The following is a 54,459-nucleotide window of genomic DNA, read 5'->3' on the forward strand; positions in this document are numbered from 1 at the left end:
GAGCGAGGCAAACGCGGACCCGACGGGCCGAAACGAACGCACGAGCATGGGAAACCTCCCGGAATCAAATGAAGGCGAAACCCTAGCAAAGCCGCTGGGGGCATCGGACCAGCCCCTGAGATTCTCGGGGCTTTCCGCCGCCGACCAGTGCGTACACTGCGGGCTGTGCCTGCCGCACTGCCCGACCTATGGCTGGCACGGCGTCGAGGGCGACTCTCCGCGTGGACGACTGACCCTGATGCAGGGTCTGGCGCAAGGCCGGCTTGCGCCCGAATCCGAGCGCCTGCGCGGGCACCTCGAGGGGTGCCTGGGCTGTCGTTCCTGCGAGGCAGTGTGCCCGGCACGGGTGCCCTTCGGGGCGCTGATCGATCGCGCCCGCGAGATCCTCGACGAGCACCCGGCCACCCCGTCGCGGGCGGACCGCTGGCGGCACAGCGTCCAGCATCGGGCGCTGCTGCATCCAACCCTGCGCAGCCTTGGGGGACTGGTCGCGCGGACCGGTGCACGCCTGGGGGCGGAGCGCCTGCTCCCGCGCGGCGGCTGGGAACGCAGCCTCGCCCATACTCGGGACTCCCTGGCCCCCGCCCCCCGGCTGCGCCCAACCGCGACGCCGGACGACGCCGACGTCCTGCTGTTCACCGGCTGTATGGACCGCTTCTTTACCGGGCCCGACCTGGACGCGGCGCTGCACGTCCTCGAGGCCCTCGGTCTGCGCGTGGCGATCCCGCAGCGGCAGGTCTGCTGCGGCGCGCTGGATCAGCACACCGGCCATCGCGCGGCCGCGCAGGCCCTGCAGACACGAAACCTCGAGGCCTTTGGCGACGGGGATCAGCCAGTCATCGCCCTCGACAGTGGCTGCGAGGCCACGCTGCGCGAACACCCCGAAGGCACCCTGGGCCGGCGCAGCCTGAGCCTCACGCGCTTCCTGGCGCAGCACCTGGAAGCGGGCACCACCGCGGACCTCTGGGATGACACCCCCGTCCGGATCGCGCTGCATCTGCCCTGCACCCAGCGCAACGTCACCCGCGAGGCGCGCGAACTGCCCGCTTTGCTGGAGCGCCTGCCCGGGGTCTCCCTGACGCCTGTGGCCGGCGCACCGAATTGCTGCGGCGCGGGTGGCACTGCGATGCTGACCCAGCCGGCCATGGCGGACGGCCTGGGCACCGAGACGCTGCAGGCGCTCTGCGATGGCGCGCCGGACGTGATCATCAGTCCGAATGTCGGGTGCAGCGTGCACCTGCGCGCCCTGGCCGGCGACCGGGCGGATATGCCGGCCATCCTGTCGCCCGCGCGATTCCTGGCGCGGCGCCTGAAAAACCCTGCTCACGGCCCGGCTGGGCGCTGATCCCCGGCCCTGCTTGCGGTACTCTTGGGGGGTACGCCTTGATGCCCCAACCGGACCGGAACCATGCGCCGACTCTCCCCGCTGGATCACCTGATCAACCAGGCCGATGCCTTCGTCAAGGTCATCTCCGGCCAGGCCCGTTCCACCGGCCGTCCGTCGCCGGGCGGGGACGATATCGGCCCGCATCTGGAGGATCATGAGCGCGACCTGTCCACCCGTCTGATGCGCGTGAACCACGCCGGGGAAGTCGCGGCGCAGGGGCTTTACCAGGGCCAGATGCTGACCGCCCGCACCCCCGCGATCCGCGACCACCTGGACCAGGCTTCGCGCGAGGAGGGCGACCACCTGCACTGGTGCGCGCGCCGGGTGCACGACCTGGGCGGACGCACCAGCCTGCTGGGGCCGTTCTGGTATGTCGGCTCGTTCGGGATGGGTGCCCTGGCCGGCCTGACCGGCGACGCCTACAGCCTGGGCTTTATCGACGAGACCGAGCGCCAGGTGGAACGCCACCTGGACCGCCACCTGGAGCGGCTGCCGGCCCAGGACGAGGTCTCGGCGCGCATCCTGGCGCAGATGAAGCAGGACGAGGTGGAACACGGCGCGCATGCCATGGCGCTGGGCGGCAAGGCGCCACCGTGGCCGGTGCGCAATCTGCTGATGCCCCTGACCTCCAGCGTGATGACGCGCACCGCCTACTGGATCTGACCCACCAGGCGAGAGGACGGGCGTCAGGTGCCGCGCGCAACGCACGGCGCCTGCCGTCTCAGCTCGGGCGGCTCATGTTCTTGCCGTAGAAGATCTCCATCATCTCGTGCTTGAGCAGCTTGGAGATGCGCTTGGCCTCCTTGGCCGAGTAGTCGTCCTTGCCCAGCCCGAACAGGTAGCTGTCCAGGTCAAAGTCCTTCAGCACCATCTTGGTGTGGAACAGGTACTCCTGGTACACGTTCACATCCACCATCTGGTACTTCTCCTTGGTGTCACGCGAGAGGAAGTCCTGGATGGAATTGATCTTGTGATCGATGAAGTGCTTCTTGCCGCGCACGTCGCGGGTGAAGCCGCGCACGCGGTAGTCCATGATCACGATGTCCGATTCGAAGCTGTGGATCAGGTAGTTCAGGGCGCGCAGCGGCGAGATGCGCCCACAGGTGGACACATCGATATCGGCACGGAAGGTTGCAATCCCGCCCTCCGGGTGCGCCTCCGGATAGGTATGCACGGTGATGTGGCTCTTGTCGAGGTGACCGACCACCGTCTCCGGCAGCGGGCCGGGGCCCTCGGTGTAGCCGATCTTCTCGGTGGCCACCGGCTCCTCCGAGATCAGCATGGTCACCGACGCGCCCTGCGGATCGTAGTCCTGGCGCGAGATATCGAGGATATTGGCCCCGATCAGATGGGCCACATCGGAGAGGATCTGCGTCAGCCGCTGGGCGTTGTACGCCTCGTCGATGTACGCGATGTATTCGTCGCGATGCCGGTCACCCGAGGCATAGCAGATATCGTAGATGTTGAAGCTCAGGCTCTTGGTCAGGTTGTTGAAACCGTGGAGCTTGATCTGCTTCTTGTGACGAGGCATGGCGTGTCCTCTTGCCCGGGCCGCAGCGAGCGGCGAATTGTAGACGCCTCGGCCTCCGAGTCCAAGGAAAGAACCCGGGTTCCCGTTCAGCGCGGGGCCGGCCCCTCGACGATCTCGAAGTCGTGGGTCACCTTCGCCGAGGCCCCCAGCATCAGCGAAGCCGAGCAGTACTTCTCGGCCGAGAGCCCGACCGCGCGCCCCACCTGCTTCTCCGACAGGTCATGGCCGTACACCCGAAAATGCACGTGGATATCGGTAAAGACCTTGGGCACGGTCTCCGCCCGGGTGCCTGCGACCGTCACCTCGCAGTCCAGCACCTGCTGGCGCGCCTTCTTCAGCATCGCAATCACGTCGAAGCTGGTACAACCGCCCATCCCCAGCAGCAGCATCTCCATCGGCCGCGCCCCCAGGTTGCGGCCGCCCGCGTCCGGCGCGCCGTCCATCACCACCGCATGACCGCTGTCGGTCTCGCCGACAAAGGCCACCTGGTCCAGCCATTTCACTTTCACCTGCATCGCGCTCGTCCTTTAAAGAGGTGCCGATCAATGAACCAGTGCTCCCTTCCTGCTGTTGGATGAAGGGATCCATGCCTATACTTCAGAGGGACTCTACTCAGGGCGGACCTGCTGCACAAAATCAGTGGCCTGTCGGCGGATTTTGTGAACGGTTCCAGCCACCCCGGCGTGCGGGGGCCAGATGCTGCATTACACTGGCGCACATCCACAGGAAGCTGCTATCGGACGTGACCATGGAAGCCTTGAACAACCCGTTCGTCTACCGCCCGGCCCAGCCGTCGCCCGCGCTGGAGCGTTTTCTCGGCTACTGCCACCGCCGCCAGTACCGCAAGCGCACCACCATCATCCATTCGGGCACGGTTCCCGACACGCTGTACTACGTCGTCAGCGGGTCGGTCTCGGTACTGGGCGAGAACAACGGGCACGAGCTGGTGCTGGCCTATCTGAACAAGGGCGAGTTCTTCGGTGAGCTGGGCATGTTCGAGGACGACCCGCGCAGCGCGACCGTCACCACCCGCGAGGACACCGAGACCGCGGAGATCCCCTACACCCAGTTCCGCGAGATCGTCCAGCGCGACCCCGAGATCCTGATGCTGCTGACCAGCCAGATCGCCACCCGCCTGCGTCAGACCTCGCGCAAGGTGATGGACCTCGCGTTCGTCGACGTCACCGGCCGTATCGCCCACACCCTGCTGGATCTCGCCCGCCAGCCCGACGCGATGACCCACCCGGACGGCATGCAGCTGCGCATCACCCGCCAGGAGATCGCGCGCATCGTCGGCTGCTCGCGCGAGATGGCCGGTCGCGTGCTGAAGGATCTGGAAGAGCGCGGCCTGATCACCGCGCACGGCAAGACCATCGTGGTGTTCGGCACGCGCTGACGCCGTGCCGCCGCCCCGGGCCCTGCGGCCGGAAAGGGCGTAGTACCTGGCCACCGCCTCCAGCCTGAAGGCACGACGCCCCGCTGGAGGCGGTTACGATTCGCCGCGGAACAACTGCCCCAGGGCCTTGCCCGGATCCTCGGTCCGCATAAAGGCCTCGCCCACCAGGAAGGCATGGATCCCGGCGGCCTGCATGCGCGCGACGTCCTCGCGGGTGTGGATGCCGCTCTCGGTTACCAGCAGCGCGCCCTCGGGCGCCTGATCCTTCAGCTCCAGCGTGGTTTCCAGCCGGGTCTCGAAGCTGTGCAGGTCGCGGTTGTTGATGCCGATCAGGTCCGCGCCAATCTTCTTCGCCCGTTCCAGCTCCTCGGCGTCGTGGACCTCCACCAGGGCGTCCATGCCCAGCTCGCGGGTCAGGAAGTACAGCTCGTGCAGGGCCGTATCGTCCAGCGCCGCGGCGATCAGCAGCACGCAGTCCGCCCCCAGCACCCGCGCCTCGTAGACCTGATAGAGGTCGATCACGAAGTCCTTGCGCAGGATCGGCAGCTTGCAGGCCACGCGCGCATCGCGCAGGTCGCCATCGCGCCCCTTGAAGAAGTCCACGTCGGTCAGCACCGACAGGCAGGTGGCCCCGTGTTCCTCGTAGCTGCGGGCGAAGGCCTCCGGGTTGAAGTTGGGGCTGATCTGGCCCTGACTCGGGCTGGCCTTCTTGATCTCCGCGATCACCGCGGCGCGGCCGGCGTCGATGTCGCGCTGCAATGCCGCGCGGAACCCCCGCGGCGCAGGCGCCGAGCCCATCCAGCCGCGCAGCTCGCGCAGCGGCCAGAACGCCTCGCGCTCCTTCAGCTCCTCGCGCTTGCGCTCCAGGATGCGCTGCAGGATATCGGGTACTGCGTTGGCTTCGGTCATTGTGCTTCCTTGTTTGCCAGTCGTGCGCTGGTCGCCTGCAGGCGCTCCAGCCGTTCGCGGGCCGCGCCGGAGTCGATGGCCCGGGCGGCGGCCTCGACGCCCGCGGCCAGCGTGTCCGCGCCACCGCCGGCGTAGATCGCCGCCCCGGCGTTCAGCAGCACGATGTCACGCGCCGCGCCCACCTGACCGTCCAGCACGCCGCGCAGCATGTCGGCCGAGGCCTCCACGCTGTCGACGCGCACGGCATCCAGTGCGGTGGTCGCCAGCCCGAAGTCCTCCGGACGGATGGTGTATTCCCGGATCTCGCCGTCCCTGAGCTCGGCCACCCGGGTGGGCGACGCGATGCTGATCTCGTCCAGGCCGTCCTCGGCATGCACCACCAGCACATGCTCGCTGCCCAGGCCCTTCAGGGCCTCGGCCAGCGGCCGCACCCAGGCATCCGAGAACACGCCGAGCACCTGGTTCGGCGCCCCGGCCGGGTTGGTCAGAGGCCCCAGCACATTGAACAGCGTGCGCACGCCGAGTTCCTTGCGCGGCCCGATCGCGTGTTTCATCGCGCCATGATGGGCCGGGGCAAACAGGAAGCCGACGCCGACCTCCTCGATGCAGGACCCGACCGCCTCCGGCGACAGCCCGAGATGGATCCCCAGGTGCTCCAGAACATCGGCGGAGCCGGATTTCGACGACACCGAACGGTTGCCGTGCTTGGCCACCCGCACCCCGCCGGCCGCCGCCACCAGCGCCGAGGCGGTGGAGATGTTGAAGGTGCCGGAGGCGTCGCCGCCGGTCCCGCAGGTATCCACCAGTCCGGTTCGCGGCACATCCACCCGAGTGGCCAGCGAGCGCATCACGCCGGCCGCCGCGCGGATCTCCTCGATCGTCTCGCCCTTCATGCGCAGGGCCACCAGGAACCCCCCGATCTGGGCATCGGTGGCCTCGCCGGTCATCACCGCCTGCATCACCGCGGTCATGGTGGCCGCGTCCAGGTCCTGGCGCTCGATGAGGGCCGCTATCGCTTGTTGCACCGTCACGGGTTGCTCCTGCGGAAAATCGAAGCCGCTAGTTTAACGTCCGCGCCGGGGCGCGACGACCGCGCGCCTCCGGCCCGCTCCACCACAGCAGCGCCGCGGCGGCCCAGATTACCAGCGACCCGCCGATCAGCCACGGCAGGTGGTCGTCCAGTCGGTCCACCAGGAACAGCGCCAGCAGGGCACTGAACCCCAGTTGCAGGAAGGCCTGCATGGCCGAGGCCATGCCACGGGCGCCCGGATAGCAGTCCAGCGCCAGCAGGTTCAGCGACGGAACGGCCGTGGCCAGGGAAAAGCTGTACAGCGCGAACGGGAGCGTCACCGCGACCACCGAACCCTCGGTGAGGATCCCCAGCGCCACCAGCGCCAGCGAGATCCCGGCCAGCCCCACGCCGATACTGATCGCCAGCGGCGGACTCAGCAGACTGGCGGTGCGCCCGGCCACAAAACCGCCCACCACCAGGCCGCCCACCAGCGGCAGAAACAGCCACCAGAAGTCCTGTTCCTGTCCGCCCAGGTGGACATAGATCACCGTTGGCGAGGCGGCGACGAACAGGAACATCGCCCCGAACAGCCCGGCATGTACCAGGGCCGGGCGCAGGAACGGCGGGTTGCGCAGGGTCCCGAGATACCCCCGCAGGATCAGAGCCGGCTTGCCCGAGGCACGGCCGACCGGTGGCAGGGTCTCCGGCAGCCAGGCCCGGATCGCCAGCAACAGGATCACGCCGTACAGGGTCAGGAACAGGAATACCGAGCGCCAGCCGAACCCCGCCTGCAGATAGCCGCCGACAATCGGGGCGGCCGCCGGGCCAATCGCGAACATCATGGTGATCAGCGCCAGGACACGGCGCGCATCGGTGGCCTCGAAGCGATCGCGCACCACTGCACGCCCGACCACAATCCCGGCCGCCGCGGACAGCCCCTGGGCCACCCGCAACCCGATCACCTGCCAGTATTCGACCGCCAGCACCAACAGCAGGGAACTGATCACGTAGCCGACCAGCGCCCACAAAACCACTGGGCGCCGGCCAAAGGTATCCGACAGCGGGCCGGCCACCAGGGTGGCGAGCGCAAAGGCGACCAGGTAGGCCGACAGGGTCGCCTGCATCGCGCCGGAGTCGACCCGCAGGGCCTCCGCCATCGCCGGGAACGAAGGCAGATAGGTATCCAGCGAGAACGGCGCCAGCATCGACAGCGGCGCCACCAGCAACGCGAAGCGCCACCGGGTGCGTCGAGTCTGGGTCACGCCGGCTGGGGCAGGCGACGGAGGAAGTTGTCGAGCAGTTCGTGGCCCTGGCGGGTCAGGATGGATTCCGGGTGGAACTGCACGCCCTCGACGTCCAGTTCGCGGTGGCGCAGGCCCATGATCTCGTCGCGCGCGCCGTCCTCGCGCTGGGTCCAGGCGGTGACCTCCAGGCACTCCGGCAGCGAGGACGACTCGACCACCAGCGAGTGGTAGCGCGTGGCCTCCAGTGGATTCTCGAGCCCGGCGAACACCCCCACCCCGGTGTGATACACCGGCGAGGTCTTGCCGTGCATGATCTCGCGGGCGCGCACCACGCGCCCGCCGAAGACCTGCCCGATCGCCTGGTGCCCGAGACAGACTCCGAGGATCGGGATCGCGCCGGCGAAGCGCCGGATCACCTCCAGCGATACCCCGGCCTCGTTCGGCGTGCAGGGTCCCGGCGAGATCACGATCCCCTCGGGGGCGAGTTCCGCGATCCCGTCCGGGGTGATGCAGTCGTTGCGGTGGACCACCACCTCGGCCCCCAGCTCGCCCAGATACTGGACCAGGTTGAAGGTGAACGAATCGTAGTTGTCGAGCATCAGGATCATGTCGAACGTCCCTGCAGAACGGAGGAAACAGGACCGCTACGCGAATCGATGTTCACGCGCGTGGAGCGGACAGGGCCCAGCATAACCCGGCCCCGGGTCCGCCGGCCCGCAACCGCATGGGCGCTGGCGAAACCCGGCACGCTCATCGCGGCAACAGCAGCGCGGCCAGCAGGGTGCCGTCGGCGGCCTCCAGCCGGTGCCCGCCGGGGCTCGGCAGGGTATGCGCCCGGCCGCGCAGGGCCGGGAGACGATTCATGTCCTGACTGGCCGCATCCACCCACGGGTCGGCCAGGCGCACCACTGACACGTAGCGGATGGGCGGGTGTTCCCGCGTGTTCAGCCACTCGAGGTGGGCCGCATCCGGCGAGGTGCCCTCCGGCCCCCAGAGGCCCTCGCGCCGGTGCATGCCCTCAAGCCCGATAAACGGGGCGTACAACCCCAGGGCCGAGTCGGCCAGCGCATCCGTCACTGAACGCGCCAGGGCGGACCAGCCGCCCCCCGCATGCGGAGCGGAAAACGTCACCAGAGTGGAGATTGCCGGGTGCGGCTGGCGCACCAGCAGCTCGCGCGCCACAACACCGCCACTGGAATGCCCGACCAGCACCAGTTCCTGCCCCGGATGGCGCCGCGCCAGGGCCTCGACGACCTGACCCAGCGCCCGCGCGCGCTCGGGCGGCACTCCGCCCGCCGGCAGGTCCACGGTATAGAACTGGCGCGGGGCCGGGTCGGGAGCACGATCGAACCAGGGGGCCTCCGGCCGAGCCCGGGCCCGGCCGCCATCGGCATACCCGGCGGCGTTCAGGGCCGCGGTGACGCCGGCATGGCGAAAGCCGTCGCCGCGATCCCAGCCACCGGGCACCAGCACCACGATCTGCGCCGCCGCCAGCCCCGGTAGCAGCCATACCAGCAGCGCCAGCAACAAAATGCAAAGGCGGCCGCGCATAGTTGGTCCTCTCAGTCGCGGTGGCGCCGGGGCCCCAGGCCACCCAGGGCGGTCTCGGCCGCGCGCACCACCGCACGTCCCTTGTTCAGGGTCTCCTGCCACTCGCTCTCGGGTACCGAGTCGTGCACCACGCCGGCCCCGGCCTGGATATGCAGCTCGCCGTCGTGCAGCACGGCCGTGCGGATGGCGATCGCGGTGTCCATGTTGCCGGACCAGGAGAGGTAGCCGACCGCGCCGGAGTACGGGCCGCGCTTGACCGGTTCCAGCTCGTCGATGATCTCCAGTGCCCGGATCTTCGGCGCACCGGAGACCGTCCCGGCGGGGAAGGTCGCGCGCAGCACATCCATCGGCGAGTGCCCCGGGGCCAGTCGGCCCTCCACGTTGGAGACGATGTGCATCACGTGCGAATAGCGCTCGATGCTCATGGTGTCGGTCACCTCCACCGAGCCGATCTCGCAGACCCGGCCGACGTCGTTGCGCCCGAGGTCGATCAGCATCAGGTGCTCGGCGCGCTCCTTCGGGTCCGCCAGCAGTTCGGCCTCCAGCGCGCGGTCTTCCTCCTCGGTGCGCCCGCGCGGGCGGGTCCCGGCGATCGGGCGCACGGTCACGCGGTCGTCCTCCAGGCGCACCAGGATCTCCGGCGAGGCCCCGACCACGTGGTGGTCGTCGAGGTCCAGGTAGTACATGTACGGCGAGGGGTTCAGCGCGCGCAGGGCGCGGTACAGGTCCAGCGGCGGCGCGGAGAATGGCACGCTCATGCGCTGCGCCAGCACCACCTGCATCACGTCGCCGTCCATGATGTATTCCTGCGCCCGCGCGACCGCGGTCTGGAAGCCCTCGGCCGACCAGCCCGGCACGTACTCCGGCACCGCATGCGGATGCGGCGGATCCTCCGGGGGCACCAGGGGCTCGCCCAGACGGGTCTCCAGCTCATCCAAACGCGTGGCCGCCACGGCCTGGCCATCGGCCTGGGTCGCATCGGCGTGCACCACCAGGTACAGCCGGCCGGAGAGGTTGTCGTAGACCACGACCTCCTCCGAGACCATCAGCAGGATGTCCGGCAGCCCCAGGGCATCGGGCTTTTCCGGGCCTTCCAGGCGCGGCTCGATCAGGCGCACGGTCTCGAACCCGAAATAGCCGACCAGACCACCGGTGAAGCGCGGCAGGCCCGGCAGTTCGGCCACCTTGAAGCGCGCCTGGTAGGCCTCGACCCAGGCCAGCGGGTCGGTCTCCGTGGTCTGTTCGACCACCTCGCCATCGGTCTCCACCGTGATGTCATGGCCGTGCACCCGCACGCGGGTGCGTGCCGGCAGCCCGATAAAGGAATACCGACCCCAGCGCTCCCCGCCCTGCACCGACTCGAACAGGTAGGAGTACGGCCGGTTGGCCAGCTTCAGGAAGATGGACAGCGGGGTTTCGAGATCCGCCAGGACCTCGCGCACCAGCGGGATGCGGTTATAGCCCTCGCGGGCCAGCTGATCGAACTGTTCGGGGGTCATCACAACGGTTCCTGACAAGGGGGACGGACGGCGCGGCGGATCATTCGCCGTCTCGCCATCGCTCCGTTGTCCGGTCCGTTGCAATCATGGGTCCGTGTTTCCCTAGGCCGCCCGAGCGGGCAGCAGTCCGGGCAGCTCGTCCAGCCGGTCGAGAACCGCGTCCGGGTTCTCGTCGCGGATGTCGTCGCCGTGATTGTAGCCGTAGGTCATGCAGACGATCTGGAAGCCGGCCGCGCGTGCCGCCTTCACGTCGCTCTTCGAGTCCCCGACCATCAGCGCCTCGGAGGGGTCTACACCCAACTCCTTCGCCGCATGCAGCAGCGGCGCCGGGTCCGGTTTCTTCTGCGGCAGGGCGTCGCCGGCGACCACGATCTCGAAGTCGTCGAGGATGCCCTTCTCGCGCAGCAGCGGCACCGTGAAGCGCTCGGCCTTGTTGGTCACGCAGCCCAGGCGGAAGCCCGCGGCCTTCAGCTGGTCCAGCCCCTCGCGCACGCCCGGGTACAGTGGCGACCGCCCGGCGGTGTTCTCCTGGTAGATGCGCATGAAGACGGGCAATGCCCGCTCGAAGGCCTCCGGGTCCGGCTCGCCCTCGAGGTCGTTCACCAACGCCCGCTTGACCAACCGTTCCACCCCGTTGCCGACCCAGTTGCGCACGGCCGGCTCGCCGCGTTCGGGCAGCCCCAGCTCGCGCATCATCGCGTCCACGCTGTAGGCCAGGTCCGGCACGCTGTCGATCAGCGTGCCGTCCAGGTCGATCAGGATCATGCGGGGGCGTTTCAGGGACATCCCGGTCTCCAGTGGCCGTCGATTCAGGCCTTGGCCAGCTCGTCGCGCATCTGCTGGATGATGCTGTCGTAGCGGTTCGGATCGGAGTCGCTGCCGGCACCGAAGATCGCGGACCCGGCGACGAAGGTGTCGGCCCCGGCGGCCTTGATCTCGCGGATGTTGTCGGCCTTCACGCCGCCGTCGATCTCGAGGCGGATGTCACGCCCGGAGTCGTCGATCATCTTGCGCGCGGCGCGCAGCTTGTCGAGGGTGTTCGGGATGAACTTCTGGCCACCAAAGCCCGGGTTCACCGACATCAGCAGGATCATGTCGACCTTGTCCATCACGTATTCGAGATAGGACAGCGGCGTGGCCGGGTTGAACACCAGTCCGGCCTTGCAGCCCTCGGAGTGGATCAGCTGCAGGGTGCGGTCGATGTGGTCGGACGCCTCCGGGTGGAAGGTGATGTAGCTGGCACCGGCCTGGGCGAAGTCCGGGATGATGCGATCCACCGGCTTGACCATCAGGTGCACGTCAATCGGCGCGGTCACGCCGTGCTTGCGCAGGGCATCGCAGACCAGCGGGCCAATGGTCAGGTTCGGCACGTAGTGGTTGTCCATCACGTCGAAGTGGACGGTATCGGCACCGGCGGCCAGGACGTTGTCGACTTCCTCGCCCAGACGGGCGAAATCGGCGGACAGGATGGACGGGGCGATGAAATCGGGTTGTGCCATGGAAAGCCTCGCAGGGATCTCTGGGATAGCGGGGCCGACCATCGGCCACGCTCTCGGAACCGCGAAACTTTACCGGATGCCGCCATGCCAGGCAAAAGGCGACGCATGTGACGCGCCCTCCAACGCAAACGGGCCGGGGGAAACCCCCCGGCCCGTCGCGGTCTCGCCTGCCAGCGGCAGTGCGCCCGGATCAGTTGAACTCGGCCGCCATGTAGCTGGACAGATTGGCGATGTCGTCATCGCTCAACCCCTGGGCCTGAGGACGCATCAGGGCCGTGTGGTCACCCACCTCCTCGCCGGCGCGATAGCGCTCCAGCTTGTCGGTCAGGTAGTCGGCGTCCTTGCCGGCCAGCGCCGGGAAGATCGCCTGGCCCTGACCCTGCGCGCCGTGGCAGCTGGCGCAGGTGTTCTGGTACTTGGACTGACCGGCCTGGATGTCGGCGGCCTGCGCCATGGTGGACAGCATCAGGACACTGCCGGCGATACCGGCCAGCACGAACAGCTTGGTTTTCATTGTTGTGGTCTCCTCGTTCACGATCCTGGACAGGGTCATCGCCCTGTCTTGAAGCGAACGGTAGCAGGGTGTTCCTGAATGCTGCATTAACACAGAATCAAACAGGGGCATCCCTGCAGCGCGGCACCAGGCCATTCTCGGCCTCAGCGGCCGTGGATGTAGCGCTCGTCCGACCAGGTCGCCAGCCACTCGGGGCGCACCATCACCAGCCCGGTAATCACGATCCCGTTGACCACCGCCTCGGGCAGCACCAGCAATGCCAGGTAGCGAAGGTAGTCGCGATAGATGTCGGCCCAGGCCAGCTCGGTGAACAGGCCGTAGATCGCCGCCGAGGCCAGCACGGTCGCTACCACCGAAAGCGCGCCGCCGAGGAAGCCCACCGCATAGAGATAGATGAACATGTGCGCGGGCAGGTAGTTCTGGGACAGCCGCAGCAACCCCCAGGTGACCGCGACCGGCAGGATGCCGGCCAGCAGGACCGTCAGCGGGAAGGCCGCCAGCGGCAGGGCGCCGAACAGGCCCAGGGTCGCCACCACCAGAAACACCATCAGGATCGCCAGCTGCCAGCCGAACATCAGGGTCACGGTGGTCATGCCAAGGAAGTGCAGGGCGAGGCCATCGAGCGTCTGCGCCCGCAGGCTCCAGATCAGCAGCAGGCACAGCGTGGCGATCACGAACAGCTGCGCGCGACCGGGCACGAAGAAGGCCTCCCAGGGCATGCGCCGGAGCATCACCAGCATGCCGAGGCCCAGCAGCACGGCGGACAGCACGCGGAGCGCGACCGGGAGTTCGCCCGCCCCCTCGACCATGGTCAGTCGGGCTCGCGCACGGCGGCCGCGACAGTGTACTCGCGGCCCTGCTTGACCTTGTCGTAGTTGCCGAACACGTCCTTGAACCCCTTCTCGATGAACCGCCGCAGTCCGGTAATGGTTACGACATAGATGCGTCCGCCGGGGTTCATCTGCTCGTGGGCGTCCAGCAGATAGGTCTGCAGCATCTCGCGCCCGACCTTGGCCGGCAGATTGGAGGTCACCAGATCGAACCGCCGATCGCGGATGCGCGAGAAGCCGTTGCTGGTCAGACACTCCACATTGGCGATGCCGTTGAGCTCGGCGTTGCGCTGGCTGTACTCCACCGCCAGATAGTTGGTATCGACCAGGGTCGTCAGCCCCTGCGGGGCCTTGCGCGCGAGCGTCAGGCCGATCGGGCCGTAGCCGCAGCCGAGGTCCAGGCAGGCGTCCGCCGGATGCACCTCGATGCGTTCCAGCAGCATGCGGGTGCCGTCGTCGATTCGCCGCGGGGAGAACAGCCCCCAGGTGGTGCGAAACCGCAGATGCTCGCCCGCCAGGGTGTCCTCGAACTCAAGGTCGCGCTTGAGCTCCGCCTGTCGGGCGCGCCGCGCCTGGGTGTTGGGGAATGCCTCGGTCATGCGGCGCCCTCCCCGCCGGCACTGGCCAGGCCCTGCCACAGGGTCTCGGCAGTGGAGGCCACCGCGGTGGCATCATCCTCGCCCGGCAGGCCGAGTACGTTCACATGCCCCATCTTGCGCCCCGGGCGCGCCTCAGCCTTGCCGTACAGGTGCAGTCGCGCCCGGCCGGCCGCCAGCACGCCCCGCCAGTCGGGCGTGCCGCCCGCGGGCCATAGGTCGCCCAGCAGATTCACCATCGCCACCGGCGCGGTCAGCAGGGCCGGCGCCAGCCCCAGGGCGCAGACCGCGCGCACCTGCTGCTCGAACTGGCTGACGGTGCAGGCATCCAGGCTGTAATGCCCGGAATTGTGGGGACGCGGCGCGATCTCGTTGACCAGCAGTTCGCCGTCCGCCGTGAGGAAGAACTCGACCGCCAGCACCCCCTGATAATCGAGCCGCTCGGCGACGTGCCGGGCGATAGCCGTGGCGCGCTCGCGCACCTCGTCCCCGGCCCGTGCCGGGACACGCGTCAGGTGCAGGATGCCGTCGCGATGGGTGTTCTCCGCGACCGGAAAGGCCTCGGTGGCGCCATCGGCGGTACGCGCAACCAGCACCGACAGCTCGCGCTCCAGCTCCACCCGGGACTCCAGCACGCAGTCCACCTGGCCCAGCTCGGCATGCGCTGCCGGCAGTTCGCCGGCCGCGGCCAGCCGCACCTGCCCCTTGCCGTCATAACCCAGGCGCGCGGTCTTCAGGATCGCCGGGAAATCCGGGGCTCCGGCATCGGTTTGCACCTCGGGCGTCAGGCCCGCCGGCACCGCCTGCCACGGGGCCACCGCCACGCCGATCTCGCCGAGAAAGGCCTTCTCCTCGAGGCGGTCCTGGGCAACCGTCAGGGCGCGTGGCCCGGGGCGCAGACAGGCGTGGGCATCCAGCCACTCCACCGCGGCGCGCGGGATGTTCTCGAACTCGGTGGTAATCACCTCGCAGGCCCCGGCCAGCGCCTGCAGGGCATCGGGGTCGTCAAAGGCCTGGCACAAGTGGCGCGCTGCCACCCGCCCGGCCGGGCTGGCCGGGTCCGGGTCGAGCACCCAGACGGCATAACCCATGCCCTGTGCGGCCTCCACGAAATAGCGGCCGAGCTGCCCCCCACCGAGCAGCCCGAGAGTCGCAGGTGGCTGGATCATGACGGGTCCGGCGGCAGGGTCTGCCCGAGCACGGCCTGGCTCTGGGACTGGCGGAAGGCATCCAGACGCTCGCGCAGTTCGGGATCGGTATTGGCCAGCATCGCGGCGGCAAAGAGCGCCGCGTTGGCGGCCCCCGCCTCGCCGATCGCGAAGGTCGCCACCGGGATCCCGCGCGGCATCTGGACGATGGAGAGCAGCGAGTCCTGGCCCTTCAGGTGACGCGAGGCCACCGGTACGCCCAGCACCGGTACCGGGGTCTTGGAGGCGAGCATCCCCGGCAGGTGCGCGGCCCCGCCCGCCCCGGCGATGATCGCCTGCAGCCCTCGCCCGCGCGCCTGTTCGGCGTACTCGAACAGCAGATCCGGCGTGCGATGGGCGGAGACCACCCGGGCCTCGAACGGAATACCGAGTACATCTAGCACATCCACCGCCCGCTCCATCGTGCCCCAGTCGGAGGTGCTCCCCATTACCACGCCCACGCGCGGCGCCCTATTGCCAGCCGTCTCAGTCATGGCCCGAACGATAGCGACCCCGGCCCCACCCGACAAGCCACACCCCCTCCGAAGCCCCGACTCACGTTCGAAAAGCATTCAACAGGAAGATGGGAAGACTGGAAGAAATGATGGGTCGAGGACGCTACTTCGAACCCTGTTTTCGATCCGAAATAAAACCTTCCGTTCTTCCAGTCTTCCTGTCGATCGCCCTTGACCGGGCTCTTCCCGGCGCCGTGGTGTACAGGGGCCGCGCCCGGTAGAATCGCCGCATGACCGATACCCTGCTCGAAAGCCATATCCCCGACCTGGAACTCGTCCATCGCGGCAAGGTGCGCGATCTCTACACGGTGGATGCCGACCACTGGCTGATGGTCACCACCGATCGCCTGTCCGCGTTCGACGTGATCCTGCCGACCGGCGTGCCCGGCAAGGGCCGGGTGCTGACCGAGATCACCCGGTTCTGGATGGACAAGATCCAGCGCGAGCTGGGCATCCCCAACCAGCTGACCGATATCCCGCTGGAGCAGGTCATCCCGGACCCGGCGATTCGTGCCCCACTGGAAGGACGCAGCCTGGTGATCCGCCGGCTGGAGGCCCTGCCGGTGGAGGCCGTGGTGCGCGGGTACCTGATCGGCTCCGGCTGGAAGGACTACCAGGCGAGCGGCGCGGTCTGCGGCATTCCGCTGCCGGACGGGCTGGAACTCGCCTCGCAGCTCCCGGAGGCGATCTTCACGCCCAGCACCAAGGCGGACGTCGGTGACCACGACGCCAATATCGACTTCGATGCGGTGGTCGCCACCATCGGCGCGGAGCGGGCCCGCCAGGTCCGCGATGCGGCGCTGGCGATCTACGCGATGGCACGCGACTACGCGGCCGGGCGCGGGATCATCATCGCCGACACCAAGTTCGAGTTCGGCGTCGACGCCAACGGCACGCTGCACCTGATCGACGAAGTGCTGACCCCGGACTCCTCGCGCTTCTGGCCGGCCGACCAGTACGCGCCGGGGCGCAGCCCCGAGTCCTTCGACAAGCAGTACGTGCGCGACTACCTCGAGACCCTGGACTGGGACAAGCAGCCGCCGGGCCCCGAACTGCCCGCGGCGGTGGTGGAACAGACCGCCGCGCGCTACCGCGAGGCCCTGGAGCGCCTGACCCGCGCCGCATGAGCGAGACCCTGCAGGGCCTGTTCGTCACCGGCACCGATACCGGCGTCGGCAAGACCTTCGTCGGCTGCGCGCTGCTGGAGTGCTGGCGGCAGCAGGGCCTGGCGCCGCAACCGCGCAAACCGGTGGAGTCGGGCTGCCCGCCGGGCCCCGACGGCCTGCTGCCCGAGGACGGGCTGAACCTGACCCGCGCGGCCGGCCTGCCGGACACCGCGATCGCACAGGTCACCCCCTGGCGCTTCCCCGATGCCATCGCCCCCGACCAGGCCGCCGCGAACCAGGGCGTGCACCTGACGCTCGCGGAACTGGCGGCGGCCTGCGCCGGCGAAGGCACGGGGCCACGGCTGGTGGAGGGCGCGGGGGGCTTCTACTCGCCGCTTTGTGCCGACGGCCTGAACGCGGACCTCGCCGAGCACCTCGGGTTGCCGGTGCTGCTGGTCGCGGAGGACCGGCTGGGCACGCTGAATACCTGCCTGCTGACCCTGGAGGCGCTCGAACGGCGCGGCCTGAGTCTGGCCGGGATTGTGCTCAACCGCCGCCGAGCGGACTGCGACCCGCGGCTCGACAACGCCACGGCCCTGCGCGCCCGGACCCGCGCCCCGGTCATCACGTCACCGGAAGGCATCACCCGCGCGGCGCTGGTTCAGAAGCTCTCGACCTCGAAGTTGTCCGGGCGCACCCCGCCGGAGGACTCGCGCTCCTGACCACGGGCTTCGGAGTCGGCCGGGGCCGGCTCCTCGTCGGCGGCATCGGCACGGAAACCGGCCAGCGTCTCGCGCAGGGCGCGGGTCCCTTCGCGGTCGACCCGGCGGGTCTCGATGATATGCACCGGGCGCTGCGATTCGCCGTAGTAGGCCTCGTTGAAGTCGTCACGCACGGTCATACGCGAACCGGAGAGACTCATCCCCAGGTAGGCGCCGCGTGCGCGGGAATAGGAAAGGAAGTCGGCCGTGGGGGTGGCGCTGCGGCCGGCCCCTACCGGGCCCGCGGCGACCGACGCATCGGCCCCGAGCCGGATCGCGGAGCCGAACATGGAGTCGACCGCATCCTGGGTGCGCGCGACCATCACCACCTCGGCGGCATCGCCGCCGAACTGCATGCCGAAGCTGACCGAGCCGAGCGAGTAGAAGGCCACCGGGGAATAGTCGCCGCGCTCGTCGTCCCACGCGAGGAACACCCCGATTCCGCCAGACCCCCCGATCAGGAAGGCACCGCGTGCCACGCGCGGGAAAATAACCACGCCGCGCGCGTCGCGCAGGTCCTCCTTCAGGGACTCGTACTCGGGATGGGTGGCCATGTTCTCCACCGTCGCCTGGGCGCGGTCGATGATGTCCTGCGGATCGATCTCGCGGCTGAACGGGTTGGCCTGAGCCGCTCCGGCGAACGCCACGAACAGCAGAAGAGCAAGAATCTGGGGCATCCTTCGGTGCATCGAGGAATCCTCCATAACGGTGTTCCGATGGCGGCATCATGGCACAAAAAAAGGGGGCCGAAGCCCCCTTTTTCGTGCTGCAATCCGCAGGATCAGTTGACCTTGGGATCCAGCTCGCCGGACAGGTAGCGCTTGACCATGTCGTCCAGGGAGATCGGCTTGATCTTGGACGCCATGCCGGCGCAACCGAAGGCCTCGTAACGGGCCTGGCAGATGTCCTTCATGGCCGCGGTGGAGGCCTTCAGGAATTTGCGCGGGTCGAATTCCTTCGGATTCTCGGCCAGGAACTTGCGCACCGCACCGGTGGAGGCCATACGCAGGTCGGTGTCGATGTTGACCTTGCGCACGCCGTGCTTGATGCCTTCCTGGATCTCTTCAACCGGCACGCCATAGGTCTCGCCCATGTCGCCGCCGTACTTGTTGATGATGTCCAGCCACTCCTGCGGAACGGAGGAGGACCCGTGCATGACCAGATGGGTATCCGGGATGCGCTTGTGGATCTCCTTGATGCGCTCGATGGCGAGGATGTCACCGGTCGGCGGACGGGTGAACTTGTAGGCGCCATGGGAGGTACCGATGGCGATCGCCAGGGCGTCGCACTTGGTGTTCTTCACGAAGTCGGCCGCCTCGTCCGGGTCGGTCAGCAGCTGGTCGTGGGACAGGGTGCCCTCGGCCCCGGAGCCGTCTTCCTCGCCGGCCTGGCCGGTTTCCAGAGAGCCCAGGCAACCCAGCTCGCCTTCCACGGAGACACCGCAGGAGTGCGCCATCTCGGAGACCTTGGCGGTTACGTCACGGTTGTACTCGTAGGTGGCCGGGGTCTTCATGTCGGGCATCAGGGAGCCGTCCATCATCACCGAGCTGAAACCGGACTGGATGGAACGCAGGCAGACCGCCGGCTCGGAGCCGTGGTCCTGGTGCAGCACGACCGGGATGTCCGGGTACTGCTCGATCGCGGCGATGATGTTGTGACGCAGGAAGGGCTCGCCGGCGTACTTGCGGGCTCCGGCGGAGGCCTGAATGATCACCGGGGAGTCGACCGCAGCGGCCGCTTCCATGATCGAGTGGACCTGTTCCATGTTGTTGGCGTTATACGCCGGCATGCCATAGCCATGCTCGGCGGCATGGTCCAGAAGCTGGCGAAGTGAGATCAGTGCCATGGATTCCTCCTTACGGGATTCGGACTGAGGTAGTAGATAAACCGATTCTTGACTGCTCGACCACGGGCGGTGCGCGGGTCAGGCCAGTTCGCCGACGCGCACGATCTTCATGGCGTTGGTACCGCCATGCTCGCCCTGCAGGTCGCCCTTCGTAATGATAACCAGCCCGCCATCCTGCACGACGCCCTCGGCCTTGAGCAAGTTCACCGCTTCACGGTTCACACTTTCGTGGCTCTCGGGGATCGGGTTCAGGGTCACCGGGTAGACGCCGCGATATAGCGTCATGCGGCGGCTGGTGGACTCGTGCTGGGTGAGCGCGTAGATCGGGATGCCCGAACTGATGCGCGACATCCACAGTGCGGTGGAGCCGGACTCGGTCAGCGCGGCGATCGCGGCGACATCCAGATGGTTCGCCGTGTACATGGTGGCCATCGCGATGGCCTCGTCGACCCGGCCGAAGGTCGAATCCATGCGATGGTCGGACTGACGCGCGGCGCGCTGACGCTCCGCGGCCTCGCAGATCCGGTCCATGCTGGTGACCACGCGCGCCGGGTAGCGCCCGGTGGCGGTCTCGCCGGAGAGCATCACCGCGTCGGTGCCGTCGAGCACCGCATTCGCCACGTCGAACACCTCGGCGCGGGTCGGGATCGGGTTCTGGATCATGGTCTCCATCATCTGGGTCGCGGTGATGACCAGACGATTGAGGGTCCGTGCCCGGGTGATCAGGGTCTTCTGCACGCCCGGCAGCTCGGCGTCACCAATCTCCACACCCAGATCGCCGCGCGCGATCATGATCACCTCGGAGGCGGCGATGATCTCGTCGATCACCTCCAGGGCCTCGGAGCGCTCGATCTTGGCGCAGATCCCGGCCTCCCAGCCGGCATCCTTCAGCAGGCTGCGCGCCAGGTGCAGGTCCTGCGCGGAACGCGGGAAGGACACGGCGAGGTAGTCCACCTGCAGCTCGGCAGCCAGGCGGATGTCCTCGCGGTCCTTGTCCGTGATCGCCGGAGCGGAGAGTCCGCCGCCCTGGCGATTGATACCCTTGTTGTTGGACAGCTCCCCGCCGACCTGCACCGTGGTCTCGATCCGGCTGCCCTTCACTGCCTTGACCTTCAGCACGATGCGGCCGTCGTCCAGCAGCAGGATATCCTCCGGCACCACATCGGCCGGCAGGTCCTTGTAGGTCAGCCCCACCTGGGTGGCATCCCCGGCATCCCGATGCAGCTCGGCATCCAGCGCGAAGGGCGCGCCCTCTTCCAGATGCACCTTGCCCTGCTGGAACCGGTCGATCCGGATCTTCGGCCCCTGCAGGTCACCGAGGACCCCGACACAGCGTCCGGCGCGCTCGGAGGCCGCGCGCAACCGAGCCAGGCGCTGACGATGGTCGTCCGGGTCGCCATGCGAAAAGTTCAGCCGGACCACATCCACACCCGCCCGGATGATGGCCTCCATGGCATCGTCGCTGTCCGTGGCCGGCCCGAGGGTGGCCACGATCTTGGTACGTCTCATCCGCGTCGATCTCCGTCAGCGGTGGACGCGCCCGGGCGTCAGCCCTTGGCGCGTTCTTCCAGGATGGCGACGGCCGGCAGGGTCTTGCCTTCCAGGAACTCGAGGAAGGCGCCACCGCCAGTGGAGATATAGCTGATGCGATCGGCCAGGTTGTACTTGTCGATCGCGGCCAGGGTGTCGCCCCCACCGGCGATGGAGAACGCGTTGCTCTCGGCGATGGCCTCGCCCAGGGCCTTGGTGCCACCGGCGAACTGGTCGAACTCGAACACACCCACCGGGCCGTTCCAGACGATGGTGCCGGCGTTGCGCAGGGCCTCGGCGTAGGTCGCCGCGGTCTCGGGGCCGACGTCGAAGATCATGTCGTCATCGGCCACCGCGTCGACCGACTTGGTCTCGGCCGGGGTCGATTCGGAGAATTCCTTGCCCACGGTCACGTCGGTGGGGACCGGGATCTCGCCACCCTTCGCCCGGGCCGCCTCCATCAGGCGCTTGGACTCGTCCACCAGGTCGGCTTCAAACAGCGACTTGCCCACGCTGTGGCCCTGGGCGGCGATGAAGGTGTTGGCGATCCCGCCGCCGACGATCAGCTGATCCACCACGTTGGACAGCGACTCCAGCACGGTCAGCTTGGTCGAGACCTTGGAGCCGCCGACGATGGCCACCAGCGGGCGCTTCGGGGTCTCCAGGGCATGGCCGAGGGCCTCCAGCTCCTTGGCCAGCAGCGGGCCGGCACAGGCCTGCGGGGCGAACTTCGCCACGCCGTGGGTCGAGGCCTGGGCGCGGTGGGCGGTGCCGAAGGCGTCCATCACGAACACGTCGCACAGGGCCGCGTACTTCTTCGCCAGGGCCTCGTCGTCCTTTTTCTCGCCGGCGTTGAAACGCACGTTCTCAAGCAGGATCACCTCGCCCGGCTGGGCGTCCACACCGTCGAGGTAATCGCGCACCAGACGCACCTCTCGGCCCAGCAGACCGGCCATGTGCTCGGCGACCGGGGCCAGGGAATCCTCCTCGGAGAACTCACCCTCGGTGGGGCGGCCCAGGTGCGACATCAGCATCACGGCGGCGCCGCCGTCCAGCGCCTTCTGCACGGTCTCGAGGCTCGCACGGATGCGGGCGTCGGAGGTGACCTTGCCGTCCTTCACCGGGACGTTCAGATCCTGACGCACCAGTACGCGGCGACCCTGCAGGTCGAGATCGGTCATCTTGATGACAGACATGGGAGTACCTCTCGAAATACGGTTGAAAAGAAAGAAAAGGAAAAAGGCTTCGGGCTAGTCCCCGAAGGGACTGGCCCCAGGCCTCTGGACCCGGGAAGAGAAACGGCCGGACCCCGGAGAGGGCCCGGCCATCCGCCATTACTTGGCGACGTGCTCCACCATGCGCAGCATGTTGCAGGTGTAGCCGTACTCGTTGTCGTACCAGGCGACGACCTTCACGAAGGTCGGGTCCAGCTGGATGCCGGCGCCGGCATCGAATACGGACGGGGCGGTGTAGCCACGGAAGTCCGTGGAGACCACCAGCTCGTCGGTGTATCCCAGCACGCCCTTCAGCTCGCCTTCGGCCGCCTTCTTCATGGCCGCGCAGACGTCGTCGTACTTGGCGTCGCCGTTCAGTTCCACGGTCAGGTCGACCACGGAGACGTCGGAGGTCGGCACACGGAAGGCCATGCCGGTCAGCTTGCCGTTCAGTTCCGGCAGCACCTTGCCCACAGCCTTGGCCGCACCGGTGGAGGACGGAATGATGTTCTCCAGGATGCCGCGGCCGCCGCGCCAGTCCTTCATGGACGGGCCGTCGACGGTCTTCTGGGTCGCGGTGGCGGCGTGCACGGTGGTCATCAGGCCACGCTTGATGCCCCAGGTGTCGTTCAGCACCTTGGCCACCGGGGCCAGGGCGTTGGTGGTGCAGGAGGCGGCAGAGACCATGTTCTGGCCCGCGTAGTCACCGTGGTTCACGCCGTAGACGAACATCGGAGTGTCGTCCTTGGACGGCGCGGACATCACCACCTTCTTGGCGCCGGCGTCCAGGTGCTTCTGGGCGGTCTCGGCGGTCAGGAACAGGCCGGTGGACTCGATCACGATGTCGGCGTTGATGTCGCCCCACTTCAGCGCGGCCGGATCCTTCTCGGCGGTCAGGCGAATGCGGTTGCCGTTCACCACCAGGTGGTCGCCGTCGACGCTGATGTCGCCGTCGAAGCGGCCGTGCACGGAGTCGTAGCGCAGCATGTAGGCCAGGTATTCCGGGTCCAGCAGGTCGTTGATGCCGACCACCTGCAGGTTCGGGAAGTCCTTGGCGATGGCGCGGAAGGCCATGCGACCGATACGACCGAAGCCGTTGATACCAACCTTGATAGACATGGGAGTCTCCTCTCTATTGCTTATGCGAAATCGTTGCGGACTCAGCCGTTCAGCACGTCACGCGCGACCTGGGCGACGTTCGCCGGCTTGAAGCCGAAGTAGTCGAACAGGGCGCCCCCCGGAGCGGACTCGCCGAAGCGGTCCAGCCCGAACACCGCGCCGTCGAGGCCGGTGAACTTGTACCAGGTGGTCGTTGCGCCGGCCTCGATGGCGACCCGCGCGCGCACCGCGTTCGGCAGCACGGCCTCGCGGTAGGCCGGGTCCTGCTGTTCGAACAACTCGACGCAGGGCATGGAGACCACGCGCACCTTCTTGCCCTCGCCGGCCAGTTCGTCGGCGGCCTGGACGGCCAGCTCGACCTCGGAACCGGTGGCGATGAAGATCAGGTCGGGGGTGCCGTCGCAGTCCTTCAGCACGTAGCCGCCGCGGGCGATGTTGGCGAGCTGCTCGCCATCACGTTCCATGTGCGGCAGGCCCTGACGCGACAGGATGAACGCGGACGGGCCATCGGTGCGCTCGATCCCGGCCTTCCAGGCCACCGCGGTCTCGACCGCGTCGCAGGGACGCCACACATTGAGGTTCGGGATCAGGCGCAGGCTCGGGGTCTGCTCGACCGGCTGGTGGGTCGGGCCGTCTTCGCCGAGACCGATGGAGTCATGGGTCAGCACGTACATCACGCGCTGCTTCATCAGCGCGGACATGCGGATGCCGTTGCGGGCGTAGTCGGAGAAGATCAGGAAGGTGCCGCCGTACGGGATGAAGCCGCCGTGCAGGGCGATGCCGTTCATGATCGCGGCCATGCCGAACTCGCGCACGCCGTAGAACACGTAGTTGCCGGCGGCGTCGTCCTTGCTGACGCCCTTGGAACCGCTGTACATGGTCAGGTTGGACCCGGCCAGGTCGGCGGAGCCGCCCAGCAGTTCCGGCAGCGCCGGGGCGTAACCGCCGATGGTGTTCTGCGAGGCCTTGCGCGAGGCAACCTTCTCGGCCTTCTCGACGGTCTCCTTGATGAAGGCACTGGCCTTCTCGCTCCAGTCGGCGGGCAGATCACCGGCGATGCGGCGTTCGAACTCGGCGGCCAGTTCCGGGTGCGCCTGCTTGTACGCGGCAAAGCGCTCCTTCCACTCGGACTCGGCCTTGGCACCCTTGTCCTTCGCGCTCCAGCCGGCGTAGATATCGTCCGGAATCTCGAACGGGCCGTGGTTCCAGCCCAGCTCCTTGCGGGTCAGGGCCACTTCGTCGTCGCCGAGGGCGGCGCCGTGGCACTCTTCCTTGCCGGACTTGTTCGGCGAACCGAAGCCGATCACGGTGCGGCAGCAGATCAGGCTCGGCTTGTCGCTGTGCTTGCGGGCCTCTTCGATCGCGGCCTTGACCGCATCGGCGTCGTGGCCGTCCACGCCGCGCACCACGTGCCAGCCGTAGGCCTCGAAGCGGCCCGGGGTGTCGTCGGTGAACCAGCCCTCGACTTCGCCGTCGATGGAGATGCCGTTGTCATCCCAGAAGGCGATCAGCTTGCCCAGGCCCAGGGTGCCGGCCAGCGCGCAGGTCTCGTGGGAGATCCCTTCCATCATGCAGCCGTCGCCGAGGAAGGCGTAGGTGTTGTGGTCGACGATGTTGTGCCCGGGCTGGTTAAAGTGGGCGGCCATCATCTTCTCGGCCAGCGCCATGCCCACCGCGTTGGAGATCCCCTGGCCCAGCGGCCCGGTGGTGGTCTCGACGCCGGCGGTGTAGCCGTATTCGGGGTGACCCGGGGTCTTGGAGTGCAGCTGACGGAACTGCTTGATCTCGTCCATCGGCAGGTCGTAGCCGGTCAGGTGCAGCAGGGAGTAGACCAGCATGGAGCCGTGGCCGTTGGACATCACGAAGCGGTCGCGATCCGGCCAGCTCGGGTTCGCCGGGTTATGCTGCATGTAATCGTTCCACAGCACCTCGGCGATGTCTGCCATCCCCATCGGCGCACCCGGGTGACCGGAATTGGCCTTCTGAACCGCGTCCATCGACAGGGCGCGGATGGCGTTGGCAAGCTCTCTACGGGTCGGCATGCTGATCTCCTGCTCTAAAGTAGTGTTGGGTTTGGCTGATGGCGGGCGGCGGCGCGAGGCGACAGCGGCGACCGACCCGGACGAGTCGGCCGAACGAGGGGCTCACGGTTATCGGCCGGCGCTCCGGCGCGCGGCGGCCCGAGCAGCCTGCGGGAGCAGGTACCACCCGACGGCGCAGCCAGCGCGGCGGGCAGCTCTCCCCATCAAACGCGGTGCATTTTGGCCACTTTCGCGCACCGGGGCAAGTCGCCCCCAGGGCGCGCCACGCTGCGCCCTCGCCACCGACCAGGGGGGCACATGCCCCTACCCTCGCCGGGGAGGGGCTTAGAAAAATCCCGCGAGTCGCGTTACACTAGCGGTCGTTTTGCGCAAAACTAAATGGAAACGACCATAAAGGAACGCCTAATGTCCAACGATTACATCTTCACTTCCGAGTCGGTCTCTGCGGGTCACCCCGACAAGATGGCCGACCTGGTCTCCGACACCATCGTCGACGCCATCATCGAGCAGGATCCGCACGCCCGTATCGCCTGCGAAACCGCCACCAAGACCGGCATGGTCATGCTGCTGGGCGAGATCACCACCGGCGCGCAGATCGACTACGAGAAGCTGGTGCGCGAAACGGTCTGCGAGATCGGCTACGACGACTCCGACAAGGGCTTCGACGGCAAGACCTGCGCCGTGCTGAACGTGCTGGGCGAACAGTCCCAGGACATCGCCATGGGTGTGGACCGCGACGTCTCCGACCGCGCCACCCAGGGCGCCGGCGACCAGGGCCTGATGTTCGGCTACGCCGCGCGCGAGACCGACACCCTGATGCCCGCCCCGATCTTCTACGCCCACAAGATGGTGCGCATCCAGTCCGAACTGATGAAGAGCGGCAAGCTGCCGTGGCTGCGCCCGGACGCCAAGAGCCAGGTCTCCCTGCGCTATGAAGACGGCAAGCCGGCCGGCCTGGACGCGGTGGTCCTGTCCACCCAGCACAGCCCGGACATCTCGCAGAAGGACCTGAAGGAAGCGGTCTACGAAGAGATCTTCAAGAAGGTCCTGCCGGCCGAGTGGCTGAGCCAGGTCTCCGACGACCAGATCCACATCAATCCGACCGGCAAGTTCGAGATCGGTGGTCCCGTGGGCGATGCCGGTCTGACCGGCCGCAAGATCATCGTCGACACCTACGGCGGCATGGCCCGTCACGGTGGTGGCGCGTTCTCCGGCAAGGACCCGTCCAAGGTGGACCGTTCCGCTGCCTACGCGGGCCGCTACGTGGCCAAGAACATCGTCGCCGCCGGCCTGGCCGACAAGTGCGAGATCCAGGTCTCCTACGCCATCGGCGTGGCCGAACCGACCTCGATCACCGTCGACACCTTCGGCACCGGCAAGCTGGATGACCGCAAGATCGAAGGCTTCGTCCGCGAAGCGTTTGACCTGCGTCCGTGGGGCCTGGTCCAGATGATGGATCTGCTGCGCCCGATCTACAAGCCGACTGCCGCCTACGGTCACTTCGGCCGCGAAGACGTCGACCTCCCCTGGGAGCGCACCGACAAGGCCGAGGAACTTAAGAAGATGGCGGGCCTCTAATAGCACCCGACATTTTGTAAGCGAAATACCCATCCGGCTGAGGAGCGCTGCAGCGGTTTAACCGTCAGGCTCAGCCGGATGCTCCCCTGAAACGTGAACACGGCGCTCATCCAGATAGACGGAGAAGTTAATCCATGAATGCTGTGATGAACGACAAGAAAACGACCGATTACGTCGTCAAGGACATCAACCTTGCCGAATTCGGCCGCAAGGAAATCGCGATCGCCGAAACCGAGATGCCCGGTCTGATCCAGACACGCGAAGAGTTCGCGGCCTCCAAGCCGCTGAAGGGCGCGAAGATCGCCGGCTCCCTGCACATGACCATCCAGACCGCGGTGCTGATCCAGACCCTGGAAGCCCTGGGTGCCGACGTGCGCTGGGCCTCCTGCAACATCTACTCCACCCAGGACCACGCCGCGGCCGCGATCGCCGACAACGGCACCCCGGTCTTCGCCGTGAAGGGCGAAACCCTGGAAGAGTACTGGGACTACTGCCACCGCATCTTCGAATTCGACGGCGGCGCCAACATGATCCTGGACGACGGTGGTGACGCCACGCTGCTGCTGCACCTGGGCGCCAAGGCCGAGAAGGACCAGTCGGTCATCGCCAAGCCGGAGAACGAGGAAGAAGAAGCCCTGTTCGCCAAGATCAAGGAACGCCTGGCCGAACAGCCGACCTGGTACTCCGACATGCTCGCCAAGATCCAGGGCGTGACCGAAGAGACCACCACCGGTGTCCATCGCCTGTACCAGATGGCGAAGGACGGCGAGCTGGCCTTCCCGGCGATCAACGTCAACGACTCGGTCACCAAGTCCAAGTTCGACAACCTGTACGGCTGCCGCGAGTCCACCGTGGACTCCATCAAGCGCGCCACCGACGTGATGATCGCGGGCAAGATCGCCGTGGTTGCCGGTTACGGTGACGTCGGCAAGGGTGCCGCCCAGTCGCTGGCCGGCCTCGGTGCCACCGTGTGGATCACCGAGATCGACCCGATCTGCGCCCTGCAGGCCTCGATGGAAGGCTTCCGCGTGGTCACGATGGAAGAAGCGGCCGACAAGGCCGAGATCTTCGTTACCGCCACAGGTAACAAGGACGTGATCACCGAAGATCACATGACCCGCATGAAGGATCAGGCCATCGTCTGCAACATCGGTCACTTCGACTCCGAGATCGCCGTGGCTGCGATGCGCAAGTACGAGTGGGAGAACATCAAGCCGCAGGTTGACCACATCATCCTGCCGAACGGCAACCGGATCATCATGCTGGCCGAAGGCCGCCTGGTGAACCTGGGCTGCGGCACCGGTCATCCGAGCTTCGTGATGTCCAACTCCTTCACCAACCAGACCCTGGCTCAGATCGAGCTGTGGACCAAGGGCGACCAGTACGACAAGAACGTCTACGTGCTGCCGAAGCACCTGGACGAGAAGGTCGCGCAGCTGCACCTGAAGAAGCTGGGTGCCAACCTGACCCGTCTGACCGACGAACAGGCCAAGTACCTGGGTCTGCCGGTGGATGGCCCGTTCAAGCCGGAACACTACCGCTACTGATCGGCCAGCCTCACATTTCAATTCGTTGTTAATGTGAACGCCGGGGCGGGCCGCATGTTCGTGCGGTCCGCCTTCTTTTTGTCTGGAGGACAAACATGTCTGCACAAGAACGCGTCTACAGCGTTGAGTTTTTTCCGCCCAAGGACGAGGCCGGAGCCGAGCGACTGGCCAAGGCCCGCAAGCGTCTGGGCGCCCTGAATCCCGAGTTCTATTCCGTCACCTTCGGCGCCGGGGGTTCCACCCGCGACCGCACCCTGGAGACGGTCAAGGACATCATCACCAACGACGGCATCCCCGCCGCCCCGCACGTCTCCTGCATCTCCTCGACCAGGGGCGAGCTGCACGAGCTGCTGTCGAGCTACCGCGACATCGGGGTGAACCGCATCGTCGCGCTGCGCGGCGACCTGCCGTCCGGCACCAAGAACTCCGGCGGCGACTTCCGCTATGCCTCCGAGCTGGTGGAGTTTGTGCGCTCCGAGTTCGATGACCAGTTCAAGATCGAGGTCGCGGCCTATCCGGAGTTCCATCCGCAGGCCCCGAACGCCGAGAAGGACCTGGAGAACTTCAAGACCAAGGTGGACGCCGGCGCGGACGCCGCGATCACCCAGTACTTCTACAACGTGGATGCCTACGAGGCCTTCATGGAACGGGTGGAGAAGATGGGCATCACCATCCCGATCATTGTCGGGATCATGCCGATCACCAACTACACCCAGATCGTGCGCTTCTCCGAGATGTGCGGTGCCGAGATCCCGCGCTACATCCGCAAGCGGATGGAGGCCTACGGCGACGACAAGGAGTCGATCCGCAAATTCGGTATCGAGGTCGCCACGCGCCTGACCGATGACGTACTGAACAAGGGTGCCCCCGGGATCCACTTCTATTCGATGAACCAGGCCGGGCCGACCGAACAGATCTGGAAGGCCCTGGACCTCGACAACCGGAAGTAGCCCCCGTGCGCTGCCCCCGGCTGCTGCTCGAATCCGAGGCACTGGCCGCGGGGCGGTCGCTTCCCGCCCCGCAGGACCGCCTGCACTACGCCACCACGGTCCTGCGCCTGAAGAGCGGCGCCCCCTGCCGCGTCTTTGACGGCCTTGGCAACGAATTCGAGGCCACTCTCGAACTGAACGGTCGCCGCGACGGCACCTTCCACCTAGGCGAGCGTGCCGCGCCGCCGACCCACCCTGCCTTTCCGATCCACCTGCTCCAGGGCATTGCCCGCGGCGATCACATGGACCTGGCGATCCAGAAGGCCGTGGAACTTGGGGTGCAGTCCATCCGTCCGGTGCTCTGCGAACGCTCACGTTCGGCCGCCGCCCACAAGGGCCTGGACAAGCGCCAGCGTCACTGGCACGGGATCCTGCGCGCCGCGGCGGAACAGTGCGGGCGCAACGAGCTCCCCCAGTTGCAGGAACCCGCTCCACCGGACACGGTCCTCTCGGGCTGGCATGACACCCTGGCCTTGCTTGCCGAGGAAGGGGCGCCGGGACTGGATGCGCGCCTGGACGGCCGCAGCCGACCAGCGGCGGTCGCGCTGTTCGTCGGGCCGGAAGGCGGCCTCACGCCCGCGGAGATCGCGCTGGCACAGGACCGGGGATTCCTTGGGGTCGGGATGGGCCCGCGCACCCTGCGCACCGAAACCGCCGCGATGGCCCTGCTGACCCTGGTCCAGGCCCGCCTGGGCGACCTGCAGGGATAACGCCCGTCCCGCCCGGAGACCAATGCGGCCTCAGGCCGGCTGGGCCTCGGCAATCTCCAGCAGGCGCTGTTCGAGGGTGTCGAGGCGCAGCAGGTGCGTGGTCACACCGGAGGCCTTCACCCGCCAGGACCAGGGGGTGGCGTCGGAATCTTCCAGCGCGTAGATGTTCTGCGGGGTGATCTGCACAGGGTGCGGCGTCCCGCGCACCTCGAGCGCGTAGAACGGCAGGTGCTCCGGCTGCATGACCGCCTGCATCACCAGCAGGCGGGTAAAGCGGCGACGGTCCTCGCCGCTGTCGCGGCCAGGGTCCAGCAGCTGATTCACGTTGATCACCGGCACCTGCACGTCCTGCCAGACCAGGCTGGGCTCCAGCCAGGGGATCTCCGGGTGTTCGGCGTCCTGCTCCACGGCACCCGCGCGGGTGGTGACCTCGAGAAAGGCGCTGCGCGGCAGCAGGATGGAGCCTGTGTCCAGCTGCACGATCACGGCCTCGACCGCCTGGGTCTGTGCGTCGTCGCTCATGCCGGCACCTCCTGCAGCTGCTCGCGGATGGCATTCAGCAGATCATTCTCCAGATACGGCTTGCCCAGATAACCATTCACCCCGAGGCGGTCGGCCCGCTCCCGGTGCTTGGTGCCGCTGCGCGAGGTGATCATGATGATCGGCACCTGCCCGAAGTCCGGGTGGTCCCGCACATGGGCGGCAAACTCGAAGCCATCCATGCGCGGCATCTCGACATCCAGCAGGATCAGGTGCGGCCGGCGCTCGTCGAGCAGACCCACGGCGTCCAGACCGTCGCGCGCGGTCACCACGTCGTAGCCGTGGCGGGTCAGCAGACGGGCCGTGACCTTGCGGATCGTGATCGAGTCGTCGACCACCATAATCCGCTTCGAGCTCGAGGCCTCGGATACTGCCTGCGGGGCTTCCGGCAGCGACGCGGTGGCCTCGGCAAAGCGCACCAGCATACTGAGGTCCAGAATCAGCATCACCGAGCCATCGCCCTGCAGGGTGGCACCCGCCACCCCCGGGATGCGACTCAGCACCGGGCCCACCGACTTCACCACGACCTCCTGACTGCCCAGCAGGCCATCGATGCGAAGGGCCACGCGCCGGTCATCCGCCCGCACCAGCAACAGCGGGAAGGGATGATCCGGGAAGTGCTCGACCCCGGCCTGGCTCTCCACGCCCATCAGGTCGCCCAGGCCACGCACCTCGTAGTCCTGTCCGATGTAGTTGTAGGTCGCCTTGGCATCCTGCGAGTCGATCTCTTCGGCGCGGGCGCGGACCACGCCCTCGACCGAGGCCATCGGGACCGCGAAGGTCTCCTCGCCCACCTGGACCAGCAGGGCCTGGGAGATGGCCAGCGTGAACGGCAGGCGCATGGTGAAGCGCGAGCCCTTGCCGGGCGTCGACTGGATCTCCAGCGTGCCGCCGAGCTGCTTCACATCGCTGTTCACCACGTCCAGGCCTACCCCGCGACCGGCCACCTGAGAGACCTCCGCAGCGGTGGAGAAGCCGGACTGCAGGATCAGCTGCAGGGCCTGGGCGTCCGAGACTTCGGCATCGGGGGCGATCAACCCGCGCTCGAGCGCGCGGGCGCGGATGGCCTCGGCGTCGATGCCACGACCATCGTCGGTCACCTGCAGACGGATCTCGCTGCCCGACTGCTCCAGGCTGACATCGATCTGACCCTGGACCGCCTTGCGCGCCTGCTCGCGCTCGGCCGGTGCCTCGATACCATGGGCGATGGCATTGCGCAGCAGGTGTTCCAGGGGCGACACCAGTCGTTCCAGCAGGGCGCGGTCGAGTTCGGCCCCCTGGCCGGTGAACTCCACCCGCACCGGCTTGCCGAGATCCTCGCCCGCCTGGCGCACCACGCGGCGCAGACGGGGCGCCATGCGGGCGAAACGCACCATACGCTGGCGCATCAGCTGATCCTGCAGGTCCGTGCCGACGCGGCGCTGCTGCAGCAGGATGCCGCCGGCATTCTGGAGTTCGTCGCCGACTTCCTGCTTGAGGGCCTCGAGGTCACTGACACTTTCGGCCAGGGCCCGCGACAGCTGCTGGATCCCGGAGTAGCGGTCCATCTCCAGCGGATCGAAGTCCAGGGCCTCCTCGCCACTCTCCTCCTCCACCCGGAACAGGATCTGCGCCTCGGTCTCGATCTCGAGCTTGCGCAGCTGGTCGCGCAGACGCGCGATGGTGCGCTCGAGTTCGTCGACCTGGCCCTCGACCCGCCCGACCGTCTGCTCGAATCGACGATGGAAGGTTGCCAACTCGCCGGCGTTGTTCACCAGGCTGTCGAGGACCTCGGCGTCCATGCGGACCTGGTCCTGAATACGGCGCCCCTCGGATTCCGGCGGCTCGTGGCTGCGCTGGTCCCCCGCTGCGGCCGGCATTGCCGCCTCGGCAGCCGGTGCGTCGGTCTCCGCGTCGCCCGCATCGGCCTCGGTCTCCGCTGGTGCGCCCGCCTCAGGCTCGGGCGATTCGCCGGCCTCGCCGGCGGCCCAGCTCCGCAGCGCCGGCAGCGATTCGCTGGCCGACTCGTCCATCTGCCAGGCCCCGACCCCGCGCTCCACCAGATGCTGGACATCCGTCAGGGCGCGCTCGGTGAGCTGGAAGAAGCCATCGCGCGGCTCGAGACCGGTCTCGGTCTCCACGCTCAGCGCGCTCTCGAGCGCGTGCGCGATGGCGCCGACCACAGTGAAACCGGCCATGCGGGCACTGCCCTTCAGGGTATGCACCTCGCGCTGGAAGGCGTTCTGGTCCGGACCGGGCCGCCCCCCGGCCTCGCGCCAGCCATGGAGGGCGGCGAACGCGGCCTCCAGGATATCCCGGGCCTCCTCGATGAAGACCTCGGCAAACTCCCAGTCGATCTCCAGCTCGGGCTCGGGCTCGGCGCCCGCTTCCGGCACCGAGGACACCTCGGGCACCGCTTCGGCGGCTTCGGGTTCGTCGAATTCCGGCGATTCCTCCTCGTTGGACTGCTCCTCGGCACGCAGCAGTTGCTCGGCGGTCGCATGATCCAGCAGGGCGTAGACCTCGGGGGCCCAGGACGGCGGATCCAGCACCTTGGCCGGATCGGGTTCCTCGTCGGCCACCGCCTCGGCGACGTAGGTCTCCAGCCGGCGTAGCAGCTCGACGGCCTCGCCCGACAGGGCCCATTCCATATCCCGGTGGATGCGAATCAGGCGCTCGAACGGGCCGCAGACCGAGTAGATACCGCGGATGTCCGCCGTGCGCGCGCTGCCGTTCAGGGTGTGCAGCGCGCGCTCCAGATCATGATTCGGGATCCGGTCCGGGCGCCATTGCGATTCATCCAGCCAGCCCCGCAGGGTGAGCAGGTGCACCTGGGCCTCGGCGGCAAAGACCTGCCATAGCTGTGGGTCGGTCTCCATGCGCGCGGCCGAGTCTCCCGCCGAGGCCTCCGCGAGGTCCCCCTCGTCCGGTGCCGGTTCGTCGATCCCCGGCTCTCCGGGCGCAACCCCCTCCAGTTCCGGGGTATCGGCCTCCGGCTCGAGCGCGCCCTCCACGGGCAGCGAGTCGCCCCCCTCCAGGATCTCTTCCGTCACCTCGAAGGCATCGGCCGGGAGCTCGAGATCGTCCAGATCCAGCGGTTCGACATCCGGCGCGGAAGCCCGCAAGTCGTCGCTGCCCGCCACCGGGGCTGACTCCCCTTCCGGCTCTGCGTCGGGAACAGACGCGTCCGACTCGGGGACGGATGGCTCCAGCGCATCCGGCGGGAGGTCCGGCACGAACGCACCGGATTCCTGGAGGAGTTCGTCGGCAGCCTCATCCTGGTCTGGCTCCACAGGCTCCAGGGTCTCGCTGGATGCCACAGCGGCCGGGGCGTCCAGATCATCCAGGGTGCGCGCCAGTGCCTCGAATTCGGCTTCCGCACCCGACGGAGCGGCGGGGGCCATGGGCTCTTCGTCCGCCTCGGCCTCGGTTTCCGGCTCGCCACCGGCCAGGGCCCGCAGGCGCAGGGCGATATCGAGGACGGGGGTATCCGGTCCGGTGTCATCCCGGACCTCGCTCACCAGGCCCGGCAGGACCCCGATGGCGTCCTCGATAACCTGCAGGGTGGCGTGGTCCGCCTCATGCCCGGAATCCAGCAGGCGATTGAGGAAGGACTCCACCGCCCAGGCGAACTCGCCCAGACGCAGGGCCCCGGCCAGCCGCCCCGAACCCTTCAGGGTATGGAAGGAGCGGCGGATCACCGAGAGGGTGTCGAGGTCCGCCGGGTTGGACTGCCACAGCGGGAAATGCTGGGTCAGGCTGGCCACCTCCTCGTCCGCCTCCTCGAGGAAGATCTCGAGGATCTCCGGATCGACGTCGGGGCCACGCACCTGGTCCGCCAGCACCGCATCGTCAAAGGGCAGGGAATCACGTCCCCCGGCGGGCACCGAGCTCGTCGGGGGTGCAGCGGCCGCGACGTCGGTCGCGGGGATCCCGGCCTCGGCCCCCGGCTCCGGGGCGTTCTCCGCCGGCAGATCCTCGAGCGTGCCGGAGTCGAACGCCACCTCGTTGTCAGTCACCGGTTCGGCCGAGTCGTGCTCCGGCGCCGCCTCCGGGGCGTCCCCGGCCTCGGGAACCGCGGCCAGCGGCGCATCCGCGCCATCACCACCGGAGATCGCGCCGATGCGCTGCAAGGCCGCGATGCCGCGCTCGTGCACGCTGTCCAGTTCGCGCCAGGGCTGACCGGACGACTCGAGGGCCACCTCGATGCTGCTGAGGACCTCGGCCAGGGCCTCGACCTCGCCCTCCTCCAGCTCCGTGGCCGCCCTGCCGGCGCGGGCATCCAGATGCCGGATCAGCGGCCCGAGGAGGGCATGCAGTGCCTCGAAGCCCGACATCGACATGGCCCCCTCGATGCGCCGCAGACCCTCGCGGGCCTCGTCGAGGCCGCTTTCGCCAGCCTCCGCCCCGGCGTCGAGAAAACCGAGGAAGATGTCGCGCACCCGGCGAACATCGACCAGGGCCTCCTTGTAGACCGCGGCCGCCAGCGCGCGATCGAACTCCGCCTGTGGCGTGGGACTGTGGCTCTTGCGCCGCAGACCGGATTCGAGCAGGGATTCGAGGGCCAGCAGATGTTCCGCCAGTACCATGTCGACCTGTTCGTCGGCCTCGCCCGCACGCTCGGGGGTCAGCGACGCCGCCAGGGCATCGGTATGCTCCTGCCCGGACTCCAGGCCCAGCAGGCTGAGCGTGGAACCGATGCGCTCGACCTGTTCGCGCAGATGAGCCAGATCCTCGGCCCCGCGCACCGGGGAACGCATGAGTACGTCCAGGCGCTCGCGCACCTCCGCGAGGTCGTCTTCCAGCGCCTGGCGCAGGTTGTCGTAGACCGAACGACCGACGCTGCCGGCGTCGTCCTCGAGGCCAAGGCCGTCGAGGCCGAACACCTCGCGCACCGCTAGGGTCTGCTCCCCTTCCGAAGTGGCACAGGCCACGTGAAACAGCAGGGTCTTGATCAGGTCCGAAGGCGCCGCGTATTCGGGCTCCGAACCCGCATCGCCGGCTTCCAGGTGGGCCGTTAGCGCGTTCAGGTAGCGCCCGAGTTCACGATCGACCCGCCCGACCAGGCGCCGCACGTCGGTATCGGCCTCGACCCCCCCGGCGGCGACCGCCTCCAGCACCGCACCGGCGACCCAGAACAGGCGGCGGGCCTCGCCCGCCGGGACGACCTCCTCGACTGTGCGGACAGTCGCCTGCAGGCGTGCGGCCGGTGCCGTCGCATCCTCGCCGCGCACCAGTTCCAGGAGATCGCGCTGAAAACGGCGGCGCGCCTGCTGCAGGACCGGGAGCCGGGCCGCCGGGTCCAGCACCTCGCCACCGGAACCCACGCGGTCATCGTCGACGGTTTGCGGGTCCGGCATCAGCGCCGCGACGTCCAGCAACAGCGATGCCCCCCGGCTGCTGCGCAGCTCGTTCAGCAGGGGGACCAGGATCATCGGCGAGGGCAGTTCGCCATCGCCCTCGTTCTCGAGATAGTCCGGAAGCTGCAGGGACGCCCGCAGCAAGGGCTCGGTGGCCGCCACGTTGGGCTCGTCGGCCTGCTGCAGTTCGTCCAGGACCTGGAGCATCTCGTCGAGGATCAGGACCACGCTCTCGACCTGGACCATGACCAGGGTATTGCGGATCTGCTCGACCCGACTGCGCGCCTCGGCCAGACAGTCACCGCAGGTCGGGTCGTCGGAATACCGCCGCAATGCGTCCTGGACCTCGACAAACAGCTTGTCGAGCTCGTCGCGGACCCAGTTCAGTGCGCTGGATGCCATCGGCCGGGTCCGCCGTCAGGCCCGTTGTTCGTCGGAGGACGTCGTATCGGCGTCGGGATCGGGATCCATCGCATCGGGGTCCTCGCCAACGGCCTCGGTAGCGCTGCCCGGCTCGGGCAGCTTGAAGTCCGATACCGAGGACTGCAGCTGGGCCGAGAGCTGGGCCAGATCCCCGATCGCCGCCGCGGTGGACTGCGTCCCCTGCGTGGTCTCGGAGGTAATCTCGCGGATCTGCGCCATGATGGAGGTCACGTCCTGCGCCATCTCGGACTGCTTGCGGGCCGAGGAGGAGATACCGTCGATCAGGTCCGCGAGATCGGCGGAGACCTGTTCGATCTCGGACAGCGCCTCGCCCGCGGCCTGGGCCAGTTCGGCCCCCTGGACCACGTTGGCGGTACTTTGCTCCATGGAGCTCACGGCCTCGCTGGTATCCGCCTGGATGGCCTTGACCAGGCCTTCGACCTGACGGGTCGCGGAGGACGAACGTTCCGCGAGGCGCTGGACTTCGTCGGCCACCACCGCGAAGCCGCGGCCGGCCTCGCCCGCCGCGGAGGCCTGGATCGCCGCGTTCAGTGCCAGCACGTTGGTCTGTTCGGCGATGTCGTTGATCAGCCCGATGATGTCGCCGATCTCCTGCGAGGATTCGCCCAGTCGCTTGATCCGCTTCGCGGTCTCCTGGATCTGCTCGCGGATACTGTCCATGCCCTCGATGGAGCGGCGCACGGTGCCGGCCCCGCGGGACGCGATCTCCACCGAGTTACGTGCCACGGAGGCCGACTGCTCGGCATCCTGGGCCACCTTGTCCACCGAACGCGAGACCTCGTCGATCGCGTCATCCGCGCGCTGGATCTCGCGGGCCTGTTCTTCCGACTTCTCGGCCAGCCCCAGCACCTGCGAACGGGTGGACGCCGAGGACTCACTGATGTCGGCCGCCACCGTGTTGATGGTCGCGACCAGGGTACGCAGGTTCTCGATCGCGTAGTTCATCGAGTCCGCGATGGCGCCGGTGAAGTCCTCGGTCACCGTCGCGTTCACGGTGAGGTCGCCATCGGCGAGGTTCATCATCTCGTCAAGCAGGCGCAGGATCGCCTGCTGGTTGCGCTCGTTCTGGGCCTCGGTCTCGGCCAGTTCGCGCTTGGTGTCGCGGTAGAGGAACAGCCCCATCGCGATCAGCAGCAGCAGCGCCAGGCCACCAAAGCCGAAGCCGATCAGGGCGATCACGCCCGCCCGTTCGGCCTCCCGCGTGATGGCGGTCTCGAACGCGCCGGTCGTCTCGAGCATCGCGCCACTGCTGGCCTCGACACTGGAGGCCGCGGCATTGACCTCGAACACCTGGGTGGAGGTATCCAGAACCCCTTCCACCGCCTCGCTGAAGGCCACGAACAGCGTGGCGATCTCCTGCAGCAGGGCCCGTGCCTGCGGGTCGTCAACCGGCTCCACACCCAGCGGGGCGAAGCCCTCGATCAGCCCGTCCAGCACCCGCCCGTACAGCGTCGCGTCACGCTCGAAGCGTTCGATGGCGGCGGCCGCCTCGGCGCCACCCTGCAGCACCCGGCCGAGGTTGTTGGCGATCCGCTGGATCAGCATGGTCTGGCGTGCCGCCACATAGACCTGCTCGGGCGGCTCGCCGATCTGGGTCATGCGCCGCACGACATCATCGGACAGCCGCGACAGTTCCGGAGAGAAGGCCGCCACCGCGTCGGAGAACTCGGTGATCAACTGGATATCCGAACGCCCGAGGATGACCGTGTTGATGTGGTCCCGATAGGCGGACCACTCGCGGTCCACGGTGGCGATGTCCTCCTGCAGGGGTTCCGGCAGCGGCTGCAGCCCTTCGCCCCCGGTGCGGATCCGTTCCAGACGTGCCTCGAAGTCATCCCGCAGCGACTGCAGGTCGGAGAATGCCTGCTCGGAACCCGCGGCGGCCTCCAGCGAGCTGGTGGCCAGCCGCTGCGACAGCAGGCGCAGGTCGTTGGCCAGCGCGATGCGGTCGCGGTACTGGCTCTGCTCGTACTCGTGGTAGGTAAAGGCCCCGCCGGTCGCGATCAGGGCCAGCACCAGCAGCCCCCCGAGGACAAAATTACGTGCGCGACGACTCGATCCCATCAGTTCATACCCCCTGTCGCAGCCCCGCGCCCCGCGTCATCCGACTGCGGCTGCGGACTGTTCGCTACTGGATGTACCGGCCAAGCCCGTGCCGGTAAAGCGATTGTTGTCATTCAGCAGCAGATCCAGATCCAGCACCGGATGCAGCCGGTGCCCGAGATCGAATCCGCCGGTAATAAAGGGTCGGACAGCCTCGGGGACCGAGACTTCCAGACGGCGCTGGGACGGGATGCAGCGGCGCATCCCCTCGACCTGACTGACCAGCAGCCCGGCCATGCCCTGGCCCTGCGGCGCCACCACGATCCGCTGCCCGGTCGCGTCGTCCGGCAATGGCCGGTCCAGCAACAGCTTGCCCATATCGAACACCGGCAGCACCAGCCCGCGCAGGTTGCCCACCCCCAGCACGGCGGCATCCGCCAGCGGTACGCGGGTGAGCGTCATCGGATCGGCCACTTCGGCGATCGCGTCCATGTCGACCAGAAAGCGGAAATCGCCAACACGCAGCAAGACCCCGCGCCAGCCCGTACCAATGTCCCGCCGCAACTCGCGATTGACGCGGCGCCCTTCGCGATCAAGGCTCGCGATCAGCGCAAACGGCGAGGACAGGTCGGTCTTCATGCGGAGAGGTACTTCCCGATGGTTTCCAGCAGGTTCTTCTCGACCACCGGCTTGGTGATATAGTCCCGGGCCCCCTGGCGCATCGCCCAGACCCGGTCGGTCGCCTGATCCTTGGTGCTGACCACGACGACCGGCACATGCGCCGTCTCCTCGGCCTGGGACAGCTGGCGGGTCGCCTGGAAGCCGTTCAGCCCGGGCATCACGACATCCATCAGCACCAGATCCGGGACCTGCGACTTCGCGGCCGCGACCCCGTCCTCGCCGCTCTCGGCGGTGGTCACCGAATGCCCGTGCTTCTCGAGCATGGTACGCAGCACGTGGATCTCGGTCGGGGAATCGTCAACGATCAGAATACGGGCCATGGGGTTCGTCTTTCCTTGGTTGGTGTGGCGGAACGCGTCATGCCGAGGGGCTGGCGTACTGACGCATGGCACCCAGGAGGTCGTCCCTGGTGAATGGCTTGGTGAGGTAATCCTCCGACCCCACGACGCGGCCTTTCGCCTTGTCGAACACACTGTCCTTGCTGGACAGCATGATGATCGGCGTGGCGCGGAACTGCTTGTTGTTCTTGATCAGCGCGCAGGTCTGGTAGCCATCCAGGCGCGGCATCATGACGTCGATGAAGATAATGTCCGGACGCGACTCGGCGACCTTGGACAGCGCCTCGAAGCCGTCCACGGCGGTAATGACCTCGGCCCCGTGCTTTTGCAGCAAGGATTCGGCGGTGCGCCGAATGGTCTTGCTGTCGTCGATCACCATGACCTTGAGTCCCTGAAACTCGGTGGCCGAGTCCGCTTCGGCAAGCGCGTTAGACACCTTCTCCCCCCCTGGCCATTTCGCCCCGAATCTAGCGGAAGCGGGGCCGTGTGACAAACAGCACACCATGATATTGCATCGCGCGCAGCGCAATGCATCGAACACCGCCACCACCCTCCGGGTGCCGCGCGAGCTTCGATCAGCGTGGCATACTGCCCGGACACCCCGCACGATCGAGGCAACGTGACCACGAACATTGCCATCCTGATGGACCCGGTGGCGGACATCAAACCCTGGAAGGACACCAGCTTCGCGATGATGCTGGCCGCGCAGGCCCGCGGGCACCGCCTGCACTATCTCGAGCCGGCCGATCTGTGGATCGAGGAGGGCCGCGCGAGCGCGCGCAGCCGCCCCATCGAGGTGCGTGACCAGCGCGACGACTTCTTCCGCCTGGGCGATCCGGAGACGGGCCCGGCGGCCCGTTTCGATGTGCTGCTAATGCGCAAGGATCCACCGTTCGATCTCGAATACATCTATGCGACCTACGCCCTCGACCTCGCCGAACGCGAGGGCGTGCGGGTGTCGAACCGGCCGCAGGCCCTGCGCGACGTCAACGAGAAGGCCTTTACCGCGCACTTCCCGCAGTGCTGCCCGCCCACGCTGATCACCCGCGACCGAAGCCGCATCCGCGCCTTCCTCGAGGTGCAGGGCGATATCGTGGTCAAGCCGCTGGACGGGATGGGCGGGGCGTCGGTGTTCCGCATCCGCCAGGGCGACCCGAACACCTCGGTCATCCTCGAGACCATCACCGAATTCGACCAGCGCAGCGTGGTCGCCCAGCGCTTCCTGCCGGAGTTCACCGAGGGTGACAAGCGCATCATCCTGATCGGCGGCGAGCCCTGCCCCGATGCCCTGGCGCGCATCCCCGCCGCGGGCGAGAGCCGGGCCAACCTCGCCGCGGGCGGCCGCGGCGAGGCCCGCCCGCTGACCGAGCGCGACCGCTGGATCTGCCGCGAGATCGCCCCGGAACTCAAGGCCCGCGGCCTGGATTTTGTCGGCATCGACGTCATCGGCGACTACCTGACCGAGATCAACGTCACCAGCCCCACCGGCGTGCGCGAGCTGGACGCCACCGGTCACGACCTCGCCGGCCAGTACATCGACTATCTCACCCGCCCGATCGAAGGATGACCGGCATGCGCCGCGCGACGACCCTCACCCTGCTCCTGCTGCTCGCCACCCTCCTGCTGGCCGCCTGCGGCCGCGAGGAACCGGATACCGAACAGCTGGGCTTCTACGCCTTCGGGACTCTGGTGGACCTCAGCCTGTACCCCGCGGGCCAGTATGACGTGGAGGCCATCGGGACCGCGGTTCAGGAGGAACTGGAGATCCTGCACACCTCCTGGCATGCCTGGGAACCCGGATCCCTTGGCCGGACCAACGAACTGCTGGCCCTGCAGGGCGAATTCAGCGCCCCGCCCTCGGTCCTGCCGCTGATCGAGCGCGGCCGCGAGATGGAGGCCCTCAGCGAGGGGCTGTTCAACCCCGCCCTGGGCAGACTGGTGGCGGCCTGGGGCTTCCATCAGGACGACCCCCAGGGCCCGCCGCCGGACGAGGCAACCCTGGCGGAACTGCTGGACGCCCCCCCGAGCATGCAGGATATCGAACGCAATGGCGTGCGCCTGCGGGGCACCCACCCGGACCTGCAGCTCGATTTCGGCGGGCTGGCCAAGGGGCTGGCGGTAGAGCGGGTGCTGGACCTGCTCGCGGAACTCGGGGTGGAAGCCGCGATCTTCAACGCCGGCGGCGACCTGATGACCCTGGGCCGCCCCGAGACACGCCCGTGGCGCGTGGGCATCCGCCACCCGCACGGCGGCGTGCTCGGCAGCATCGAACTGGACGGCGGCGAAGCCCTGTTCACCTCCGGCGACTACGAACGCGGCTATGACTGGGACGGCACGCGCATCCACCACGTGATCGACCCGCGCACCGGCCGTCCGAGCCAAGGCATCGACAGCGCCACCGTGCTCCACCACGACCCCGCCCTGGCCGACGCCGCCGCCACCACGCTGATGATCGCCGGCCCGGAGGCCTGGCCGGAATACGCCCGCAAGATGGGCATCGACCACGCACTGGTGGTACTGGAAGACCGCATCGAGGCCACGCCGGCACTGGCCGACCGGGTACAACCCGGCCGCGACCGCGAGCCATTCGTGGTGCGCGAACTGCCGTGAACGCCGGCCGGCTGCGCTGGGGTGACGCGCTGATCGGCAGCCTGGCCGCCGGGATCGTGGTGGCGGCCTTCGTGCTGGCCTACACCCCTGCGGGCGATGCCCGGGTGCTGGTCATCAGCCAGGCCGGGGTCGCGCCGCAGCACGAACCCCTGGATCGCGCCCGGGTCCTCGAGGTCCAGGGCCCGGCCGGCATCACCCGTATCGAGATCGAACCGGGCCGGGCACGCTGTGCCGACTCCCCCGGGCGCCAGGACATCTGCGAGTCCAGCGGCTGGCTGCAGGCCCACGGCGACGTTGCCGTCAGCCTGCCCAACCGGCTGACGCTGCAGGTGCTCGGCACCGACCCCGGCTTCGACAGCATGCATTATTGAATCCCGTGGCGCCCGGGCATCCGCAGGCCGGCAGCGACGCCCATGACCGGGCCATCGCCGCGCTCGCCGCCATCGCGATCGGCATCCAGATCCTCGAGGCCGCGATCCCCAGCCCGATCCCGGGCATCAAGCCGGGGCTGGCGAATATCGTCACCCTGATCACGCTGCTGGCCCTGGGCTGGCGCGCGGCCGTGGCGGTCACGCTGCTCCGCGTGGTCGGAAGCAGCCTGCTGCTGGGGACACTACTGAGTCCCGCCTTCTGGCTGTCGCTTGCCGGGGCCGTCGCGAGCCTCGCCCTGCTGGCGGTCCTGCGCCCCTTCGCCCCCCGCCATGTCGGACCGGTCGGTCTGGGCATCGCGGCGGCGATGGCGCACGTCGCGGGCCAGTTCCTGCTCGCCTGGGCGGTGATCATCCCGCATCCCAATCTGCCCCTGGTGCTGCCCCCGCTGTTGCTCGCCGCCCTGATCACCGGCAGCCTGACCGGTATACTGACCGCCCAGGTCCTCGCCGATCCGCGAATCCAGCGTCATGTCCACACTCCCCAGCCCAGCCAGTAGCCCCCGTCGAACCCGCGCGCTAGTGGGCGTCGGGGCCGTGCGTGGCCGCCCCGCCGGGCCGGAGGCGCCATGACGCCCCACGCCAGTCCGGGCACGCCCCCGCCGGAGACGCCGCGCGTGCAGGACCACCTGGGGACCATGATCTTCCTCGCGGTGGTCGCCCACGCGCTGATCATCCTGGGGATCGGCTTCGCGGTCGATCCGATCGAAAGCCCGACCCGCGAACCGCTGGACATCACCTGGGTCACCGATCCCGACGCCCCGCCGCCGGAGCCGGACGAAGCGGTCGAGCACATCGCCACCCGGGACCAGGCCGCCAGCGGCGAGGGCGAGGAGATCCAGGAGGCACAGGCGCCGGAGGCAGAGGATGCCGGGATCGGCGAGCCCGAGCCGGAGGGCCTCGATGCACCATTGCCGGAGGCCGGCCCGCTGGTCATGGACCCGGCACAGCCGGAGCCCGAACCGGAACCCGACGCGGTCACCGCCGACACGCCGGACGCTAGTACCGCGGCACCCGAGGTCGCCGACCCCGAGCCACTGGAGTCCCCCGACGCCGAAGACCGGCCCTCTGCAGCAACCCTGATGAACCGTGGCCTGGAGAGCGCCCGCGCGGCCCCCGCGGAGGAGCGCCAGGCATTCTCGACCCGGGCCAGCCGCACCCGCTACCTCGACAGCCTCGCCGCGCGCAGCGCCCCCGAGGCTGCCTACCTGCAGGCCTGGATCAACAAGGTCGAACGCCTGGGCAACCTGAACTATCCGGACGAGGCGCGGCGGCGCGGCCTGTCCGGGACCCTGGTCCTGTCGGTGCGCATCAACCCGGCGGGCGAACTGCTCGATATCCAGGTCGCCCGCAGCTCCGGGGAACCGGTCCTGGACCAGGCGGCGATCCGCATCGTGGAGCTGGCGGCCCCCTATGCCCCGTTCACGGACGCCATGCGCGAGGAATACGACGAACTGGTGATCACCCGCACCTGGGCCTTCCGCCGCGACCAGATGCAGCAGATCCGCTGACGGATCGGCCCAGCCCCGCCGGCTGCCTTGCGACCGGCCGGGTCAGCATCGATACTGGAGCCATGAATCCGACGACCGCCCGCCACGAGCCCGACAGCCTGCGCGATCACTTCCTGATCGCGATGCCGAGCCTGAACGATGGCTACTTCAGCCATGCGGTCACCTATATCTGTGACCACGACGAAGAGGGCGCGCTGGGGCTGGTCATCAATCAGCCTACCGAGTTCTCGCTGCGCGAACTGCTGGAGCACGTGGAACTGGAGCCCGGCGAGGACCTGCCGGAGATGCCTGTCTACCGCGGCGGGCCGGTGCAGCCGGAACACGGCTTCGTGCTGCATTCCGCCGAGCAGACCTGGCGTGGCAGCCAGCCCATCACCGACTCCATCGTGTTGACCACCTCGCGCGATATCCTCGAGGCAATTAACGCCGGGCAGGGCCCGCGCCGGGTCCTGATCGCGCTGGGCCACGCCGGTTGGGGCCCTGGCCAGCTGGAGAGCGAGCTGGCCGAGAATGCCTGGCTCACCGCCCGCGCCGACGCCGACATCCTCTTTGACCGCCCCAGCGCCGAGCGCTGGCGCGCCGCCGCCGAACTGATCGGCATCGACGTCAATCTGATCAGCTCGGCCTCCGGCCACGCCTGATCGTGGGGCTGCTGGCGTTCGACTACGGGCGACGCCGAATCGGGGTCGCGGTCGGCGAAGAGCTGACCGGCTCGGCCCGCGGCCTGCGCACGTTCGCCAGCGACGCGCCCGACCTGTGGTCCGGCATCGACACGCTGGTGGCGGAATGGGCCCCGGAGGGTTTCGTGGTCGGCTGGCCGACCCAGGCGGACGGCAAGCCCACGCCACTGGCGCGGCGCATCCGGGGCTTCGCCCGCACCCTCGAAGAACGCTACGGGCAACCGGTATACTGGAGCGACGAGCACCTGACATCCCACCTGGCCCGCGAGCGCCGCCGGCCGGGACGCCACGACCCGGGGCTGGACGCCCATGCCGCCGCGGTCATCCTCGAAGGCTGGTTTCTGGAGAACGCATCATGACGCCGGACGTCCCGACCCTGCTCGACGACATGGCCGAACAGGCCCGCCACCATCTCAAGACCCACGGGATCGACCAGCCGATCGTCGTCGGCATCCATTCCGGTGGCGTCTGGATCGCGGAGCACCTGCGCGAACGCCTGGGGGTGGAGCGGCCCCTGGGCAAGCTCGACATCAGCTTCTACCGCGACGACTTCTCGCGCATCGGCATGCACCCGCAGGTACGCCCCTCCGAGTTGCCGGAGGATCTGGACGGAGAGCACGTGCTGCTGGTCGACGACGTCCTGTTCACCGGGCGCACGATCCGCGCGGCGCTGAACGAGCTGTTCGACTACGGCCGCCCCGCCTCGGTAACCCTGGCGGTGCTGGTCGAGCGCGACGGACGCGAACTGCCCATGGAGGCCGCGATCGTCGGGGCCCACATGGAGCTCGGCAAGACCGAACAGATCAAACTGCGCGGGCCCGAGCCGCTGCGCCTGGAGCGGGTCGCCATCGACCCCGAGGACCTGAAGGCCTGAGCCAGCGGAAGCACGACGGATGACCGAGACCCTGATCGCCCACCCCGGCGCGCGCCTGCCCGAACCGGGCCCGCTGCCCAACCGCCTGCAGCTGACCGACGACGGTCAGCTGCGCCACATGCTGACCATCGAAGGCCTGAACCGGGAACTCCTCACCGAGATCCTGGATACCGCCGAGTCGTTCGCCAACATGAACGAGAAGGCGGTGAAGAAGGTCCCGCTGCTGCGCGGCAAGACCATCGTCAACCTGTTCTTCGAGGCCAGCACGCGCACCCGCACCACCTTCGAGCTGGCCGCCAAGCGCCTGTCCGCGGATGTGCTGAACGTGAACATCAACACGTCCTCCGCGGTGAAGGGCGAGAGCCTGCTGGACACCCTGCGCAACATCGAGGCGATGAACGTCGACATGTTCGTCGTGCGCCACGAGGAGAGCGGCACCGCGCACTTCATCGCCCGCCACGTGGCCCCGGGCATCAGCGTGCTGAATGCCGGCGACGGCCGCCACGCGCATCCGACCCAGGCGCTGCTGGACATGTTCACCATCCGCCGCCACAAGGGCGACTTCACCAAGCTGAAGGTCGCGATCGTCGGCGACATCCTGCACTCGCGCGTGGCGCGCTCGCAGATCCACGCGCTGAACATCCTGCAGACCGGCGAGGTGCGCGTGGTCGCACCCTGCTCGCTGCTGCCGGCGGATGTCGACCAGCTCGGCGTGCACGTCTACAACGACCTCGACGCCGGGCTGCAGGATGTCGACGTGATCATCATGCTGCGCCTGCAGCGCGAGCGAATGGAACACGCCCACCTGCCCTCCGAACACGAGTACTACCAGCTGTTCGGCCTGACCTCTCGGCGCCTGCAGCTGGCCCATCCGACCTGCTTGGTCATGCACCCCGGGCCCGCCAACCGCGGGGTGGAGATCGAGTCCGCAGTGGCCGACGGCCCGCACTCGGTGATCCTGGAACAGGTCACCTACGGCATCTCCGTGCGCATGGCGGTGATGTCCATGGTGATGGGGGCCCACCAGGCATGAGCGTGCTGATCGAGAACGCCCGTATCCTCGACCCGGTGGACGGCTTCGACGCCGTCGGCTCGCTGTGCGTGCAGGGCAGCGAGATCCTCGCCCGCGGCCAGGCCCCGGACGGTTTCGAGCCGCGCCGGCGGATCGACGCCAGCGGGCTGTGGCTCATCCCCGGCCTGATCGACCTCGCGGCGCGCCTGCGCGAGCCGGGGCAGGAACACAAGGCCACCGTCGCCAGCGAGACCCTGGCGGCGGCCCGCGGCGGAATCACCAGCCTGGTGGTGCCGCCGGACACCGAACCTCCGATCGACTCGCCCGCCGAGGTGGAGCTGATCAACCGCCGCGCCCGCCAGGCCTGCGGCGTGCGGGTGTACGTGCTGGGCGCGCTGACCCATCAACTGGAGGGCCAGCAGCTCGCCGAGATGGCGGCCCTGATGCAGGCCGGCGCCCGCGGGGTCAGCAACGCCAGCAAACCGCTGGCCAGCCTGCTGGTGCTGCGCCGCGCACTGGAATACGCGACCACCTTCGGCCTGACCATCGTGCTGTCCGCCCAGGACCCGGCCCTGACCGGCTCCGGCTGCATGCACGAGGGCGCGGTCTCCACCCGCCTCGGTCTGGCCAGCATCCCCGAGGCGGCGGAAACCGCCGCGCTGGGCGCCATCCTGGCCCTGGTCGAACAGACCGGGGCGCGGGTCCATGTGGCCCGCCTGTCGACCCGGCGCGGTGCGGAGATGATCACCAAGGCGCGCGCCGAGGGCCTGCCGGTCAGCGCGGACGTGGCCGCCCACCAGCTGTTCCTGACCGAGGTGGACGTCGCGGAATACGACCCGAACTGCCATGTGATCCCGCCCCTGCGGGGCCAGCGCGACCGCGACGGGCTGCGCGCGGCGGTCGCCCGCGGCGACATCAGCGCAATCTGCTCCGACCACCAGCCGCACGAGCCCGACAGCAAACTGGGGCCCTTCGCCGGCACCGAGCCCGGAATCTCGGCGCTGGAGACCCTGCTGCCACTGACGCTGCGCCTGGTCGAGGACGGGCTGATGAGCCTGCACGAGGCGCTGGCCCGGGTGACCACCGGGCCGGCGGAGGTCCTCGGCTTTGCCCAGGGCCGCCTGACGCCAGGGGCACGCGCCGACTTCGTGCTGTGGGATCCGACCGCGATGCAAGAGGTCCGGCGCGAGGACTGGCTGAGCGCCGGCCACAACACCCCCTTCTTCAACTGGACCTTTTCCGGTCAGGTCCGCGAGACCTGGGTCGCCGGACGCCCGGTCTGGACCCTGCCCACCGAGGGAAACCCCGAGGACACCGCATGACTGCGCGCGAGACCGCCTCCCGCCCCCACCGGGGCACGATCTTCCAGGAAGAGGGGCGCATCCTGGATCACCACGATGCCGGGTCAGACCAGTGGATCCTGCGGGTCTTCGCCCCCGAATGTGCCCGCGCGGCCCAGCCGGGGCAGTTCGCCCACCTGCAGTGCGCGCCGCGACTGCTGATGCGCCGGCCGCTGTCGATCCAGCGCGTGGACCGCGAGGCCGGCTGGGTGGAGTTTCTCTACAAGGTCGTGGGAGACGGCACCCGCGCGCTGTCGCAACAGGTCAAGGGCGACACCCTGAGCGTGCTGGGCCCGATCGGCCAGCCCTTCCGCCTGCACCCGGAGCGGCCGAAGCGGCTGCTGCTGGGCGGCGGGGTCGGCATCCCGCCAATGATCTTCCTGGCCCATCGCCTGCACCTGCAGGGCGAGGCCGGACAGACCCACGCGGTGCTGGGCTCCGAGGTCCCGTTCCCGTTTCACGCGCGCCCCTCCGAGATCCTGTGGCCGGGGCTGCCGGACGGCGCGATTGCGACCCTGCCGCTGCTGGAGGACTGGGGCGTGGCCTGTCGCCTGACCTCGAAGGCCGGGCTGCCGGGCGCCTTTGACGGCTTCGTGACCGATCTCGGGCGCGCCTGGCTGGCCGGGCTGTCGCCGGCGGAACGCGACCAGGTGGAGATCTTCGCCTGCGGCCCGCACCCCATGCTCGAGGCCTGCGCGGAACTGGCGGCGGAGTTCGACCTGCCCTGCCAGGTCTCGCTGGAGGAGTTCATGGCCTGCGCGGTGGGCGGCTGCGCCGGCTGCACGGTCCCGGTGCGCACCCCGGAGGGCGTGGCGATGAAGCGGGTCTGCGTGGATGGCCCGGTGTTCGCGGCGGCGGATGTCTTTCCGGAGCCGGAGCGGGCCTGAGGGAAAGACCCTGGCCTGACTTTGGCAGGGGCTTCGCCGGCGAGCCGGCTCCTACTTGTCAGGGAGCTTGAGCTCCTCCTCGGTTTCGTCGGCGGAGGATACACCGCCGCCGAAGTTCAGGCGCCATTCGAGATCGGCGCGCGAGTCGGCCTTGTTCAGGGCCTCGTCCAGCATCACATCCCCGGTCTTGAACAACTTCACGATGGCCTGATCGAAGGTCTGCATGCCCACGGACGCGCCCTTCGCCATCACCTCCTTGATCTCGCTGATCTTCTCGTCCCGGATCAGCTCCGCGATGTAGGACGTATTGATCAGGATTTCCAGCGCGGCGACACGCCGCCCATCCTTGGTCTGCAGCAGGCGCTGGGCCACGATCGCACGCAGGTTCAGTGACAGGTCCGACAGGATCTGCGGGCGGTTGTCCTCGGGGAACAGGTTGATCACCCGATCCAGCGCCTGGGTGGCGTTGGTTGCGTGCAGGGTCGTCAGCACCAGGTGGCCGGTATCGGCGTAGGTCAGGGCCGCGCGCATGGTCTCGCGTGAACGCACCTCGCCGACCATGATCACGTCCGGCGCCTCGCGCATGCCCTCCTGCAGGGCATGGTCGTAGCTGGGGGTATCAATCCCCACCTCGCGCTGGCCCACGATCGAACGCTTGTGGCTGAACAGGAACTCGATCGGGTCCTCGACCGTGAGGATATGCCCGCTCTTGTTCGTGCTGCGGTAGTCGATCATCGATGCCAGGGTGGTCGATTTCCCGGTGCCCGTTGCCCCCACGATCAGCACCAGCCCGTCGTTGTGCGAGACAAACTCCTTCAGCACGGGGGGCAGGCCCAGTTGCTCGATGGTCGGGATCGCTACGCGGATGAAACGGATGACCATCGCGACCTCGCCGCGCTGGCGATAGACGTTCACGCGAAAGCGTCCCAGTCCCTCGCGCGACAGGCCAAAGTTGACCGCGGTCTCGCGCTCGAAGATCTCCGCCTGGTGCTCGTTCATCATCTCGCGGGCGATACTCTCGGCCTGGCCCGGGGCCAGCGCCTTGCGCGAGATGGGCTGGAGCTGGCCGTCGACCTTGATGCTGGCCGGCGCGCCGGTCAGGAAGAACAGGTCCGACGCGGCCTTCTGCGCCATCAGTTTCAGGTAGGGCTCGATCTGCAACTGGCTCATAGTCTGTTTCCCTGACCCGACGCGCTAGCGCAGGTTGAAGTCCTCGGCGCGCTCGTCGACCGCCAGACCCTCGCCTTCATCCTTCACCGCGGGCGCGCCGTCATCCTGGGCACGCTGGCTGTCGAGCTTGATGCGCAGGCGCAGATCGTTCACCGAGTCGGCGTTGCGCAGAGCCTCGTCGTAACTGATCTGGCGATTTTCGTAGAGATCGAACAGGGCCTGGTCGAAGGTCTGCATGCCCTGCTCGCGCGAACGCGACATCAGCTCCTTCATCTCGTGTACTTCGCCCTTCAGGATCAGGTCCGACATCAGCGGGGTGTTGATCATGATCTCCACCGCCGGCACCCGGCCCTCGCCACTCTCCTTGCGCACCAGGCGCTGCGAAATCACTGCCTTCAGGTTCAGCGACAGGTCCATCAGCAGCTGCTCGCGCCGGTCCTCGGGGAAGAAGTTGATGATCCGGTCCAGCGCCTGGTTGGTGCTGTTGGCATGCAGCGTCGACAGGCACAGGTGACCGGTCTCGGCGAAGGCGATGCCGTAGTCCATGGTCTCGCGGTCGCGGATCTCGCCGATCAGGATCACGTCCGGCGCCTGGCGCAGGGTGTTCTTCAGCGCGATCTCGTAGTTCTCGGTGTCCACCCCGACCTCGCGCTGGGTGATGATGCTCTTGTCGTGCTCGTGCACGAACTCGATCGGATCCTCGATGGTGACGATGTGGTCGGCCGTGGTGCGATTGCGGTAGCCGATCATCGCCGCCAGCGAGGTGGACTTGCCCGACCCGGTACCGCCCACGAAGATCACCAGCCCGCGCCGCTCCTGGGTGATCTTCTCCAGCTGCGGCGGCATCTGGATGTCCTCGAATTTCGGGATCACCGAGTTGATCGTGCGCAGCACCATGCCCGGGCTGCCGCGCTGGGTGAAGACATTCACGCGGAAACGCGACACGCCCTGAAGGCCGATCGCGAAGTTGCATTCCTGGTGGCGCTCGAACTCGGCCGACTGCTTGTCGTTCATCAGCGAACGCACCAGCGCCTGGGTGTGCGAGGGCGTCAGCTTCTGCTCGGTCATCGGCACCACGCGGCCGTCGATCTTGGCCGCCGGCGGCATCCCCACGGTAATGAACAGGTCCGACCCGCCCCGGTCCACCAGGGCCCGCAGCAGGTCATGCATGTACTTGATCGCCTTGTCACGATCCATGGCGTTCTCCCCTGATACCCGGTGCGGCGTTCACGCCAAGCGGGCCGTATCGATCAAATGGAATCCGGGTTGGCCGCCTTGCGACGGGCATCCTCGCGACTGATCACGCCCTGCGCCAGCATGTCCTTCAGGCACTGGTCGAGCGTCTGCATGCCGGTGCCGGCACTGGTCTGGATGGTCGAGTACATCTGCGCGATCTTGTTCTCGCGGATCAGGTTCCGGATCGCCGGCGTGCCGAGCATGATCTCGTGCGCCGCGATCCGGCCGCCACCGATCTTCTTCATCAGGGTCTGCGCGATGACCGCGCGCAGCGACTCCGACAGCATCGCGCGGACCATGTCCTTCTCCGCCGCCGGGAAGACATCGACGATACGGTCGATGGTCTTGGCCGCGGAGCTGGTATGCAGGGTGCCGAACACCAGGTGCCCGGTCTCGGCCGCGGTCAGCGCCAGGCGGATCGTCTCGAGGTCGCGCAGCTCGCCCACCAGAATCGTGTCCGGGTCCTCGCGCAGCGCCGAACGCAGGGCCTCGCTGAAACCGTGGGTATCGCGGTGCACCTCGCGCTGGTTGACCAGCGACTTCTTCGATTCGTGCACGAACTCGATCGGGTCCTCGATGGTGAGGATATGCCCGTAGTCGTTCTCGTTGCGGTGGTTGACCATGCCCGCCAGCGTGGTGGACTTGCCCGAGCCGGTGGGGCCGGTGACCAGCACGATGCCGCGCGGGTAGTTCGAGATCTCCTCGAAGATGCGCGGGGCGCCCAGCTCTTCGAGGGTCAGGACCTTGGAGGGGATGGTCCGGAACACCGCGGCCGCGCCGCGGTCCTGGTTGAAGGCATTGACACGGAAGCGCGCCAGCCCGGAGACCTCGAACGAGAAGTCCGTCTCCAGGAACTCCTCGTAGTCCTTGCGCTGACGGTCGTTCATGATGTCGTAGATCAGGCCCTGGACCTCTTTGTGATCCATGACCGGCACATTCACCCGGCGCATGTCGCCGTCGATGCGCACCATCGGCGGCATGCCGGCGGAGATGTGCAGGTCCGAGGCCCCGTTCTTGACCGCGAAGGCCAGCAACTGCGTGATATCCATGCATCCCCCTGTTGTCGGGCGCCACGCCAAGGCGCGCCAGCACCCGGGTGGCAGCCGCAACCACCACGCCCTGTCGCTTGATGAAGGGCCGCGTAAAAATCCGCGGTGACCTTGTGTTCTTCCGGACTATATCATAGGGAAATGACCACACCAGACCATGCCCTGAGCACCGTTCGGACCCGTATCGACGCCGCCTGCCGCGAGGCCGGACGCGACCCGGATACGGTCCGGCTGCTGGCCGTCAGCAAGACGCGCGACGCGGACGAGATCCGCGCCCTGCATGCCTGCGGCCAGTCTGCGTTCGGCGAGAACTACGTGCCCGAACTGGTGGACAAGTACGACGCCCTGGAGGCACCCCCGGCGCCGCTCGGACTCGAATGGCACTTCATCGGCGCACTGCAGGGCAACAAGACCCGCGCGGTGGCCGAGCGGGCGGCCTGGGTGCATACCGTCGATCGCGAACGCATCGCGCGGCGCCTGTCGGACCAGCGCCCGGCGGGCCTGCCGCCGCTGCAGATCTGCCTGCAGGTCAACATCAGCGAGGAACCGCAGAAGGCCGGCGTGGCGCCCGCCGAGGCCGCCACCCTGGCCAATGCCGTGCGTGACCTGCCGGGACTGGAACTGCGCGGCCTGATGGCCATCCCCGCCGCCGAGGACGACCCGCGGCGCCAGCGGGAACCCTTTGCGCGCCTGCGCGCACTGCGCGATACCCTGAACAGCCAGGGGCATACACTCGACACCCTGTCCATGGGCATGTCCGGCGATCTCGAGGCCGCGATCCTCGAAGGCGCCACCCTGGTGCGGGTCGGCACCGCCCTGTTCGGCCCGCGTCCACCCAAATAAGGAGTCTGCATGACGGAACACCGCTTCGAGGTCGGCTTCATCGGGGCCGGCAACATGGGCGAGGCCCTGATCCAGGGGCTGGTCCAGTCCGGCCACGCCGCCGAACGCATCGCGATCGCCGACAAGAGCGCCGAGCGCGTGCGCGACCTGCAGGCCCGCTACCCGGGTCTGGCCAGCGCCGAGGCCACGGAACTGGCCGCCGAAGCCGCCACCCTGGTCCTCGCCGTCAAGCCGCAGACCCTCCCGGATCTGGCCCCGACCCTGCGCGAGGCGGTGTCCCGCGGCGAGCCCCTGGTGATCTCCGTGGCCGCGGGCATCACCACAGCCCAGCTGGCCGGCTGGCTGGGCGACGCCACGCGCCTGGTCCGGGCGATGCCGAACACCCCGGCCCTGGTGGGCGCCGGGGTCACCGGGCTGTACGCCGCCCCCACCGCCGGCCCCGCGGACCACACCACCGCGACCCGGCTACTGGAAGCGGTCGGACGCGCGATCTGGGTCGAGGACGAGGAGCAGATGCACGCGGTGACCGCCACCTCCGGCAGCGGGCCTGCCTACGTGTTCCTGATGATCGAGGCCATGCAGGAGGCGGCGCAGTCGCTGGGCCTGCCGGCCGATACCGCACTGGAGCTGACCCTGGGCACCCTCGCCGGCGCCACCCGCCTGGCCACCGAGAGCGACGAGAGCCCCGCCGAACTGCGCCACCGCGTGACCTCCCCCGGGGGCACCACTGAACGCGCCCTGCAGGTACTGGAGGACGGCGACCTGCGCGACCTGATGCGCCGCGCAATGACCGCGGCCGCCGACCGCTCCCGCGAACTCGGCCGCTGAAACCCCAGGGAGACGCTGATTTAATCGCACGTCCGCGCTCGAGTCGCTTTTGGGTGCGAACAAGGCGCGGTGACTGCCGTGCAGCCATTCTGCACAAGGGAACCGCAACGCTGTGCGCGCGCCCGTTTTTGATCAACAACGGGCGGCCGAGCCCCTGCTTTCAATAGCTTGTGGGGTTGGTGCCCCCCGATTCTGAATGAATATGGCCCGATCCTGCGTTGCGCCGCTTGCGGGTAGAACCACTACCCGCTGCACGACGCGCCTTGTCTCGGAAAACAGGGGGCACCAACGCGGACGTGCGATTAAGTCAGCGTCTCCCTAGTTCACCACGGAGCGCACGAAGGCACGAAGAAGGGCCAGGTCAAGAGCGATTCACAGGAAGTTCGGAAGGAGGAAAATGGGTTGGGGGCTGAGGCCGGCGCCATCCGCGACTGAGCTGGTCTAATTTCCGTGGACACCTCGTTAGGTGGGACGATACCCCCTGGACGAGGAGA

General features: G+C 68.2%; 53 protein-coding genes and 1 riboswitch (1 of these 54 only partly in view). Of the genes, 22 read left to right on the forward strand and 31 right to left on the reverse strand.

The genetic code is table 11. The annotated features are described in order from the left end of the window. Positions 1-48 carry the beginning of a YdiY family protein gene (locus C996_RS0102635; RefSeq protein WP_018865918.1) on the reverse strand. It extends 690 nt beyond the left edge of the window, so 48 of the gene's 738 nt are visible here — the first part of the coding sequence; its start codon is at positions 46-48; the stop codon falls past the left edge of the window. Here C996_RS0102635 and C996_RS0102640 point away from each other — a divergent pair. Further along, entirely contained in the window at positions 47-1,345 is a 1,299-nt protein-coding gene (locus C996_RS0102640; protein ID WP_081623663.1) for a (Fe-S)-binding protein, read from the forward strand. The two genes, C996_RS0102635 and C996_RS0102640, sit on opposite strands and share 2 nt — an antisense overlap. Before the next feature lie 63 nt (positions 1,346-1,408). Beyond that, positions 1,409-2,050, forward strand: a complete 642-nt coding sequence (gene coq7 / locus C996_RS0102645) for a 2-polyprenyl-3-methyl-6-methoxy-1,4-benzoquinone monooxygenase (RefSeq protein WP_018865920.1) — start codon at positions 1,409-1,411, stop codon at positions 2,048-2,050. Positions 2,051-2,108: 58 nt separating this feature from the next. Here the strand turns inward: coq7 and speD are convergent, their stop codons facing one another. Both speD and C996_RS0102655 read right to left on the reverse strand, forming a co-directional pair. Then, a complete protein-coding gene (speD, locus tag C996_RS0102650) occupies positions 2,109-2,918 on the reverse strand; it encodes an adenosylmethionine decarboxylase (protein ID WP_017942843.1) in 810 nt (269 codons plus the stop codon). A gap of 86 nt (positions 2,919-3,004) precedes the next feature. Then, positions 3,005-3,433: an OsmC family protein gene (locus C996_RS0102655; RefSeq protein ID WP_018865921.1), complete on the reverse strand. Its 429-nt coding sequence runs from the start codon at positions 3,431-3,433 to the stop codon at positions 3,005-3,007. Between the two features lie 233 nt (positions 3,434-3,666). Between C996_RS0102655 and crp the strand changes: the two genes are divergently transcribed. Next, positions 3,667-4,314 (forward strand): cAMP-activated global transcriptional regulator CRP, encoded by a 648-nt coding sequence (gene crp, locus C996_RS0102660; RefSeq protein WP_018865922.1) that lies wholly within the window; start codon positions 3,667-3,669, stop codon positions 4,312-4,314. A gap of 93 nt (positions 4,315-4,407) precedes the next feature. Here the strand turns inward: crp and trpC are convergent, their stop codons facing one another. The 13 genes from trpC to purE all read right to left on the reverse strand — a co-directional run bounded on the left by trpC (position 4,408) and on the right by purE (position 15,649). Continuing rightward, a complete protein-coding gene (gene trpC, locus C996_RS0102665) occupies positions 4,408-5,223 on the reverse strand; it encodes an indole-3-glycerol phosphate synthase TrpC (protein WP_018865923.1) in 816 nt (271 codons plus the stop codon). Then, on the reverse strand, positions 5,220-6,254 hold the full coding sequence (trpD, locus tag C996_RS0102670; protein ID WP_018865924.1) for an anthranilate phosphoribosyltransferase: 1,035 nt from the start codon (positions 6,252-6,254) through the stop codon (positions 5,220-5,222). The genes trpC and trpD overlap by 4 nt, the downstream gene beginning before the upstream one ends. Before the next feature lie 28 nt (positions 6,255-6,282). Continuing rightward, a complete protein-coding gene (locus C996_RS0102675; protein WP_018865925.1) occupies positions 6,283-7,461 on the reverse strand; it encodes a multidrug effflux MFS transporter in 1,179 nt (392 codons plus the stop codon). Positions 7,462-7,493: 32 nt separating this feature from the next. Continuing rightward, entirely contained in the window at positions 7,494-8,087 is a 594-nt protein-coding gene (locus C996_RS0102680; protein WP_018865926.1) for an aminodeoxychorismate/anthranilate synthase component II, read from the reverse strand. A gap of 142 nt (positions 8,088-8,229) precedes the next feature. Then, on the reverse strand, positions 8,230-9,030 hold the full coding sequence (locus tag C996_RS0102685) for a triacylglycerol lipase (RefSeq protein WP_026279171.1): 801 nt from the start codon (positions 9,028-9,030) through the stop codon (positions 8,230-8,232). Between the two features lie 11 nt (positions 9,031-9,041). After that, positions 9,042-10,529 carry an anthranilate synthase component I gene (gene trpE, locus C996_RS0102690; RefSeq protein WP_018865928.1) on the reverse strand — a complete coding sequence of 496 codons (1,488 nt, stop codon included), beginning with the start codon at positions 10,527-10,529 and terminating at the stop codon, positions 9,042-9,044. Between the two features lie 102 nt (positions 10,530-10,631). Beyond that, positions 10,632-11,315, reverse strand: coding sequence for a phosphoglycolate phosphatase (locus C996_RS0102695; protein ID WP_018865929.1), 684 nt, complete (start codon positions 11,313-11,315; stop codon positions 10,632-10,634). Between the two features lie 23 nt (positions 11,316-11,338). Further along, positions 11,339-12,028 carry a ribulose-phosphate 3-epimerase gene (gene rpe / locus C996_RS0102700; protein WP_018865930.1) on the reverse strand — a complete coding sequence of 230 codons (690 nt, stop codon included), beginning with the start codon at positions 12,026-12,028 and terminating at the stop codon, positions 11,339-11,341. A gap of 190 nt (positions 12,029-12,218) precedes the next feature. After that, the gene (locus C996_RS0102705) at positions 12,219-12,542 is read right to left on the reverse strand and encodes a c-type cytochrome (RefSeq protein ID WP_026279172.1); all 324 of its coding nucleotides are present in this window, start codon (positions 12,540-12,542) and stop codon (positions 12,219-12,221) included. Between the two features lie 143 nt (positions 12,543-12,685). After that, entirely contained in the window at positions 12,686-13,351 is a 666-nt protein-coding gene (locus C996_RS0102710) for an energy-coupling factor ABC transporter permease (protein WP_018865932.1), read from the reverse strand. A 2-nt stretch (positions 13,352-13,353) separates the two neighbouring features. Continuing rightward, positions 13,354-13,971, reverse strand: coding sequence for a class I SAM-dependent methyltransferase (locus C996_RS0102715; protein WP_018865933.1), 618 nt, complete (start codon positions 13,969-13,971; stop codon positions 13,354-13,356). Further along, complete coding sequence (locus tag C996_RS0102720) at positions 13,968-15,137, reverse strand: 5-(carboxyamino)imidazole ribonucleotide synthase (RefSeq protein ID WP_018865934.1); 1,170 nt, start codon at positions 15,135-15,137, stop codon at positions 13,968-13,970. The genes C996_RS0102715 and C996_RS0102720 overlap by 4 nt, the downstream gene beginning before the upstream one ends. Next, a complete protein-coding gene (gene purE, locus C996_RS0102725) occupies positions 15,134-15,649 on the reverse strand; it encodes a 5-(carboxyamino)imidazole ribonucleotide mutase (RefSeq protein ID WP_026279173.1) in 516 nt (171 codons plus the stop codon). Before purE ends, C996_RS0102720 begins: the two co-directional genes overlap by 4 nt. A 251-nt stretch (positions 15,650-15,900) precedes the next feature. Here purE and C996_RS0102730 point away from each other — a divergent pair, with 251 nt between their 5' ends. Together C996_RS0102730 and bioD are read left to right on the forward strand one after the other, a co-directional pair. Next, the gene (locus C996_RS0102730; RefSeq protein WP_018865936.1) at positions 15,901-16,797 is read left to right on the forward strand and encodes a phosphoribosylaminoimidazolesuccinocarboxamide synthase; all 897 of its coding nucleotides are present in this window, start codon (positions 15,901-15,903) and stop codon (positions 16,795-16,797) included. Next, entirely contained in the window at positions 16,794-17,498 is a 705-nt protein-coding gene (gene bioD, locus C996_RS0102735; protein ID WP_018865937.1) for a dethiobiotin synthase, read from the forward strand. The genes C996_RS0102730 and bioD overlap by 4 nt, the downstream gene beginning before the upstream one ends. Here bioD and C996_RS0102740 read toward each other — a convergent pair. From C996_RS0102740 to tkt, 6 genes are all read right to left on the reverse strand, one after another. Continuing rightward, a complete protein-coding gene (locus tag C996_RS0102740; RefSeq protein ID WP_018865938.1) occupies positions 17,438-18,214 on the reverse strand; it encodes a lipid-binding SYLF domain-containing protein in 777 nt (258 codons plus the stop codon). The two genes, bioD and C996_RS0102740, sit on opposite strands and share 61 nt — an antisense overlap. Before the next feature lie 104 nt (positions 18,215-18,318). After that, positions 18,319-19,383: a class II fructose-bisphosphate aldolase gene (gene fba / locus C996_RS0102745; RefSeq protein ID WP_018865939.1), complete on the reverse strand. Its 1,065-nt coding sequence runs from the start codon at positions 19,381-19,383 to the stop codon at positions 18,319-18,321. Between the two features lie 78 nt (positions 19,384-19,461). Next, positions 19,462-20,892: a pyruvate kinase gene (gene pyk / locus C996_RS0102750; protein ID WP_018865940.1), complete on the reverse strand. Its 1,431-nt coding sequence runs from the start codon at positions 20,890-20,892 to the stop codon at positions 19,462-19,464. A 38-nt stretch (positions 20,893-20,930) separates the two neighbouring features. Further along, a complete protein-coding gene (locus C996_RS0102755; RefSeq protein WP_018865941.1) occupies positions 20,931-22,109 on the reverse strand; it encodes a phosphoglycerate kinase in 1,179 nt (392 codons plus the stop codon). A 138-nt stretch (positions 22,110-22,247) separates the two neighbouring features. Continuing rightward, positions 22,248-23,246: a type I glyceraldehyde-3-phosphate dehydrogenase gene (gene gap, locus C996_RS0102760; protein WP_018865942.1), complete on the reverse strand. Its 999-nt coding sequence runs from the start codon at positions 23,244-23,246 to the stop codon at positions 22,248-22,250. Positions 23,247-23,287: 41 nt separating this feature from the next. Beyond that, positions 23,288-25,288 (reverse strand): transketolase, encoded by a 2,001-nt coding sequence (gene tkt, locus C996_RS0102765; RefSeq protein ID WP_018865943.1) that lies wholly within the window; start codon positions 25,286-25,288, stop codon positions 23,288-23,290. A gap of 405 nt (positions 25,289-25,693) precedes the next feature. On the opposite strand from tkt, the gene metK reads away from it, so the two are divergent. From metK to C996_RS0102785, 4 genes are all read left to right on the forward strand, one after another. Further along, positions 25,694-26,866: a methionine adenosyltransferase gene (gene metK / locus C996_RS0102770; RefSeq protein ID WP_018865944.1), complete on the forward strand. Its 1,173-nt coding sequence runs from the start codon at positions 25,694-25,696 to the stop codon at positions 26,864-26,866. Between the two features lie 33 nt (positions 26,867-26,899). Further along, positions 26,900-26,981: riboswitch (S-adenosyl-L-homocysteine riboswitch) on the forward strand. 19 nt (positions 26,982-27,000) lie between these two features. Beyond that, complete coding sequence (gene ahcY / locus C996_RS0102775; protein WP_018875962.1) at positions 27,001-28,413, forward strand: adenosylhomocysteinase; 1,413 nt, start codon at positions 27,001-27,003, stop codon at positions 28,411-28,413. Positions 28,414-28,508: 95 nt separating this feature from the next. Then, entirely contained in the window at positions 28,509-29,363 is an 855-nt protein-coding gene (metF, locus tag C996_RS0102780; protein ID WP_018865946.1) for a methylenetetrahydrofolate reductase [NAD(P)H], read from the forward strand. 5 nt (positions 29,364-29,368) lie between these two features. Beyond that, on the forward strand, positions 29,369-30,112 hold the full coding sequence (locus C996_RS0102785; RefSeq protein ID WP_018865947.1) for a 16S rRNA (uracil(1498)-N(3))-methyltransferase: 744 nt from the start codon (positions 29,369-29,371) through the stop codon (positions 30,110-30,112). A 30-nt stretch (positions 30,113-30,142) separates the two neighbouring features. On the opposite strand, the gene C996_RS0102790 is transcribed toward C996_RS0102785, so the two are convergent. From C996_RS0102790 to C996_RS0102815, 6 genes are read right to left on the reverse strand one after another with little or no spacing between them, the layout of a single operon-like run. Next, positions 30,143-30,634, reverse strand: a complete 492-nt coding sequence (locus C996_RS0102790; RefSeq protein WP_018865948.1) for a hypothetical protein — start codon at positions 30,632-30,634, stop codon at positions 30,143-30,145. After that, positions 30,631-36,393: an Hpt domain-containing protein gene (locus C996_RS0102795; RefSeq protein WP_018865949.1), complete on the reverse strand. Its 5,763-nt coding sequence runs from the start codon at positions 36,391-36,393 to the stop codon at positions 30,631-30,633. Before C996_RS0102795 ends, C996_RS0102790 begins: the two co-directional genes overlap by 4 nt. Before the next feature lie 15 nt (positions 36,394-36,408). Further along, on the reverse strand, positions 36,409-38,499 hold the full coding sequence (locus tag C996_RS0102800) for a methyl-accepting chemotaxis protein (RefSeq protein ID WP_018865950.1): 2,091 nt from the start codon (positions 38,497-38,499) through the stop codon (positions 36,409-36,411). A gap of 36 nt (positions 38,500-38,535) precedes the next feature. Then, the gene (locus tag C996_RS0102805; RefSeq protein ID WP_018865951.1) at positions 38,536-39,117 is read right to left on the reverse strand and encodes a chemotaxis protein CheW; all 582 of its coding nucleotides are present in this window, start codon (positions 39,115-39,117) and stop codon (positions 38,536-38,538) included. Continuing rightward, complete coding sequence (locus C996_RS0102810; RefSeq protein WP_018865952.1) at positions 39,114-39,479, reverse strand: PleD family two-component system response regulator; 366 nt, start codon at positions 39,477-39,479, stop codon at positions 39,114-39,116. The genes C996_RS0102805 and C996_RS0102810 overlap by 4 nt, the downstream gene beginning before the upstream one ends. 37 nt (positions 39,480-39,516) lie before the next feature. Continuing rightward, entirely contained in the window at positions 39,517-39,933 is a 417-nt protein-coding gene (locus C996_RS0102815) for a PleD family two-component system response regulator (protein WP_026279175.1), read from the reverse strand. Between the two features lie 183 nt (positions 39,934-40,116). Between C996_RS0102815 and gshB the strand changes: the two genes are divergently transcribed. From gshB to C996_RS0102870, 11 genes are all read left to right on the forward strand, one after another. Next, positions 40,117-41,064, forward strand: coding sequence for a glutathione synthase (gene gshB / locus C996_RS0102820; RefSeq protein ID WP_018865954.1), 948 nt, complete (start codon positions 40,117-40,119; stop codon positions 41,062-41,064). Positions 41,065-41,069: 5 nt separating this feature from the next. Continuing rightward, entirely contained in the window at positions 41,070-42,107 is a 1,038-nt protein-coding gene (locus C996_RS0102825; RefSeq protein WP_018865955.1) for an FAD:protein FMN transferase, read from the forward strand. Then, positions 42,104-42,478: a NusG domain II-containing protein gene (locus tag C996_RS0102830; protein ID WP_018865956.1), complete on the forward strand. Its 375-nt coding sequence runs from the start codon at positions 42,104-42,106 to the stop codon at positions 42,476-42,478. The genes C996_RS0102825 and C996_RS0102830 overlap by 4 nt, the downstream gene beginning before the upstream one ends. 5 nt (positions 42,479-42,483) lie before the next feature. Further along, positions 42,484-43,035, forward strand: a complete 552-nt coding sequence (locus C996_RS0102835; protein ID WP_018865957.1) for a Gx transporter family protein — start codon at positions 42,484-42,486, stop codon at positions 43,033-43,035. A 69-nt stretch (positions 43,036-43,104) separates the two neighbouring features. Next, positions 43,105-44,046 carry an energy transducer TonB gene (locus C996_RS0102840; RefSeq protein WP_018865958.1) on the forward strand — a complete coding sequence of 314 codons (942 nt, stop codon included), beginning with the start codon at positions 43,105-43,107 and terminating at the stop codon, positions 44,044-44,046. Positions 44,047-44,108: 62 nt separating this feature from the next. Next, the gene (locus C996_RS0102845; RefSeq protein ID WP_018865959.1) at positions 44,109-44,687 is read left to right on the forward strand and encodes a YqgE/AlgH family protein; all 579 of its coding nucleotides are present in this window, start codon (positions 44,109-44,111) and stop codon (positions 44,685-44,687) included. A 2-nt stretch (positions 44,688-44,689) separates the two neighbouring features. After that, positions 44,690-45,085 carry a Holliday junction resolvase RuvX gene (ruvX, locus tag C996_RS0102850; protein ID WP_018865960.1) on the forward strand — a complete coding sequence of 132 codons (396 nt, stop codon included), beginning with the start codon at positions 44,690-44,692 and terminating at the stop codon, positions 45,083-45,085. Continuing rightward, entirely contained in the window at positions 45,082-45,600 is a 519-nt protein-coding gene (gene pyrR / locus C996_RS0102855; RefSeq protein ID WP_018865961.1) for a bifunctional pyr operon transcriptional regulator/uracil phosphoribosyltransferase PyrR, read from the forward strand. The genes ruvX and pyrR overlap by 4 nt, the downstream gene beginning before the upstream one ends. Positions 45,601-45,619: 19 nt before the next feature. Beyond that, positions 45,620-46,633: an aspartate carbamoyltransferase catalytic subunit gene (locus C996_RS0102860; RefSeq protein ID WP_018865962.1), complete on the forward strand. Its 1,014-nt coding sequence runs from the start codon at positions 45,620-45,622 to the stop codon at positions 46,631-46,633. Beyond that, positions 46,630-47,934: a dihydroorotase gene (locus C996_RS0102865; protein WP_018865963.1), complete on the forward strand. Its 1,305-nt coding sequence runs from the start codon at positions 46,630-46,632 to the stop codon at positions 47,932-47,934. Before C996_RS0102860 ends, C996_RS0102865 begins: the two co-directional genes overlap by 4 nt. Continuing rightward, positions 47,931-48,839, forward strand: coding sequence for a dihydroorotate dehydrogenase electron transfer subunit (locus tag C996_RS0102870; protein ID WP_018865964.1), 909 nt, complete (start codon positions 47,931-47,933; stop codon positions 48,837-48,839). Before C996_RS0102865 ends, C996_RS0102870 begins: the two co-directional genes overlap by 4 nt. Positions 48,840-48,890: 51 nt before the next feature. Here the strand turns inward: C996_RS0102870 and C996_RS0102875 are convergent, their stop codons facing one another. Genes C996_RS0102875 through C996_RS0102885 form a run of 3 tightly spaced genes read right to left on the reverse strand, consistent with a single transcriptional unit; the run spans position 48,891 to position 52,294 of the window. Beyond that, positions 48,891-50,009 carry a PilT/PilU family type 4a pilus ATPase gene (locus C996_RS0102875; RefSeq protein ID WP_018865965.1) on the reverse strand — a complete coding sequence of 373 codons (1,119 nt, stop codon included), beginning with the start codon at positions 50,007-50,009 and terminating at the stop codon, positions 48,891-48,893. Positions 50,010-50,033: 24 nt separating this feature from the next. Next, on the reverse strand, positions 50,034-51,206 hold the full coding sequence (locus tag C996_RS0102880) for a PilT/PilU family type 4a pilus ATPase (RefSeq protein ID WP_018865966.1): 1,173 nt from the start codon (positions 51,204-51,206) through the stop codon (positions 50,034-50,036). A 53-nt stretch (positions 51,207-51,259) separates the two neighbouring features. Beyond that, a complete protein-coding gene (locus C996_RS0102885; RefSeq protein ID WP_018865967.1) occupies positions 51,260-52,294 on the reverse strand; it encodes a type IV pilus twitching motility protein PilT in 1,035 nt (344 codons plus the stop codon). Between the two features lie 141 nt (positions 52,295-52,435). On the opposite strand from C996_RS0102885, the gene C996_RS0102890 reads away from it, so the two are divergent. Together C996_RS0102890 and proC are read left to right on the forward strand one after the other, a co-directional pair. Further along, the gene (locus C996_RS0102890; RefSeq protein WP_018865968.1) at positions 52,436-53,137 is read left to right on the forward strand and encodes a YggS family pyridoxal phosphate-dependent enzyme; all 702 of its coding nucleotides are present in this window, start codon (positions 52,436-52,438) and stop codon (positions 53,135-53,137) included. A gap of 9 nt (positions 53,138-53,146) precedes the next feature. Then, positions 53,147-53,965 carry a pyrroline-5-carboxylate reductase gene (proC, locus tag C996_RS0102895; protein WP_018865969.1) on the forward strand — a complete coding sequence of 273 codons (819 nt, stop codon included), beginning with the start codon at positions 53,147-53,149 and terminating at the stop codon, positions 53,963-53,965. Positions 53,966-54,459: the final 494 nt, after the last annotated feature.

It is taken from the genome of Thioalkalivibrio sp. ALE25 (assembly GCF_000377285.1).
Classification (GTDB): domain Bacteria; phylum Pseudomonadota; class Gammaproteobacteria; order Ectothiorhodospirales; family Ectothiorhodospiraceae; genus Thioalkalivibrio.

What these genes read in the sequence shown, in the direction of transcription:
- C996_RS0102825 (WP_018865955.1), top strand. Translation starts at nt 41,070, where the DNA reads ATGCGCCGCGCGACGACCCTCACCCTGCTCCTGCTGCTCGCCACCCTC.
- C996_RS0102870 (WP_018865964.1), top strand. Translation starts at nt 47,931, where the DNA reads ATGACTGCGCGCGAGACCGCCTCCCGCCCCCACCGGGGCACGATCTTC.
- C996_RS0102880 (WP_018865966.1), bottom strand. Translation starts at nt 51,206, where the DNA reads ATGGATCGTGACAAGGCGATCAAGTACATGCATGACCTGCTGCGGGCC.
- C996_RS0102730 (WP_018865936.1), top strand. Translation starts at nt 15,901, where the DNA reads ATGACCGATACCCTGCTCGAAAGCCATATCCCCGACCTGGAACTCGTC.
- C996_RS0102720 (WP_018865934.1), bottom strand. Translation starts at nt 15,137, where the DNA reads ATGATCCAGCCACCTGCGACTCTCGGGCTGCTCGGTGGGGGGCAGCTC.
- C996_RS0102755 (WP_018865941.1), bottom strand. Translation starts at nt 22,109, where the DNA reads ATGTCTGTCATCAAGATGACCGATCTCGACCTGCAGGGTCGCCGCGTA.
- C996_RS0102695 (WP_018865929.1), bottom strand. Translation starts at nt 11,315, where the DNA reads ATGTCCCTGAAACGCCCCCGCATGATCCTGATCGACCTGGACGGCACG.
- tkt (WP_018865943.1), bottom strand. Translation starts at nt 25,288, where the DNA reads ATGCCGACCCGTAGAGAGCTTGCCAACGCCATCCGCGCCCTGTCGATG.
- C996_RS0102705 (WP_026279172.1), bottom strand. Translation starts at nt 12,542, where the DNA reads ATGAAAACCAAGCTGTTCGTGCTGGCCGGTATCGCCGGCAGTGTCCTG.
- speD (WP_017942843.1), bottom strand. Translation starts at nt 2,918, where the DNA reads ATGCCTCGTCACAAGAAGCAGATCAAGCTCCACGGTTTCAACAACCTG.
- C996_RS0102655 (WP_018865921.1), bottom strand. Translation starts at nt 3,433, where the DNA reads ATGCAGGTGAAAGTGAAATGGCTGGACCAGGTGGCCTTTGTCGGCGAG.
- C996_RS0102860 (WP_018865962.1), top strand. Translation starts at nt 45,620, where the DNA reads ATGACCGAGACCCTGATCGCCCACCCCGGCGCGCGCCTGCCCGAACCG.
- metF (WP_018865946.1), top strand. Translation starts at nt 28,509, where the DNA reads ATGTCTGCACAAGAACGCGTCTACAGCGTTGAGTTTTTTCCGCCCAAG.
- trpC (WP_018865923.1), bottom strand. Translation starts at nt 5,223, where the DNA reads ATGACCGAAGCCAACGCAGTACCCGATATCCTGCAGCGCATCCTGGAG.
- bioD (WP_018865937.1), top strand. Translation starts at nt 16,794, where the DNA reads ATGAGCGAGACCCTGCAGGGCCTGTTCGTCACCGGCACCGATACCGGC.
- C996_RS0102710 (WP_018865932.1), bottom strand. Translation starts at nt 13,351, where the DNA reads ATGGTCGAGGGGGCGGGCGAACTCCCGGTCGCGCTCCGCGTGCTGTCC.
- trpE (WP_018865928.1), bottom strand. Translation starts at nt 10,529, where the DNA reads ATGACCCCCGAACAGTTCGATCAGCTGGCCCGCGAGGGCTATAACCGC.
- C996_RS0102685 (WP_026279171.1), bottom strand. Translation starts at nt 9,030, where the DNA reads ATGCGCGGCCGCCTTTGCATTTTGTTGCTGGCGCTGCTGGTATGGCTG.
- pyk (WP_018865940.1), bottom strand. Translation starts at nt 20,892, where the DNA reads ATGAGACGTACCAAGATCGTGGCCACCCTCGGGCCGGCCACGGACAGC.
- pyrR (WP_018865961.1), top strand. Translation starts at nt 45,082, where the DNA reads ATGACGCCGGACGTCCCGACCCTGCTCGACGACATGGCCGAACAGGCC.
- gap (WP_018865942.1), bottom strand. Translation starts at nt 23,246, where the DNA reads ATGTCTATCAAGGTTGGTATCAACGGCTTCGGTCGTATCGGTCGCATG.
- C996_RS0102865 (WP_018865963.1), top strand. Translation starts at nt 46,630, where the DNA reads ATGAGCGTGCTGATCGAGAACGCCCGTATCCTCGACCCGGTGGACGGC.
- C996_RS0102845 (WP_018865959.1), top strand. Translation starts at nt 44,109, where the DNA reads ATGAATCCGACGACCGCCCGCCACGAGCCCGACAGCCTGCGCGATCAC.
- C996_RS0102840 (WP_018865958.1), top strand. Translation starts at nt 43,105, where the DNA reads ATGACGCCCCACGCCAGTCCGGGCACGCCCCCGCCGGAGACGCCGCGC.
- C996_RS0102790 (WP_018865948.1), bottom strand. Translation starts at nt 30,634, where the DNA reads ATGAGCGACGACGCACAGACCCAGGCGGTCGAGGCCGTGATCGTGCAG.
- C996_RS0102715 (WP_018865933.1), bottom strand. Translation starts at nt 13,971, where the DNA reads ATGACCGAGGCATTCCCCAACACCCAGGCGCGGCGCGCCCGACAGGCG.
- metK (WP_018865944.1), top strand. Translation starts at nt 25,694, where the DNA reads ATGTCCAACGATTACATCTTCACTTCCGAGTCGGTCTCTGCGGGTCAC.
- C996_RS0102680 (WP_018865926.1), bottom strand. Translation starts at nt 8,087, where the DNA reads ATGATCCTGATGCTCGACAACTACGATTCGTTCACCTTCAACCTGGTC.
- purE (WP_026279173.1), bottom strand. Translation starts at nt 15,649, where the DNA reads ATGACTGAGACGGCTGGCAATAGGGCGCCGCGCGTGGGCGTGGTAATG.
- C996_RS0102640 (WP_081623663.1), top strand. Translation starts at nt 47, where the DNA reads ATGGGAAACCTCCCGGAATCAAATGAAGGCGAAACCCTAGCAAAGCCG.
- C996_RS0102875 (WP_018865965.1), bottom strand. Translation starts at nt 50,009, where the DNA reads ATGAGCCAGTTGCAGATCGAGCCCTACCTGAAACTGATGGCGCAGAAG.
- coq7 (WP_018865920.1), top strand. Translation starts at nt 1,409, where the DNA reads ATGCGCCGACTCTCCCCGCTGGATCACCTGATCAACCAGGCCGATGCC.
- C996_RS0102885 (WP_018865967.1), bottom strand. Translation starts at nt 52,294, where the DNA reads ATGGATATCACGCAGTTGCTGGCCTTCGCGGTCAAGAACGGGGCCTCG.
- C996_RS0102805 (WP_018865951.1), bottom strand. Translation starts at nt 39,117, where the DNA reads ATGAAGACCGACCTGTCCTCGCCGTTTGCGCTGATCGCGAGCCTTGAT.
- C996_RS0102740 (WP_018865938.1), bottom strand. Translation starts at nt 18,214, where the DNA reads ATGCCCCAGATTCTTGCTCTTCTGCTGTTCGTGGCGTTCGCCGGAGCG.
- ahcY (WP_018875962.1), top strand. Translation starts at nt 27,001, where the DNA reads ATGAATGCTGTGATGAACGACAAGAAAACGACCGATTACGTCGTCAAG.
- rpe (WP_018865930.1), bottom strand. Translation starts at nt 12,028, where the DNA reads ATGGCACAACCCGATTTCATCGCCCCGTCCATCCTGTCCGCCGATTTC.
- proC (WP_018865969.1), top strand. Translation starts at nt 53,147, where the DNA reads ATGACGGAACACCGCTTCGAGGTCGGCTTCATCGGGGCCGGCAACATG.
- C996_RS0102800 (WP_018865950.1), bottom strand. Translation starts at nt 38,499, where the DNA reads ATGGGATCGAGTCGTCGCGCACGTAATTTTGTCCTCGGGGGGCTGCTG.
- crp (WP_018865922.1), top strand. Translation starts at nt 3,667, where the DNA reads ATGGAAGCCTTGAACAACCCGTTCGTCTACCGCCCGGCCCAGCCGTCG.
- C996_RS0102890 (WP_018865968.1), top strand. Translation starts at nt 52,436, where the DNA reads ATGACCACACCAGACCATGCCCTGAGCACCGTTCGGACCCGTATCGAC.
- fba (WP_018865939.1), bottom strand. Translation starts at nt 19,383, where the DNA reads ATGGCACTGATCTCACTTCGCCAGCTTCTGGACCATGCCGCCGAGCAT.
- C996_RS0102795 (WP_018865949.1), bottom strand. Translation starts at nt 36,393, where the DNA reads ATGGCATCCAGCGCACTGAACTGGGTCCGCGACGAGCTCGACAAGCTG.
- C996_RS0102810 (WP_018865952.1), bottom strand. Translation starts at nt 39,479, where the DNA reads ATGGCCCGTATTCTGATCGTTGACGATTCCCCGACCGAGATCCACGTG.